Annotated in this window: 42 protein-coding genes and 1 pseudogene; 17 read left to right on the plus strand and 26 right to left on the minus strand. The window is 66.4% G+C overall.

Annotated features, from left to right (window positions below; all coding sequences use genetic code 11):
* The 4 genes from GBZ48_RS28675 to GBZ48_RS28690 all read left to right on the plus strand — a co-directional run.
* The coding region (locus GBZ48_RS28675; protein ID WP_343049709.1) for a hypothetical protein at positions 1-1,448 on the plus strand (1,448 nt) is incomplete at its 5' end.
* 199 nt (positions 1,449-1,647) lie between these two features.
* The gene (locus tag GBZ48_RS28680) at positions 1,648-2,325 is read left to right on the plus strand and encodes a ParA family protein (RefSeq protein ID WP_174474151.1); all 678 of its coding nucleotides are present in this window, start codon (positions 1,648-1,650) and stop codon (positions 2,323-2,325) included.
* A 991-nt stretch (positions 2,326-3,316) separates the two neighbouring features.
* Positions 3,317-3,799 (plus strand): hypothetical protein, encoded by a 483-nt coding sequence (locus GBZ48_RS28685; protein ID WP_246307530.1) that lies wholly within the window; start codon positions 3,317-3,319, stop codon positions 3,797-3,799.
* Between the two features lie 144 nt (positions 3,800-3,943).
* Positions 3,944-5,374: a tetratricopeptide repeat protein gene (locus tag GBZ48_RS28690; RefSeq protein WP_174474152.1), complete on the plus strand. Its 1,431-nt coding sequence runs from the start codon at positions 3,944-3,946 to the stop codon at positions 5,372-5,374.
* A 39-nt stretch (positions 5,375-5,413) separates the two neighbouring features.
* On the opposite strand, the gene GBZ48_RS28695 is transcribed toward GBZ48_RS28690, so the two are convergent.
* The gene (locus tag GBZ48_RS28695; protein WP_174474153.1) at positions 5,414-6,109 is read right to left on the minus strand and encodes a hypothetical protein; all 696 of its coding nucleotides are present in this window, start codon (positions 6,107-6,109) and stop codon (positions 5,414-5,416) included.
* 152 nt (positions 6,110-6,261) lie between these two features.
* Here GBZ48_RS28695 and GBZ48_RS28700 point away from each other — a divergent pair, with 152 nt between their 5' ends.
* Genes GBZ48_RS28700 through GBZ48_RS28710 form a run of 3 tightly spaced genes read left to right on the plus strand, consistent with a single transcriptional unit; the run spans position 6,262 to position 10,336 of the window.
* Positions 6,262-7,941, plus strand: a complete 1,680-nt coding sequence (locus GBZ48_RS28700) for a DDE-type integrase/transposase/recombinase (RefSeq protein ID WP_111070726.1) — start codon at positions 6,262-6,264, stop codon at positions 7,939-7,941.
* On the plus strand, positions 7,938-8,810 hold the full coding sequence (locus tag GBZ48_RS28705) for a TniB family NTP-binding protein (RefSeq protein WP_174474154.1): 873 nt from the start codon (positions 7,938-7,940) through the stop codon (positions 8,808-8,810). The genes GBZ48_RS28700 and GBZ48_RS28705 overlap by 4 nt, the downstream gene beginning before the upstream one ends.
* Complete coding sequence (locus GBZ48_RS28710; protein ID WP_111070727.1) at positions 8,810-10,336, plus strand: TniQ family protein; 1,527 nt, start codon at positions 8,810-8,812, stop codon at positions 10,334-10,336. The genes GBZ48_RS28705 and GBZ48_RS28710 overlap by 1 nt, the downstream gene beginning before the upstream one ends.
* Here GBZ48_RS28710 and GBZ48_RS28715 read toward each other — a convergent pair.
* Positions 10,311-11,543 carry a hypothetical protein gene (locus GBZ48_RS28715; RefSeq protein WP_111070728.1) on the minus strand — a complete coding sequence of 411 codons (1,233 nt, stop codon included), beginning with the start codon at positions 11,541-11,543 and terminating at the stop codon, positions 10,311-10,313. The two genes, GBZ48_RS28710 and GBZ48_RS28715, sit on opposite strands and share 26 nt — an antisense overlap.
* Before the next feature lie 172 nt (positions 11,544-11,715).
* Between GBZ48_RS28715 and GBZ48_RS28720 the strand changes: the two genes are divergently transcribed.
* On the plus strand, positions 11,716-13,113 hold the full coding sequence (locus GBZ48_RS28720; RefSeq protein WP_174474155.1) for a tyrosine-type recombinase/integrase: 1,398 nt from the start codon (positions 11,716-11,718) through the stop codon (positions 13,111-13,113).
* A gap of 63 nt (positions 13,114-13,176) precedes the next feature.
* On the opposite strand, the gene GBZ48_RS28725 is transcribed toward GBZ48_RS28720, so the two are convergent.
* The 4 genes from GBZ48_RS28725 to GBZ48_RS28740 all read right to left on the minus strand — a co-directional run bounded on the left by GBZ48_RS28725 (position 13,177) and on the right by GBZ48_RS28740 (position 16,244).
* Positions 13,177-13,374 (minus strand): hypothetical protein, encoded by a 198-nt coding sequence (locus GBZ48_RS28725; RefSeq protein WP_109156574.1) that lies wholly within the window; start codon positions 13,372-13,374, stop codon positions 13,177-13,179.
* A 149-nt stretch (positions 13,375-13,523) separates the two neighbouring features.
* Positions 13,524-13,820, minus strand: a complete 297-nt coding sequence (locus GBZ48_RS28730) for a hypothetical protein (protein ID WP_174474156.1) — start codon at positions 13,818-13,820, stop codon at positions 13,524-13,526.
* A 599-nt stretch (positions 13,821-14,419) separates the two neighbouring features.
* Positions 14,420-15,007, minus strand: coding sequence for an exopolysaccharide biosynthesis protein (locus GBZ48_RS28735; protein ID WP_246024681.1), 588 nt, complete (start codon positions 15,005-15,007; stop codon positions 14,420-14,422).
* Positions 15,008-15,050: 43 nt separating this feature from the next.
* Entirely contained in the window at positions 15,051-16,244 is a 1,194-nt protein-coding gene (locus GBZ48_RS28740; protein ID WP_246024682.1) for a sensor histidine kinase, read from the minus strand.
* 350 nt (positions 16,245-16,594) lie between these two features.
* On the opposite strand from GBZ48_RS28740, the gene GBZ48_RS28745 reads away from it, so the two are divergent.
* The 3 genes from GBZ48_RS28745 (at position 16,595) to GBZ48_RS28755 (ending at position 18,378) form a co-directional block, all read left to right on the plus strand.
* On the plus strand, positions 16,595-17,116 hold the full coding sequence (locus GBZ48_RS28745; protein WP_111070733.1) for a hypothetical protein: 522 nt from the start codon (positions 16,595-16,597) through the stop codon (positions 17,114-17,116).
* 79 nt (positions 17,117-17,195) lie between these two features.
* Positions 17,196-17,594: a DUF2382 domain-containing protein gene (locus tag GBZ48_RS28750; protein WP_111070734.1), complete on the plus strand. Its 399-nt coding sequence runs from the start codon at positions 17,196-17,198 to the stop codon at positions 17,592-17,594.
* 55 nt (positions 17,595-17,649) lie between these two features.
* Positions 17,650-18,378 carry a YsnF/AvaK domain-containing protein gene (locus GBZ48_RS28755; protein WP_111070735.1) on the plus strand — a complete coding sequence of 243 codons (729 nt, stop codon included), beginning with the start codon at positions 17,650-17,652 and terminating at the stop codon, positions 18,376-18,378.
* Positions 18,379-18,621: 243 nt separating this feature from the next.
* On the opposite strand, the gene GBZ48_RS28760 is transcribed toward GBZ48_RS28755, so the two are convergent.
* The gene (locus GBZ48_RS28760) at positions 18,622-18,771 is read right to left on the minus strand and encodes a hypothetical protein (protein WP_162630197.1); all 150 of its coding nucleotides are present in this window, start codon (positions 18,769-18,771) and stop codon (positions 18,622-18,624) included.
* Between the two features lie 2 nt (positions 18,772-18,773).
* Between GBZ48_RS28760 and GBZ48_RS28765 the strand changes: the two genes are divergently transcribed.
* Genes GBZ48_RS28765 through GBZ48_RS28775 form a run of 3 tightly spaced genes read left to right on the plus strand, consistent with a single transcriptional unit; the run spans position 18,774 to position 19,685 of the window.
* Entirely contained in the window at positions 18,774-19,097 is a 324-nt protein-coding gene (locus GBZ48_RS28765; RefSeq protein WP_246024684.1) for a hypothetical protein, read from the plus strand.
* Positions 19,094-19,333 carry a hypothetical protein gene (locus GBZ48_RS28770; RefSeq protein ID WP_109156567.1) on the plus strand — a complete coding sequence of 80 codons (240 nt, stop codon included), beginning with the start codon at positions 19,094-19,096 and terminating at the stop codon, positions 19,331-19,333. The genes GBZ48_RS28765 and GBZ48_RS28770 overlap by 4 nt, the downstream gene beginning before the upstream one ends.
* Before the next feature lie 4 nt (positions 19,334-19,337).
* Positions 19,338-19,685 carry a hypothetical protein gene (locus GBZ48_RS28775; RefSeq protein ID WP_109156566.1) on the plus strand — a complete coding sequence of 116 codons (348 nt, stop codon included), beginning with the start codon at positions 19,338-19,340 and terminating at the stop codon, positions 19,683-19,685.
* 37 nt (positions 19,686-19,722) lie between these two features.
* On the opposite strand, the gene GBZ48_RS28780 is transcribed toward GBZ48_RS28775, so the two are convergent.
* Both GBZ48_RS28780 and GBZ48_RS28785 read right to left on the minus strand, forming a co-directional pair.
* Complete coding sequence (locus tag GBZ48_RS28780) at positions 19,723-20,532, minus strand: transglutaminase-like domain-containing protein (RefSeq protein ID WP_111070736.1); 810 nt, start codon at positions 20,530-20,532, stop codon at positions 19,723-19,725.
* A 340-nt stretch (positions 20,533-20,872) separates the two neighbouring features.
* Positions 20,873-21,253, minus strand: coding sequence for a response regulator (locus GBZ48_RS28785; RefSeq protein WP_111070737.1), 381 nt, complete (start codon positions 21,251-21,253; stop codon positions 20,873-20,875).
* Between the two features lie 439 nt (positions 21,254-21,692).
* On the opposite strand from GBZ48_RS28785, the gene GBZ48_RS28790 reads away from it, so the two are divergent.
* Positions 21,693-22,022 (plus strand): hypothetical protein, encoded by a 330-nt coding sequence (locus tag GBZ48_RS28790; RefSeq protein ID WP_146205395.1) that lies wholly within the window; start codon positions 21,693-21,695, stop codon positions 22,020-22,022.
* A 157-nt stretch (positions 22,023-22,179) separates the two neighbouring features.
* Here the strand turns inward: GBZ48_RS28790 and GBZ48_RS28795 are convergent, their stop codons facing one another.
* Positions 22,180-22,578: a hypothetical protein gene (locus GBZ48_RS28795; protein WP_174474157.1), complete on the minus strand. Its 399-nt coding sequence runs from the start codon at positions 22,576-22,578 to the stop codon at positions 22,180-22,182.
* 348 nt (positions 22,579-22,926) lie between these two features.
* Between GBZ48_RS28795 and GBZ48_RS28800 the strand changes: the two genes are divergently transcribed.
* Positions 22,927-23,838, plus strand: a complete 912-nt coding sequence (locus tag GBZ48_RS28800) for a recombinase family protein (RefSeq protein ID WP_174474158.1) — start codon at positions 22,927-22,929, stop codon at positions 23,836-23,838.
* Between the two features lie 64 nt (positions 23,839-23,902).
* Here the strand turns inward: GBZ48_RS28800 and GBZ48_RS28805 are convergent, their stop codons facing one another.
* The 15 genes and pseudogenes from GBZ48_RS28805 to GBZ48_RS28875 all read right to left on the minus strand — a co-directional run bounded on the left by GBZ48_RS28805 (position 23,903) and on the right by GBZ48_RS28875 (position 42,888).
* Positions 23,903-24,409, minus strand: a complete 507-nt coding sequence (locus GBZ48_RS28805) for a lysozyme (RefSeq protein ID WP_174474159.1) — start codon at positions 24,407-24,409, stop codon at positions 23,903-23,905.
* Positions 24,410-24,543: 134 nt separating this feature from the next.
* Entirely contained in the window at positions 24,544-31,419 is a 6,876-nt protein-coding gene (locus GBZ48_RS28810) for a LamG-like jellyroll fold domain-containing protein (protein WP_174474160.1), read from the minus strand.
* Position 31,420: 1 nt separating this feature from the next.
* The gene (locus GBZ48_RS28815) at positions 31,421-31,630 is read right to left on the minus strand and encodes a hypothetical protein (protein WP_174474161.1); all 210 of its coding nucleotides are present in this window, start codon (positions 31,628-31,630) and stop codon (positions 31,421-31,423) included.
* On the minus strand, positions 31,627-32,058 hold the full coding sequence (locus GBZ48_RS28820) for an MATH domain-containing protein (RefSeq protein WP_174474162.1): 432 nt from the start codon (positions 32,056-32,058) through the stop codon (positions 31,627-31,629). Before GBZ48_RS28820 ends, GBZ48_RS28815 begins: the two co-directional genes overlap by 4 nt.
* Before the next feature lie 3 nt (positions 32,059-32,061).
* Entirely contained in the window at positions 32,062-36,666 is a 4,605-nt protein-coding gene (gene gpJ, locus GBZ48_RS28825; protein ID WP_174474163.1) for a TipJ family phage tail tip protein, read from the minus strand.
* Entirely contained in the window at positions 36,659-37,366 is a 708-nt protein-coding gene (locus GBZ48_RS28830; protein WP_174474164.1) for a C40 family peptidase, read from the minus strand. The genes gpJ and GBZ48_RS28830 overlap by 8 nt, the downstream gene beginning before the upstream one ends.
* Before the next feature lie 42 nt (positions 37,367-37,408).
* Entirely contained in the window at positions 37,409-38,152 is a 744-nt protein-coding gene (locus GBZ48_RS28835; RefSeq protein ID WP_174474165.1) for a phage minor tail protein L, read from the minus strand.
* A gap of 60 nt (positions 38,153-38,212) precedes the next feature.
* A complete protein-coding gene (locus tag GBZ48_RS28840) occupies positions 38,213-38,602 on the minus strand; it encodes a phage tail protein (RefSeq protein WP_174474166.1) in 390 nt (129 codons plus the stop codon).
* 3 nt (positions 38,603-38,605) lie between these two features.
* Positions 38,606-39,820: a hypothetical protein gene (locus tag GBZ48_RS28845; RefSeq protein WP_174474167.1), complete on the minus strand. Its 1,215-nt coding sequence runs from the start codon at positions 39,818-39,820 to the stop codon at positions 38,606-38,608.
* A gap of 15 nt (positions 39,821-39,835) precedes the next feature.
* Positions 39,836-40,096, minus strand: a complete 261-nt coding sequence (locus GBZ48_RS28850; RefSeq protein ID WP_246307531.1) for a hypothetical protein — start codon at positions 40,094-40,096, stop codon at positions 39,836-39,838.
* 59 nt (positions 40,097-40,155) lie between these two features.
* A complete protein-coding gene (locus GBZ48_RS28855; protein WP_174474168.1) occupies positions 40,156-40,515 on the minus strand; it encodes a hypothetical protein in 360 nt (119 codons plus the stop codon).
* An 84-nt stretch (positions 40,516-40,599) separates the two neighbouring features.
* A complete protein-coding gene (locus tag GBZ48_RS28860; protein ID WP_174474169.1) occupies positions 40,600-41,121 on the minus strand; it encodes a hypothetical protein in 522 nt (173 codons plus the stop codon).
* Positions 41,122-41,137: 16 nt separating this feature from the next.
* Entirely contained in the window at positions 41,138-41,512 is a 375-nt protein-coding gene (locus GBZ48_RS28865; protein ID WP_109095257.1) for a minor capsid protein, read from the minus strand.
* A 260-nt stretch (positions 41,513-41,772) separates the two neighbouring features.
* Positions 41,773-42,461, minus strand: a pseudogene (locus GBZ48_RS37095) (GGDEF domain-containing protein).
* A 241-nt stretch (positions 42,462-42,702) separates the two neighbouring features.
* Positions 42,703-42,888, minus strand: coding sequence for a hypothetical protein (locus GBZ48_RS28875; protein ID WP_174474170.1), 186 nt, complete (start codon positions 42,886-42,888; stop codon positions 42,703-42,705).
* Positions 42,889-43,256: 368 nt separating this feature from the next.
* Here GBZ48_RS28875 and aqpZ point away from each other — a divergent pair, with 368 nt between their 5' ends.
* Positions 43,257-43,997 (plus strand): aquaporin Z, encoded by a 741-nt coding sequence (gene aqpZ, locus GBZ48_RS28880; RefSeq protein ID WP_174474171.1) that lies wholly within the window; start codon positions 43,257-43,259, stop codon positions 43,995-43,997.
* Positions 43,998-44,303: 306 nt separating this feature from the next.
* On the opposite strand, the gene GBZ48_RS28885 is transcribed toward aqpZ, so the two are convergent.
* Positions 44,304-44,570 carry a helix-turn-helix transcriptional regulator gene (locus tag GBZ48_RS28885; protein WP_174474172.1) on the minus strand — a complete coding sequence of 89 codons (267 nt, stop codon included), beginning with the start codon at positions 44,568-44,570 and terminating at the stop codon, positions 44,304-44,306.
* Positions 44,571-44,813 lie beyond the last annotated feature (243 nt).

Raw genomic sequence — 44,813 nt, forward strand, 5'->3', positions numbered from 1 at the left:
GGGTGGGGATGCCATGGGATGAAGCGGCGGCCTCCCTCTGCCCACCGGTCCGCGCCATGCCCCTTCCCACCCCCGACACCACCCTTCAGGCCGCACTCGACGCCGAACGGGCAGGAGACCGCGAAAACGCCGGGGCGCTCTGCCGCCGGCTGCTTGAGCAAGGGTCCACCGGCCGGCACGCCCTGGCCGCGCATGACATGCTCGCCCGGCTGCTGGTGGGGCAGGACATGGCGGCGGCCGCCGGCCATGCGCTCGCCGCCTGGAAGCTGACGCCCGCCGATCCGACCCGCCGCTCCAACCTGTGGCAGCTGCTGACCCATCTGGGCGAGGCCGGTGACGTCGCCCGGTTCCAGGGGCGCCAGGACTGTGTCGGACTGGTGGCGCTGGGCAATGCGCTGCGCCGCGACGGGCAGGCGTTGCGTGCCGAGCGGGCCTATCGCCAGGCGCTGGAGCAGTTTCCGGAGATGCCCGTCACGCTGAGCCGGCTGGCCTGCCTGTGCGCCGAGCAGCACCGGCTGGAGGAGGCCGACGCCCTGTTCCTCCAGGCAGCGGAGCGCCATGGCGGACGCGATGCCGTCACCCGCACCGCCCCCGCCTTCCTGACGTCCCTGCGCGACGGGCCGGCGCCCGCCGGCATCCGCGCCACGCTTGCCGAAGGGGCGGGAAGTGCCGACCGGCCGCTGGTGGTCTACGCATCCTGCGACGCGGTCTATGCGCGCAAGTTCCTGCCGACCCTGGTGCGCTCCATCGTCGAGGACAGCGGCCTTGACTGCGCCATCGCCCTGCACCTGATCAATCCCGATGCCGAAGCCGAGGCGACGGTGGCGTCCCTGGCCGCCACCCATGGCGCCGGCCGCTTCATCGTCCTGCGCGAGACGATCGACCTGACGCCCCTGGGCGACAACGCCAAGACCTATTACGCCTGCAGCCGCTTCCTGGTGCTGCCCGATCTGCTGATCCGCTGGCGGCGGCCGGTGCTGATGCTGGACGTCGATCTGCTGGCCATCCGCGACCTGAACCCGCTGCTGGCGACCTCCGCCCACTCGGACCTGGGCGTGATGAGCCATGCGCTGAAGCGGCTGGACATCTGGAGCCTGCTCTACGCCGACGTGCTGCACATCCGGCCGACCATGGAGGCGTGGCGCTTCCTCGACCTGACCCGGCGCTACATCCGTCACTTCCTCGACCGCGGCCTGCCGGTCTGGTTCCTCGACCAGGCGGCGCTTGCCGCCGTCCATCTGGCGGGCTTCGCCGGGCAGGCGGCGCCGCGCCTGACAATCTATCCGGTCGACATCCACAGCAGCACGGTGATGGTCGATGCCGAAGGCCGCTATTGGACCGATGACAGCGCCTATTTCTATTCGGTCCGCGCCACCGGCGGCGGCCAGCATGCGGTGCACCGGCTGAAGCGCCGGGCCGGCACCACCGCCGGCGTGAAGCAGGGGTGAGGCCGCCCGCCGCCACGCCCGCCGATAGGACGTGGCAGCAGCTGCACAGAATATAAAGTCATGATTTTATGAATCATGATTTCATACTTCTTCTTCATGACGTGAAACCACTTCCATCTTTCCTGTTCTTGCGTGTAAATCCGCGAAGCTCCCGCTCGGGTCAGCCCGCTCTCCATCCCCTGCTACCGGGAACCACCGCATGGCTCGGATCATCAGTTTCGCCTCCACCAAGGGCGGCGTCGGCAAGACCAGTCTGGTCATGGCGCTCACCTCCGAACTGCGCCGGCGCGAGGCGAGCGTGCTTCTGCTCGACTGCGACCCCAACCGGCATCTGGCCGAATGGGCGCGGCGGCGCAACGATGCCGGCGTGCGGGTGTTGGACGAGATCACGGAATCCAATGTCCGCCAGACGGTGCAGGAGAATGCGCCGAGCTTCGACTACACGCTGATCGACCTTGCCGGATTCGGCAACCTGACCATGCTCTACGCCTTCTCGGTCAGCGACGGGGTGCTGATCCCGACCCAGCAATCCTTCATGGACGTGAAGGAGACAGTGCGCACCTTCAAGGTGGTGGCGGACTCCGTAGGCGTGCTGAAGCACACGCCGGCCTCCAGCGTGGTGATCGTCCGCACCCAGGCCGCCATCGAATCCCGCGTCGACCGCCACGCCCGCGGGCTGCTGGACGAACATGGCGTTCCGGCCTTCCGCACCGAACTGATCGAGCGCTCGCTTTTGAAGGAGATGACCTACACCGGCCACGGCCCGGGCGAGGTCAATCCCGACAGCAATGCCGACCTGAACGTCCGCGCCCTGACCGACGAATTCGTCGCCTTTCTGGAGACCTCTCCGGCCAACCCGCTGATCCCGCGGGGGTGAAGGCGCGCCGCAGCCCCGGGCAGGATACCGTGGAACCTGGGACATGAAGAGAGCTGATGGTATTTTCTTATGATTTCATGAAATGAAATCGATGCCTCATACCGTTGCCCCCAGGCAGCTCTGGGCTCGGCCAACTGGGCTTGGGCTCGGTGGATCAAGCCGATGGGCTGATGGAACGATCCACGAGGGATCAGCGATAGGGGCAGCGGCGTCACAATCGCCAGTCATGACAAGAACCGCCTTCGGCTTGATCGAGTGGGCCGGGCAGGGATGACAGATACGCCCCGTCAAATCATATCATGATTTATGGGCATGGTTCCGTGACAGAACATAAGGACAATAGCACATCCGCCGCCTATGATTTGATGACATCATGACATATTGCCCTCGTCGAGATGGCGCGGCTTCCATTCCGCCCGTCGGCCCGGGGGCCATGCGGGACACTCCGATGCCAAGCCCGGTCCGAAAGCCCTCCCTCTCGGACGGAAGCACAGGCGCCATCGAAATTTGGACGGGGCGCGCCTTTCCGACAGGCTGCCGACAAAAGCTGTGGAGCCCCTCCTCCGGCACCACGGCAGTACCGCCGGTCAACCGGGACGCCTCGAAGCCGAGAGCAGAAGCGGCCACACGCAGTATTTCATGCCCTATTTTCATGGCAGTTCTTCATGATATTTCTTCATACGGGAGGCATCGGTCCGGTTGGACATGCCCCCAGTCGCGACATCGCTCATGGCCACGCTCTGCTTGGATAGGGCAAACCATGCCCCGGTTTCCGCCGTCCCATGCGGTGGATTGCCTGCTTCGCTGCTCACCATAACCAACCCCATTCCCACACATGTTTTCATGTCTCTATTTCATGATTTATAATGTGCTGTGCGTCTCTTCTACCCCCCCTGTGTTTCCTGCGCCACGCCGGCCGGCTTTCCGCCATGGCACAGTCCAAAGCCTTCATATGTCGCGAAGACAGGACACCAAGTCATGATATTGCTTCATGGCTTATCCAGCCGGCCATCCCCACGCCGGTGCCGCCCTGACCGGAGTGTCCATGTCGACCGACAGCCCTGCCAAGCCGTCCGTGAAGCCCATCCCGAAGCCGGCCCGCCCTCCACTGGGCGGGATCGGGATCGGTGGACTGGGCTCGGACGACATTGACCCGATCCGTCAGTATGGATTGAGCAAAGGGTTCCTGCCGACCGAAACGGAGCCGTCCGCCCCCCCGCAGGCCGCCGCCCACCAGACGGTTGTTTCCCATCCCGCTCCACAGCCCCAGCCCATTCCGGCACCGGCACCGGCGATCATCCGTCCGGCCCCGACCCGGCCGTGGCAGGCGATGCTGCCGGACTATCTGGTGGAGGAACTGCGGCAGGCCGCCGCACGCGAAGGCACTGCCCAGAAGGTGATCGTCCTGAAAGCCTTGCGGCAGGCCGGTTTCCGGATCGACGACATCGACCTCCAGGATCTGCGGCGGCGCTGAGCCTCCCGCACCCCAGGACGCACGCAAGGGCGGCCAAAGGGGCGGCCAAAGGGACGGTTTGACTCTCCAAGAGGAGCCGTCTATCCCCTAGCCGCGCTCTGCTTCCGCTCCAAACCGACTGCAGACCATCAGCGACGACGAGAGATGAAGGCAAACATTACCCAGGCCGCCACGGCGCCATCCCCTTCGGCAGGCTTGCCCCTTCAGACCTCGGCCCGTCCCGCGGCGGCGCCGGTCACCGCCCCGGCACCTGCCCAACCAACCCATGGCCTCAGCATCGACATGCTGGAGCGGATGCTGGAGCAGCAGCCGAAGGACCCCAACGTGTGGAGCGCGCTGGGCGCCCTGCTGCGGCAGGCCGGCAAGCCGGAGGCGGCGATCGCCTGCCAGCGGCGCGCGCTGGAGATCGATCAGCGCCATGTCGGCGCCTGGACCAATCTGGGCAACGTGCTGGGCGATGTGGAGCGCTATGACGAGGCCATCGCCGCCCAGGAGCATGCGGTGGTGCTGTCGGGCGGCAACGCCAACCTGCTGTCGAACCTGGTGGTGGCGCTGCGCCACGGCTGCCGCTTCAACCGCGCCCTGGAGATCCTGGACGTCGCCCTGCGCGCCCGGCCCAACGACCCGGGGCTGCTGTGGGACCGCGCCCTGACCCTGCTGCAGGTCGGCCGCTATGCCGAGGGCTTCGGCGACTACGACTCCCGCCTGTCGCTGCCCAGCTATCAGAACCGCATCGCGCAAGGGCCGATGTGGGACGGCGGGCCGCTCGACGGCAAGACCATCCTGCTGACCACCGAACAGGGGTTCGGCGACGTGCTGCTGACCGCGCGCTATGCGCCGATGGTCAAGGCACGCGGCGGCCGGGTCCTGCTGGAATGCCATCCGGAGCTGCAGCGCCTGCTGTCCGGGGTGGAGGGCATCGACGGTTTCGTCCGCGCCGGCACGGCCTATCCCGCCTACGACGTCCATTGCCCGCTGATGAGCCTGCCGCACCGGCTGGGCACGACCATCGACACGGTGCCGCCGCCCACCCGCCTGACCGTTCCGGCCGAAGCGCGCGAGAAGGCCGCCCGGCTGGTTCCCGGCCCGGACGGCACGATCAAGGTCGGCATCATCTGGTCCGGCCGGGTCACCTTCAAGGACAACGCACGGCGCGCCACCACGCTCAGCCGCTTCCTGCGCTTCCTCGACGTGCCGAAGGTGCGGCTCTACAGCATCCAGAAGGGGCCGCCGGAGGCGGAGCTGGAGACGCTCGGCACCTCCACCCTGATCACGCCGCTGGGTCCCCAGTTCAACGATTTCGCCGACACCGCGGCGGTGCTGGAACGGCTCGATCTGGTGATCATGACCGACAGCTCGGTGGCGCATCTGGCCGGCTCTCTGGGCCGCCCGGTGTGGAATCTGCTGCAGTTCATGCCCTACTGGGTCTATGGCGACGGCAAGGGCGACTGGGCCGAAACGACCCCCTGGTATCCGTCGATGCGCCTGTTCCGCCAGACCACGCCGGGAGACTGGGACAGCGTGTTCGCCGCCGCCGAACAGGCCCTGCGCCAGCTGGTGGCGCTCAGGACCTGAGGCCGGACGCGGGCGTCGTTCGATGGAGGGTCGCTTCCCCTATCCCTCGCCCGACGCCCCTGCGGACCGCCCATAGCGGGCCAGCAACGGGTCTTGCCGTTTCAGGATGCGCTCCAGGTTCGCAAGAGCATCCTCGACACCTTCGGCCGGCTCCACCCACCGGTCCAGTTCGGCGGGAGCAGTGGGCGCGATCCTGGGAGCGGTTCCGCCGGCGATGCCCGCTGCGGACCGCGGCGCCACCTCCCCCAGCATGGCCGCCAGATCCTCCGCCACGAAGACACGGTGGGTTCGCCGCCGCGTGATCTCCACGGCGATCTCCAGCCGCTGCAACTCCTCCAGCAGGTCGGTGGCCGCACTGGTGGCGCAACGCAGCCGGGCAGCCAGCCGGGCCGGGCCGATCACCCCCTCCGCCGCCACCGCATCGACGGCCCGGCGGATACGGGCATCGCTACGCCGGTCGCCGACACGCCGGCGCCAGCCCCGCCAGCGATGCTGCAGGGCGACGAGCCCCTCCTCCCCCTCCTCCGCCTGCCGGGCGATGCCATCGAGGAAAGCGACCAGCCAGTTTCCATCCGGCTCGGCACGGCGGATCGCCGCGCCCCCGTTCAGGCAGGGCAGCGGCAGCGGCGTCATCCCCTGGGCGGTGAGGAAGCGGGAAACAGCCAGACAGGCTCCGCTGCGGTCGCCGCCGGCCTCCAGATGGGCGAAGAAGCCAAGCCCGCACGCAATCAGCACCGTTGATCCAGCCCTGGCATGGTGTCGCTTTCTCCTGAAAATCTTCACGCTGCCTAACCAAGGTCGTATCGACGAATCAACAGGCTCAATGCAGAATTTGCGGCTGAAAAGCTTCTTGCTGCCGAACGCTTTCGCGGGAGGGCCTCTGGGGCATGGGACGGCGATCCGACGATCCACCCGATGACCCGCGCTGGTCCGAGGCCGAGCGCCTGGCCACACAGCTCGACCGCATCCTGGACCGCACCTCTCCGAAGAGCGAAGCACGGGCCGCCGCCGTCAATGATCTTGCCGCCCGCCTCAAACGGACGCCTCAGACGATCCGCAGCCATCTGCGCAAATACGGCCGGCGCCGCTTGGTCCGCGACCTGCTGCGCGACGATTCGGGGCGCGGTCCCAGATTGCCGTCAGAAGCCGAGACCATCGTCCGGACCGTCCTTGACGACAAGTATCTGACCCCGGAAGGGTGCTCCCTGAACGAGGCCACCATCGTGATCAACGGGCGCCTGGAAGGCGCTGGGCTGAAGCCTGTCTCGTTCAACACGGTGAAGAGCCGTCTCTGGAAGCATTGGACGGCCGAAGAGGTGGCGCGTCGGCGTGGCGAGACCATCAGGGTGCGCAAGCATCGGCACCGGGGCGGTTCGCTGGTGCCGGACTATCCTCTGCAAATCTGCCAGATCGACGAGACGGAAATCGACGTGCTCGCTGTTGACGACGCGGGCCATCTGCTGAAGCGGCTTTGGCTCATCGTCCTGGTCGACGTGCTGACCCACATGATCCTGGGCTTCTGGCTGTGGCCGCGGTCGGCCAACCGGGAGGCGATCGGACTGTGCCTTCAGCACGCCATCCGCCCGAAGGGAGCGTATTTTCAGAAGTTCGGCATCGAAGCCACGGATGTCTTCGGCCGACCGGAGCGCATCATTTCGGATCGGGCGGCCTGGTACAAGGCTCTGAAAGGCCACCGCGGCCTGGAGGATCTCCGCATCACGGTGGATCCCCGGCATGGCGAGCCGCATATCCGCAACGTGGTCGAACGCCTGCAGGGATCGATCAACCAGCAGCTCCGCAAGGCTCGCGGGCAGACCGGCCGGTCCGTCGCCGACAGAGGCGACTATCCCGCCGAGGACCGCGCCTGCCTCACCTATGAGCAGATCGAGAAGGCGGCGGCCATCACCGCGTTCCGCATCTGCAACGGGGAGATGGATGAGAAAACCCGTAAACGCCCTGATCTTGAATGGAGCAAGCACGCCTCCCGCATTCCCGAGCATCTCCTGACCGTCGACTGGGAGGAGGTGCAACTCGCTTTCCTGCCGGAAAGCACATGCAGCTTGTCCAGCAAAGGCATTGCGGCCTTCGGCCTCTTTTACTGGAAGCCGGACGATGTCCGGCTGGCCGAGCTTTACGCCAACCGCGGACGCGAAAAGCTACGGATCAAGGTCAACCGCAATGACGTCAGCCACATCTATCTGTGGCACCCGACGCTGACGCAGTGGCTCACGGTTCCCCGCGCCGATGGCGTGCTGACCCCCATGACGGCCTGGGAACTGGACGCCCAGAATGGCCGGGAGCGCGAGGAGGCGGGCACCTCCTGGGCGGAGCGAGGGAAATCACGCGAAATGGTGGACGAGGCGCTGACTCCGCCCCCACGGCCTCGCAAGGCGCGGGTCAGCCGGAAGGCGGCCAGCGACGCCTTGGCGGCGCGCGTCGCCAGTGAGGCCCCCAAACCCTATGCGGCGGATATGGAGATCAACCGTCTCAAGACCACCGGAGACGGTTTGGGGCATTTGCCGGCGACGGATGACAGTTTCGAGGTCGAGCACTGGGGGGCATCATGACCGACCATCTGAACGAGGACGCGCGACAGCGGCTTGAAACCCTCAGCGATGAGGAGCGCTGCCTGTACCTGGGGGAAACGCGGTGGATTGGCTATCCGGCCGCCGTGAGAGCCCTGACCGACCTCGTGAGACTCCGGGAGCGACCGAAATCCACCCGAACCACGGGGGTCGCGGTGTGCGGCCCGTTCCGCAACGGCAAAACCATGGTTGCGGACCGCTTCCTGAAAACGCCGTCGGTCCAAGTGCGCCCCGTCTACTACTACCAGATGCCCAGCGAACCCTCCCGCGCGGAGTTCCTGTCCGGCCTCATCCGGGCGATGGGCCGCGTGCCGGACCCGACCAACCGCACGATCGATGGCCGGCGCCAGCAGATGATGGATCTGTTCGGAGAATACGAACCCCGCGTCATCATCTTCGATGACGCGCACCACGGCTTCCGCGGCAGCGGTGCCAAGGAATTTCACACCCTGCTGCGCGTGATGGGGCATGAGTGGGATATTTCACCCGTGCTGATCGGTGACCGGTCGCTGGCGGAGGTGATCCACAACGACGGGGAACTGCGCACCCGCCTGACAAGCGCCCCACTGCCCCGCTGGCAATACGATGCCGATTATGCCCGCCTCCTGAACAGCTTGGTCCTCAGCCTGCCACTGCGCCGGAAATCGGACTTGACGGAGGACACGCTGGCCAAGCGCATCTTTCTGACATCCGAAGGGTTGATCGGCGACATTGTGCAGACCGTCACGGCGACCGCGGTCGAAGCTGTGCGCCGCGGCGAGGAGCGGATCACCGTGGCGCTGTTCGACGACATGAAGTTTCGTCCACCCTCCAAACGGTTTTCCGCCCAGGATTTGCTGGGGCTGGGGTGATGGCACCGTCGCCCTCCCTCCCGGACACCGGACCTTTCCCGGTTGAGCTGTTGGAACGGGGCCGTCCGACCGGAGAGCGCTGGGCCACCGATCCCGTCCCGTTTCCAGACGAGCTGTTCAGCAGTTGGCTGGCCCGGATGGCCCACGCCAACGCGATGGGTCCGGACAGCTTCCTGACTCATCTGCGACTGAAAAGCCGGATAGCGGTCGCCGATCCGGATCGTGAACAGGCGCCGCGCCTGATCGCCTACCTGGAACGCCAGACCGGTCATCGCGGCCGGATTGGCCCGCTGCAACGGTTTGCCCATCCGATTGGCCGGCCTTGGGCCGGCGCGGTTGTCGCCCCCCGCTTCTGTCCGCTGTGCTGGCGCGAGGATGCCAGCCCCTACCTGCCCTGGTTCTGGCGGGTTGACGTGGCAGCCGTGTGCGTCCGGCACAACCGGTTCCTCCACGACCGTTGCCCGCGGTGCCTTGCTGAACTGGTGCCGCTCCACGGCTCGGCGCGTCGTCCATTGTGGCGCTGCCACGCCTGTGGCACCGATCTTCGCACCGTCCCGGCCGCGAAGGCCCCGCGCACCGTGGTCCGGGGACAGCAACTGCTCCTGGAGCTGGCAGCTCTGGCCGAAGACATCGACCGGCCGGACCTGATCGAGCATGCGCTGACCGCGTTCCGGGCTTTGGGCGACAAACCGAACGACGCAGCCTGGCCCATTCGTCAGCGATTGCACGCGGTGGGCGCCTCCTTGGCCGCCGCCCATGGGGTGTTGGTGGCGTCGGCGACAGGGTCCACCCGCACTCTCCTTCTGCAGCTCCTGACGGGGGGATCGCTGGATGCTCTCGACACGGCGGTTCTGCTGCCGGCCCGCTGCTGGCCGTCCATTGAAGAGGCCATGCGGCCACCGCAACGACGACGGCGGCCGGTTGGAGCTGACCGTTCAGCCTTGGTGGGCGCCTATGCTCGGGTCTGGAGCCGGATAACCCCCGCCCGCGCCCTTGCCATCGGCCTGACCAGCGACGTCCGCTCTGCACCCGTGACCGAGGTACGGAGCGCGACTGTTGCGGACGTGAAAGCCGCGGCGCAGTTGCTCGACCGACGGTCCGCAGCTGGCTCCGAAATCAAAAGCTGGATGGGGGTCATAAACGGGTGGCTGAATTCCCCCCGGGCTCACCTCACCATCGGCACCATCGACACCCGGGTCGTTCAGCTGGCCCTGTTCGTCGACGCCATCCTCACCGTTCTGGTGGTGGAGGCCGCGTTGGAGGATCAGCTCCCCACCTTTCTGCGGGTGCTCCGACAGGCGGTCCATCGACGGTGCCTTCTGGCGGGCGCCCAAGCCATGGATACCGGGGTCTCGCCAAACCGTGTGGTCCTGTTCGAAGCCGCCGGCTGGCGGCGTCATGGACAGGCGCCTTACCGGTTTGCCTGCGATTTCCTCATGGCGCCGCGCCACGGTCCGCCGGTCCACATGCGCTATGGCCTGTTGGATGAAGCCCAATCGTTCAGCGGCCGGGCGGCAGGAAGCTGAGATCGCAAGCCCAGACCCGCTCACCGCCGCGGTCGGCGATGTCGCGCACCACGCCGGCCTTGGCGAGCTGCTCCACCAGCAGATGCACCCCGCGCAGCGACAGGCCGCAGCGCCCCTTCAACTCGCCTGCCGCCCGGCTGATGGTGAAGGCCGGCCGGTCGTGCAGCCAGTCGAGCACGTCGGGCAGGCGCGAGCTGCTGCGCCGCGGCGTGGCGGCCAGCCGCGCCTCCCAGTGTTCCTGGACCAGATCGAGATGGCGCAACCGTTCCAGCTCATGCGCCACCAGCTCGGGAACGCTGTCGAGGACCCAGCGGGTCCAGGCACCCTCGGTCCCGGCCAGGGCGAGGCGGTAGCCGGTGACGTCGCGGGCGAGCGCTGCCGTCAGCGGTGGCCAAGCGTGATGCAGCCGGCAGGCCTCGCGGATCAACTCGGGGGCGGCGAGCCACACCACCACGCTCCACCAGGAGGTCGGCGGCCGTTCCGCCGCGACCGCGGCCCGCAAGGCGGCACTCTCGGCATCGTCGTCCGGACCGCGGCGCTCCGGCGCTCCCGGATCGGGCCGCAGCGCCAGGGCGCGGATCGCCGACGCCGCCCCGAGCAGGCCGGGCGCAGCTGCCAAAGCCTCAGCCACCGCCTCCAGCGCCGGACCGGCATCGGCGGCGCGCGCATCGCCGAGGCCGACCGGACGGCCGCCCTGAGCAACACTCCAGCGCCGGTGCAATTCGTCCAGCCAGGGCCGGGTCCAGGGCGTCAGCGGCGGCGGGGTAGTACCGGCCGCATCGCCTTCCACGTCCTCCAGATCTTCGCCGTCCCCGAGGTCGACCGCCTCCAGGGCGGCGATCGAGGCGCGCACCGCGGCCACGACGTCCCCTGGGTCTACCTCCCTGGCCGGGACCGCTGCGGGCCGGACGGAGGTGCGCTCCGGCGGCAGGGCGGCGGTCAGGCCAGCCGGCAGCTGGGCGAACAGCGGCACCAGCAGGGCGGCGCGGGCAGCCTCGCCCTGGGCGTGCTCCGGCGCGGCGAGGGCGCGCTGGAAGTCGTGGGCGTCGAGGCGGTGGCCGTCGAGGCGGATCACCGCGGCGGCCGAGCGGCGGGCGGCATCGGCGGCGAGGCGTCGGCGCCGCGCCGGGTCGGCGAGGGCCTGGTCGAGGCGGCCGAGCGCGCGTTCGGCGGCGAGCAGAGCGGGGAGAAGGGAGAGGAGGATCATCGCGGCTCCAGGAAAGCCGCGTCAGGTTAGCCGATTGCAGTGATTTTTACTAACTGCACCGACATCGAAGGGTAGGAAAAACCGGCTTTTGATAACACTTCGATAATGACAGTTATCAATGCGTTATCAATATCCGATAGACCCCGGCGCTCGGCGCCGCTAGGATGGCGCCATGCCCACAGACCGCACGCTGACGGCCCCGGACGCCGCCGTTCCCTTCGCGTTTGAGCCGATCCTGTCAGCCGATGACGTTGATCGCCTCCGCGCCGCCTTCGCCACCCGGACGATCGCGGCGTCCACCCGACGCGCCCTGCTCGGCGACGGGCGTCTGTTCGTGAGTTGGTGCGGACAGACCAAGCGCCAAGCGATGCCGGCCAGCCGGGAGACGGTGGACGCTTTCCTTGCCGCGGCGGCGGCCGACGGCCGGTCGACCGCCACCCTGCGGCGCTACCGCAGTTCGCTCGCCTGGTGGCACGCCGCCGGCGGCTTCGCCAATCCGTGCGCCGGGTCGGCCGTGGCGGTGCCGGTGCCCGCGACCACCCTCACCGATGCCGCCATGGCCGCGCTGCGTGCCTTCATGGACCTCGCCCAGCGCGGTTACGCCCCCGCGACGCTGCGCGCCACCGAAGCCGACGCCCGCCGGTTCGCAGCCTGGTGCGGACCGCAGGGGCTGTCCTGGCTGCCGGCCGATCCGGAAACGGTGCGGCGCTACATCCAGGAGATCGGCACGGCCCGCAAGCCGACGACCGTGGCACGCTACCTCGCGTCGATCGCCTTGCTGCACCGGGCCGCTGGCCACGAGAATCCGTGCCGGCACTGGCGTGTCGACTTGGAACGCCGTGGCCATGCCCGCTTGCCGCATGGCCAGCGGCGGCAGGCGGCCGCCCTGACCGACGCCGTGCTGGCGCCGATCCTCGACCGTCTCGATCCGGAGCAGCCGGATCGGTCGAAACCGCTGAAGCCGATCGATCTCCGCGACCGGGCGCTGCTGCTGGTCGGTCGCGACACCCTGGCCCGCGCCGATGAGTTGGTGGCCTTGCGTTGGGACGACCTCCATCCGGTCGACTTGGCCTTGAACCCGGACGCGCAGCCGGGCGAGGCGACCATCCGCATCCGTCGCTCCAAGACCGATCAGGAGGGGCACGGGGCCGAGGCTTGGCTCTCGGCCGAAACCGTTGCGGCGCTCACGGTTTGGCGGGCGGTGGCGCCGCGGTGGCCGGCCGAACCGGGGGATGAGGGGCCGCACACCCGGGACGGGGCTTTCCTGTTCTGCCACCTGTCGCGCAGCGGCGCCGGCGAGCGGATGAGCCCGGCGGCGGTGCGCCGCGTGGTGGAGCGGCGCACCGGCGAAGCGGACCCGCTCGCCGTCGGCTTCAGCGGCCACAGCTTGCGCGTCGGCGCCGCCCAGGATCTGCTGGCCGCCGGCGTCGACCTGCCCGGGCTGATGCAGGCGGGACGCTGGTCCTCGCCGGTGATGCCGGCCCGCTACACCGAGCGCCTGCGGGCGACGCGCGGCGCGGTGGCGCGGGTCCGGCGGGAAAAGGGAAAGGACGGGAGGAAGCCGCTGTAACGGACCGGGATCATTGGCAATTACATTTGGACGATCGGACTTGAAATTCGATTGAACAGCACTTCACTCCTTGGCGTGCTCCTGCGGCTGCGCACCACCGTCGTCGTCCCAGCCACGAAGCCGGGCACCACGCTCCAGCTGGCGTTGCCGCTCATCTGCAATGCTCACGGCAACCGGGAACGCCGAAGCGGTCTGAATGAACATTTTCCCGCGTAGAAAATGGACCGACGACGGACGCTTGCTTGGCTGGGTGGCGTGCATGACAGCTTCTCCTCTCCGGTGCGGTCCAGTAGGAACTGGACTGACTGCACCGATCTTGCGTGTTCCTCGCCGTAACAGTCATCCCGGCATGAGGGTGAAGGCACCCGACCGGTCCTGACCCGGTTTTACGTGCCCTGCGAACCATCCCCCTACGAACCGTACTGGGGTTCCGTTTCCGCCAATGCCAGGATCCTGTCCAGTTCATCCGGGTCTATGAGCGCTGTCTGCGCCATGCCCGACCCTCCATTGGAGCGCCCATCGGCATGCGGCAGATGGATCCAGGTCGCAGTACGGCGATACACAGGGAAAGAGAGCGAGTCGATCAGCTCCTCGTCGGTTTCCACGACGTAGCTCCCCGCAGGTTGCACTCCGTCCATGCCGTTCAATTCAAAGGGACGGGTGACCGTCACGGTCCTGGTGGTTGTGCGGGTGAATGCGGTGCTCATCGAACGGTGCTCCCGTGCGTGTCCGGCGGTTTCTGAAGGTGCTCTCCGGGTCAGGTCGCCGGTTGGACGAATGACCTGGTCATCGCATTTTGATGGCGAGGTAGGTGCCCGTTCGAAGTGACGGGCTTGCGGCGGATGGCATCCTGCAGATGCGCACCGGGTGGTTGGGCGCAGCCGCCGTCGCAGCCGTCGTCTTTGCAGGACGTTCATCTTGCAGCAGACACTGCTATCCGCTGAAGCCCGAGAACGCCAACCCTGCGAGAAAGCCGACTGACATGCCAAGTGTCAGATAGGCCATGCTTTTCCATTTCGGCGCGGACAAAGCCCAGGCCGCACGCTCTGAAGCGGTCCACTCTGATAGCGTCGTATTCCTGAGCGTCATCGCAACCTCCCGCTACGGGTTTCATAATCAATATGGTGGCAATAATTTACATAACAATAATCGTCTCCAAATATTTACACCGAAGCTCATTTGATATAAAATCACATGCACTTTGATTGTCTTAATCAATATGCGGTTTTTCTGCCTCAATTTGGAATGCGATACTTTCCTCCGCTCCATCGGGGCAGGTCGCGGCGACGCCGTTGCGATGCCCGGCTCAAGACGTCATGAACCGGACTGCCTCAACCGATTGCCAGATGGTGAAAGTCGCAACGAAGAGAACGGTGGCGGCGGCGGTCAGGGACAGCGCCAGCAACACCCCGTCCTCCTCGAGGTAAGCCAGGGCGATCAGCATGATCGTCACGGCCGGCACGATGTTGCTCAGGGGAATCGGGACGAAGAAGACGCTTGTCAGCGCGAAAACGACCAGCCCAACAACGCGCGTCGTCGCGTCGAACGGCGTCTTCCAGCGCGGGTGTATGACCGTCTCCATGCGCCTCAACACCGGCACGGCACGATCGATCAGTTGGACCAGGCGCCGTGTCGAAAAGCGCCGGGACGTGATCATCCGGGGAAACACCGGACTCGCGCGCGCCAGGATCATCTGGATCGCGGGAATGGTCAGCAGCAGCCCGACGACCGGCGAGGTTCCCGGCGCCAGCCCGATCAGCGCCAGCAGCAGCAGAACGATGCCGAAGGAGCGCTTGTGGAGTTTTTCCAGCAGCCAGCCGAGCGTGACGCAGTCGGCCGGAGCCTCGTCCAGCAAGCCACGCAGAACCTCGGATGTCGGGATATGCAGCGTCATGGCCGCCTCGCTCCGGCCGTTTGGGATCGTCGCCATCGGGCGGTCACGCCGGGATCGACACCGTGACGGTGGTGCCGGGGCCGGAGCTGACGGTCACGCCGCCCTCGATCTGCTTGGCCAGCAACTCCATCAGGGTGAGGCCGAGCGAGCCGGTCCGCCGTTCATCGGGCATGCCGACGCCGTTGTCACCGATGGTCATGCACAGAAGGCTGCGCGAGCTGTGGCGGAACGAGACGGCAATGCGGCCGGGGCGTCCATCGGGGAAGGCGTATTTCAGCGCATTGATCATCGCTTCGTTGGCGATGAGGGCCAGCGGGATGGCCTGATCCGGCTTCAGAAAGGCCTCGTCGGCGTCGACGTCCAGCACGATGTTCGGGCTGGGTGCGGCCCCGAAGGACGCCAGCAGGTCACGGCACAGCATCGCCAGATACCCGCCGAACTCGATCTCCTGCAGCCCCTGCGCCCGGTAGAGCTTCTCGTGGATCTCGGCCATGCGGTCCAGCCGCTCTACCGCACTGCGCAGCGCCTCCTGCACGGCCACTTCCTGGCTCTGAGCGATGCTCAGCTGGATGCGCAGAAAGGACGAGGCCATCTGCAAGGTGTTCTTGACGCGGTGGTTCACCTCCCGCATCAGGTCGTCCTTGTCGCGCAGAAGTAAATCCTTGTCGTGCAGTGTGTTGCGCAGCACCCGTTCCACTTCGATGCGGCGCTCGACTTCACTGGCGAGCTGGCGGTTGAGTTGGTCCAGCCGCTCGGTCCGCGACGAGACACGGCGGTCGAGTTCCTCGCTGAGCTGCCGCAATTGGTCTTCCGCCGCCTTGCGCTCGGTGATGTCGACAAAGGAGGCGAAGTGGTAGCGGATGCGTCCCTCCTCGAAGACGGGGGCGACATGCTGGAGCACCCACAGCAGCTTTCCGTCCTTCCGGTAAAGCTGCACCCCGCGCACGATGGCCTCCCCGGCGCGCACGGTCAGATCGATGGCGCGCCCCACCTCCGGGTCTGTGTCGGCGCCGGACAGGAGGTGATAGCTCCTGCCCAGCACCTCCTCCCGCGCGTAGCCGCTCAGCTTGATGAACGCGGCGTTGACGAAGACGACCGGCACATCCGGCAGGGTCGGATCGGCGATCAGCATCGGCATCAAAGTCGATTCCGCGGCCACCACGAAGGGACCGCCACGCGCCTCCTCCGCATTGACCATCTTCTCTGCGTCCTTCTGGTCGCGGGGATTACCGGGCATGCAACGCTCCCTGCGTTTGGCATTTCTTTCAAAAAGATACAGGTGCGGATCACAGGCTCATTATGCGCAAAAGTGGCGCCGACACATCGCCCGATGCCCCATCTGACAGTAAAACATATTAACTGCCCAGAAAAATAACTTCCTCGAAATCACGAATTTAAAAATACCGATCACATGCCTTCGAACATCTTCTCCTTTTAGCTTACGATTTATAGTGATTTTCTCACAATTATATTTCTGCATCGATTGAATTTTTACAGCGCAGCATAATATTTGCCTAAGTCATTCAGGTCGAGCCCGGCGCTCCCTGCCAGCACCCGACCACCATCCCGAACAGTCACGGAGACGACATGGACGACGGCACGCACCCGACTCCCACCACCCGCCCCACCATTCACAGCGCCAGCGACGAGGCCGCGGCAAGTGCCGAGGCATCCAAGAGGCCCAACATCCGCCCCAGCATCCGCAGCGCCAGTGAAGAGCAGGCGCCGAAAGTCGGCGCAGCGGCAGCGCAGGCCTCCCGCAGCGTCGGCCAGCAGTCGAGGCCCTGGCCGCCGAAGCTGCCCGGCAGCGGCAGTATGGCTGGTCTTCCGGATGCCGGACGGGCGATGGAATCCGGCAATGCTCTGGCAGCGGGTTATGGAGGGGTCTTCTCGGAGGCCGTCACCTTCATGAACCAGGCGGTCGACCGCCAGAACGAGATGATGAGCGGCATGCTCCGGGCCCGTGGCCCGCAGGACATCATGATGGCGGGCAGCCGCTACCTGCTCGGCGGCTGGCTGGCCTTCTTCGAGGTCAATGTCCGCATTTCCCAGGCTGCATCCCGCTTTGCGGAAGACGCCAAGTACAACCCGGCTCGGCCCGGCCTCTGACACCGTTGGGATCCAGCCGCCTCGTTCCAGCTTCCTGGCCCCGCGGAACCGCGGCACCAGCACCGCAGGAGGACCTCCGTTGACCAGTTCGGAAAACGGGCCGCGAACGCTTCTCGCCGTCGAGGAGCGGGTGAGCGTGCACAAGCGCACGCAGGTGACCGGAGCGGTTCACGCCCGCACCCTCAGCCACGAACACGAGCAGCCTGTCGAAGCCGACCTGTCGGTGGAGACGCTTGAGGTCGAGCGGGTCGCTGTCGGTCGCTTCGTCGATGGCCCGATCCCCGACCGCCAGGACGGCGACACGACCGTCATCTCGGTGATCGAGGAGGTGGCGGTCGTGGAGGTCCGCCTGAAGCTGGTGGAAGAGGTTCGCATCACCCGCCACACCACGAGCCGCAAGATGATCGACCACGTCACGGTGCGCCGTCAGGAGGTGGTCGTCGACCAGGACCCGCCACCGCACGCTCCCGCGGCCTGAGCGGCATGACTTACCTCAAGACCCTGAAATACTTTAAATCCTACTGGAGAATATCATGAGCACGATCGTCGTCGGACTTTACAAGGAAAGCGGTTCCGCCAAGAAGGCCTTCCAGGCATTGGTCGCGGCGGGCTGCCAGAAAGCGGACATCGAGACCTTCGGCGGCGCCGACAGCGCCGACAAAGCGGCCCAGGGTCTGCTGGAGCACGGCTTCGACAAGGAACTGGCCGAGCAGTATGGCGCGGCCATCCGGCAGGGCCACACCCTGGTGGCGGCCGACATCGCCGACCAGGATGCCGACGCGGCGGAAGCCATCCTCGACGAGAATGGATCCGTCGACCTGCCCACCCCCTCGGCGGCGGGTAAGCCGGCCCAGAAGGCGGCCAACGGCGGCAGCGTCGAGCAGGAGACCCTCCAGTCGGTGAAGGAGGAGGTTGAGATCGGCAAGCGCCGGGTCGCCAAGGGCGGGGTGAAGGCCACGTCGGAGGTCACCGAGACGCCGGTCCGGGAAACCGTGACGCTGCGCGACGAAACGGTGGATGTGGAACACCGCAAGGTCGACCGGCCTCTGAGCGCCGACGAGGAGAAGGCCGCCTTCGGCGAGAAGACCATCGAGCTGACGGCGACCTCCGAAAAGCCGGAGATCACCAAGGAGGCCCGCGTCGTCGAAGAGGTCGTTCTGTCCAAGACGGCGTCCGAACAGGAAAAGACCGTGGAGGCCGTCGCCCGCCGCACCGATGTCAAGGTGGAGCCGGTCGGCGGCAAGGCGGGCAACAAGCGCTGATTTGAAAAGCGCATGAAAACTGCGGACCTGAACCGCACATGAGGACGACAAGACAGCCTTCGCCTTGGTCACAACCATCTCGGTTGTGGTCGAGGCGAAGGCTGATCTGCCGAATGCCTCCAGAAGAACGCCGGCTCTTGCAAGTTCTGGAAAGATGCTGGACGACGGGGACAGTGCGATCCGCTCTTGCAGGTTGTCAGTCCTCCAAAAAACCATCCTTAATATTAATTGAAAAGTCCTTGTTCAATCACCAGATAAATTCTTCTGAGGCCACTCCAGGCTCTCTTCTTCATGCTGATGTTTCCAGGTCTGAAGCTCTTCCTGGCGTGACTCGATCCAGACGGCATGATCGCCGCCGTCTTTGCCGACAGACCGGCCCAGATCGGAGAGCACCCATGGATGCCAGGACAAGGCTCGCCTTCTTCATCTTGAAAACGCATTCCGGCTGGATTGTCCGGGCGGACGGCTTCGTCTATCCGCCCTGCACAACCCAAGCCGATGCGTTCGCCAAAGCCATTCGCGAAGCCAGAGCAGCGGAACGCCTCGGCTTCGCCAGCGTCGTGCTGGCACAATCGGCGGCGGGGGAACCCTGTTCTGTCCGCTGGTCCTGTGCCGGCGCCGCCGGAGTGCCAAGGGCAGACACCGAAACTCTGCAATCGGCAATTCCGCCCATGGCGGGCATCCCGCTGTTCGCACACCGACCGGAGGACCGCCGATGACCACCCTGTTCCACTCCATCGACGGGCGATACCCCCAAGGCGCCGACGTGCTGCGTGAACAGCTGCGCTGGGGGGACGCCGAACGCCGTTGGCATCCGGCACCCCACAACGATCCATCCGGCCGGCTGCCACCTGGCTACCCACCGCCGGGCCACGCCTGCCTACCGCAGGGCGCCCTGCTGACCCGTCTCACCATGGCTTGTGCCGCGGTCGGCACGACCGCCACGAAAGGGTGACCCCATGAGCCTTGTGGCCCATTACATCGTGTCATTCCAAGCGGATGGCTGGTTCATCATGCTTGAAGGGGAGCGCTACGGCCCCTTTCTCGACGGTCAGGTCAGCGCCCTCATCGTCGCGGTACAGGCCGCCAACCATGCCGGAAAGGATGGGCACGATGCCCGTGTTCTGCTGCACACGAAGGACGGAGGCGTCTCCACCGCCTGGATCTTCGGCACCGACAGCTACCCGTCACCCTGGGTGGAGGAACTGCATCGGATCGCCTTGCTGCCGCGCCGGGAGCGTGCCCGCGCGTCTGTCCCTCCGGGTCCCTCGATGACGCTGGATGTTGCGGTCGCCGGTCAGGCGTGACCGGACGGCGATGCCCACGGGCAGAGGGGGTGGGGAATCAGGTGGCCACCTCATCCGTCCAGACCTGGAACTCCGTCAGCGTGTTGGGGCCGAAGGTGTGGGTGAGCGGCACGTCGGCCGCGTCGCGCCCCTGCGCGATCAGGGTGCGCCCGATCCGGGGGGCATTGTTCCGCGGGTCGAAGACATGCCAGCGGCCGCCCAGATACACCTCCATCCAGGCCGCGAAATCCATCGGCGCATAAGGCGGCGGCAGACCGATGTCGCTGATGTAGCCGGTGCAGTAGCGCGCGGGAATGTTCATCGCGCGGCAGAAGGCGATGGCGAGATGGGCGTAGTCGCGGCAGACCCCGCGCTTTTCGGCATAGGTCTGGGCGGCAGTCCGCGTCGGACGCGAATGCTCGTAGCCGAAGGTCACATGGCTGTGGACGAAGTCGCAGATCGCCTGAACCCGTGCCCAGCCCGGCGCGGTGCCCGAGAACAGCCGCCAAGCCTCATCCGACAGGACATCGGTCTCGCAATAGCGGCTGCCCAGCAGGAACAGCAGGGTGTCGGCCGGCAATTCATCGACACGGTGCTGGACGGCGCCGGGCTCGGCCGGATCCGGCACTCCACTGTCGCGGATGATGCTGTCGGCCCCGATGGTGACCAGGCCGGCGGGCGCCACCAGCCGGCTGCACCAGTTGCCGAAACTGTCGCGGTAGCCCTGGATCGGCACCGGAACGCTGGTGACGATATGGTCGGGACGCTCCAGGTCGCCGACGCGCATGTAATGCACGTTCAGCATCACGATCATCGGCGTGGGGGCGGGAAAGCTGAAATTCAACTGATAACCCAAGCGTATGCGCATGATGGCCTTCCGATGAAAAGACGTGCCGGTGACATACCGGTGCGTGTCGGCGCCGATCAGTAGCTGGAGGGAAAGGGGCAGGAATCCGGCTCTATGAGTGCGGACGTCCGGCCCCGGTTCCGGGATCGAAGGCTGACGCTGGGTGGTAACGGTCTCGCAACCGGAGCAACCGGCAGTTATGGTATCGAGTACAAGAGCGCGTTGAAGCGCTGTTGTGCCTTCTAGCTGTCAAGACAGAACTGTCTGCATCGTCGCGCCCGGTACACTCAAGGTCCTTTGACCGCGCTTGGTGATAGCTTCCGAAAGGTACGCCTGGGTCATCGCGCGGTTCCTGGTTTTTTCATCGATCAGTTGTCGTCTCCTGGCGGGGCAGGAGAGATCTGACGTGATGAACCAATGTGGAAAGACTGTAGGGCTTGCGCAGGACGATCAGCCGTCCCGGCACCTCCTGCGGAATGTATTCGCTGTAGCCGGTCATGATGATGACCGGCAACTCGGCGTTCCGACGCCGGATCATTCGGATCAGAGCCTCGCCGCCCATGACAGGCATCCGCATGTCGGTCAACAAAATGGCAGCAGGATCCTTTTCATCAACCTCCAGCGCCTGCACCCCATTTTGAGTGAGGGTGACCCGGTAGCCTTCAGCCTCGAGGAACTCTGCCAACGCTGTCGCCGTAAGATTTTCATCCTCGGCGATGAGAAGGTGAGGATGATTGAGCATGCTTCGATACCAACACACCCGGAATGATTTGGACAGCCATTAATGCTCATGTGCCGCTCTCAGAGCGGAAACCTGCATGGCTCTTTTGCTCCAGGAGCGCTTTATTGCAGCGGCAATGGCGACAACGTTGCCTTAGCGCGACCGGCGTGAAGCGTTTGCTTCAAACGATCTGCTGTAATATCATCCGACGGCAGGCCGTCACCGCGTCGCAAGACACTCCCTGGTCGCTGGGCTGACCACCGCCACGAAGACCGAGGAGTGCGCCGTTCCCGATCCAGGAAATGGCGATGCACCGCAGGGCAGGTTCCCTCCATGCAGCGGCACTTCCATACGCTTCGAAAGACGTATCGCACATGATTTCCATCACCCGGACGGAAATCACTCCATCATCACTTCGGAATGTCTAAAATATTGACCGCTCCAGATCGGCGTGAACACAATGCCGGAGAAGCCACTCATCTGCCGATTTTCGGTGAAACTCGACGGAGAGTTCCATACGGTCACGGCCTCTATTCATCTCGACGTCCCTACATTCGTGAGATTTGAGATGAATGCTCCATCAGGCAATTCCCCATCCATGGTTGTGGCCATGTGGAGTGACGGGCAATGGAATGTCTTCGAGGGTGATCGAAGTGCCGACCCACGGCACCTGCTGGCCATCACCCTGGCCTTCGGCACAATGACCTTTGGTCCTCCTGGCGGTGATTGGCTGCTTGTTCGGGATCTCCTGATCAACCTCACCCAGTCGGCTGTGGTTCATTACCGCTGACGGGCGCCGGTGGCGATGCCAGGACTGCGCACCCCGAGCATCAGGCTCATAAACTCGTGGATCGTCGGTCTGCAATTGAAAGGTTTCCCCAAGAAAAATCCTTTTCATTACAGTGGCCTACGACTGCAACCCGATCGACTCAGCCTGACCGGGGCACTTATTTTGACGCCCAAATCTTGCAAAGAAAATTTTCAAAAGAAAGCGACACATGGGCTTCCTCCATCCGGGCGAGCGCCCCGTCCATGCCGGTCGGAGCGAATGCGGACGGGACGGGATCGGACAGCATCTGCCGCATCAGGTCGAGGGCCAGCATGGTGGCTCCCCAGTCGCGCAGCGCACGCGCGGGCACCTGGGCCAGCAGAGTGCGCAGGCGGTTGGGATCGACGCGGCGCCCCTGACTGTCGGCAATCTCGGCAACGGCCTCGACCCGCGACCGATGCAGCCAAGCCGCCAGAACCGGACTGCCGGTGGTTGCCTGGGCCAGCCGCCCGACAGCCTTGGCAGCCCGCTCCAATGGACCGAGAAGGAGGAGAGGTTCGGGAAGGCGCGAATTCATTATTTATATATATCAGTGTATTGTGGATTTTTGATATCCAAATAACCGAAACCTGTCCAATACACCCGATGCTGAAAAACAGGGCTTCCAACCGCCTCCGGTCGGTGCAAGTCAAAGCGCGGGACATTTGGTGCTTATGATGACGGCCCCCGCCCTGCCGGCGGTCTCCTGGCCTTTTGTCGCGCACCGGATGCCGGAACCCGGAACCAAGATACCGGCGCTGCGATCCGGGGCAGCTTCCCAACCCGCACCCTGCCTCCATGTTCATCCGGGTGGATGAAACCGACTTATATTCTGTACAAAGAGCCCAACAGGCAGGTCTCCGCCCGGATTGCTCAGGACACCCCGATGGCCCTCGTCGCCTACGCCCGCGTCTCCACCGAAGACCAATCCACCGACTCCCAGCTGCTCGCCCTGCGGCAGGCCGGCTGCACGACCATCTTCGAGGAACAGGCGTCGGGAGGCGACCGTGACCGGCCGGTACTGGCCAAGGCGCTCGCCAGCCTGAAGAAAGGCGACACGCTGGTGGTGGCGCGCATCGACCGGCTGGCACGCTCGCTGTTCCATCTGCTGGAGGTGATCGACGGGCTGGGACAGCGCGGCGTCGCCTTCAAGTCGCTGAGCGATCCGATCGACACCACCAGCCCGCAGGGACGCTTTGCTTTGCAGGTCCTCGGTGCCGCGGCCGAGCTGGAACGTGCGCTGATCCGCGAGCGCTCGGTCGCCGGGCTCAGGGCCGCGGTGGCCAGAGGGAAGGAGCCCGGCAATCCCGGCCTGCGCCGACGGGACCCTGCGGCGCTGGAAAGGGCACGGCAGGGCCGCGAGACCGCTCGCGACGAGCTGGTCGTCGCGCATGCCCAGGAGTTCCTGCCGACCGTCGAGGCACTGCGCCCGACCGCAGCATGGGATCAGGTCGTGCGGGCGTTGAAGGCGCAGGGGCGGACCCGGCCGTGGGATCGCAAGCCATGGACGCCCAACAGCCTGATCCGCGCCGTTCGCCGGCTGGCCGCAGCGGGACTGGTTCGTCAGACCATTCTCGATGCGGCGCCCAAGCGGGTCGACAGCACCGACCTCATGCTGATGGTGGCGGGGCTGGCGCGGGCCGAACCCGGCATCACGCTCGATGGCATCGCACGCCGGCTGCAAAGCATGGGGCAGCGCACGCCGCGCGGTGGCCTGCGCTGGAGCCGGTCGTCGGTGAAGACCCTGTTGGATCGCGCCAAGGATCAGGGGCTGGTGCGAGGATCGGAGGGCGGGTAGCGGGCGGGCAGTCTTCTGTATTCCGGCTTGGCGGCAGGACCGGCGACGAGGGGAAGGCAAGGGATCACGCAGGATCGTCGAGGGCCTGCGGCATCGGATCGGCCGCGGCGATCCTGGTCAGGAACAGGTTGCGGCGGAACAGCAGGGCCTCGGCCTCCCGGCGCTTCACCAGACCTGGAAGTTGCGTTTTCCTGCCATTGACGGTGGCGTAGACCCAGCGGCCGAATTCGCCGGCGGCCCCCTCATGGTCACCCATGTTGAGACGCTTCAGCAATGTGGAGGATTGGAAGTTCTCCCGTCCAAGATTGAAGACGAAGCTGGCGAGCGCGCCGCGCTGCCCGTCGGTCACCGGCACCGTCACCAGCCTGTCGACCACGGCCGCGGCGGCGGCGAGGTCGCGGGACAGCAGCGTTTCGGCCCGCTCAGCGGTGATGCTCTGTCCGAGCGTCACGCCGGCGGTGTGGCCGTAACCGATCGTCGGGATGCCGGCCGGGCAGAGATAGGCGTCGAGGGACAGACCTTCGAAATGCTTCACAAGGTCGATGGCGGCCTTGCAGATCGGATCGGGCATTGATCGGGGCTCCCAGGCAATAGGTGGGGCGGTGGGTGGGGAGACAGGGGGAGATCGGATCCGCTGTAGCGGGGACAGGGTCCCGGGGATAGCCCCGGGACCGCCCGCGTCGGGCCCCGCGTTAGGCCCCCGCGTCAGGCGACGTAGTCGTAGACGACGTTGACCGGGTAGGGCTTCAGGTTGGTGATGCGGTGGATTTCGGCCCCGGCCGCACCGTTGCGCTTGATCGTGTAATCGATCCTGGCGGCCCCGAGCTCGTACTCGTCGCGGGCCAGAGTCACCGCATCGACGCTGGGCGAGAAGCTCGGGTTGGCTGTCTTCAGCGAGAAGGCGAAGTCGATGGTGCTGTAACTCTCCACATTCAGGTTCGTGAGAGCATTCTGCAGGGTCAGATAGTCGTTGCCGTTGGTGTCGATGCTGGACCCGCTGTTGAGGGGTACGACAACCCAGGCCGACCCGTCCCACTTCCGCCACGTCGCCCGGCCGTCGAAGCTGACCAGCCACTTGATGCCGGTACCGGGCGGGGTGGTCTGCGCGATCGTCGCCGAACGGATCGTGCTCCAGTCCGACACGTCGATGCGGCTGCTGTCGAGCGTCGCCACATAGAAGGGGCCGGTGACGTAGCTGCTGCCGTAGGGGATGGTTGGCGGCGTGAAGGAGGCCGTCCAGCGAATTCCCGTGGAGAGGCGAAGTTCGTCCACGTAGCCAGCGATGCCGTAGTCACCGCCGTTAGTGGAGCCGAGCAGCATCAAGGATCCACTACTGTCTGTCCGCATAGCCGTGCCGCCACCGGCCCCCCCATACCCGAACTTAGTCCCGTTGACGAAAAACGCCACAGTCCCGGCAGAAGAGATCGTAACCGCCACATGCGTAAAAGTGTTCAGAGGGATGATTTGCGGGCCGCCAGCGTACAAGTCACTATTGAAGCTTGTTCCTTTGTAGCGGAACTTCAGCCATCCGTTGGTATCGAGGTAGAGCGCCCACGTCTCATCGGACGCCCCCCATTTTTGTGCGATGATGCGGGGGCTTGAGTAGTTTTCGGGACGTACCCAGGCCTCAATTGTCAGATCGACCGATCCGCTCATCCAAGAGGCATTCGGAACGGTCTGGCAAGCATAGCCAGAGCCGCCGTTATATACAGACCCAGTTCCGAATTTAGCTTGACCTGTGCCGATTTGCGGCACCGTGTTGCCGTTACCGAAATTGGGCGTGATCCATACCCCATCCTTCACAATGCGGGCATTGCCGTTTGCGGCGATCATCGCGCTGTTGCCGGACAGCTCCTTGACCCACTTCTGGCCGACCGCGCCGTTGAACTCCCACATCAGCGTGGTCATGTCGTCGGCGACCAGGGTGGCGGGCGTGAAGTTGGCGGTGTAGCGGGGAGAGCCGTTGGTGATGCGGAAACTGTCCACTGCCCCCTGGATGATGGCACTGTTATTGTCCCAATAGCTGCCGATGCAGAGCAGATAGGTGGCGTTGGCGTAGACCGGGTTGACATTGGGTCCATAGACGAGACCGAACTTCACCCCATCGACATAGATGAACCATCCCAGCCCATCACGAACCAGGGCGACATGGTGCCATGCACCGGCGTTCATCGCCGGATTGGAGACGACGACGGTGCTTTGGCCCCAGCCATTGACCCGCAGCGTCCCGTCGGTGGCGGCGTAGACCTGCAACGAGTTGCCGAGGCTGCCCCCATTGTCCGAAATGTTGAACAATTGCGGAGCGTTGCCGAAGCTGGCGAAATAGAACCAGCCCTCGATGCAGAGCTTGGTGTTGGTTCCGAAATAGATCGGGTTGCCGGCGGTCGGGGCGGAAAAATACATCTTCGGCCCACTGCCGACGGCACTCAGCGCTGCCGACGTGCCGTGCCCGCCTCTGGTGTAGGTGCTAGCGAGAGTGACCTGCTGAAGATTGGATGTCGTCGTGTCCCCGAACGCATTCGTCCCGTAACTCGACCCGCTGCTGTCCAGGGTCACCTTGTCGCCGTTGACGCCGTCGAAGTTCAGCAGCAGAAGGGTATAGGGAGTGGTCGTGGGCACCGTGGCCGGGGGGGTGAAGTTGCCGGCCCACAGCGAACGTCCCCGCTCGATGCGCACGGCATCGATGGTACCCTGCATGGTGATGTTGTCGGTCACGTCATGCCGATTGATGTTGACCTTGGCGCCAGAGAAGCTGATCGAGGCGGTTCCGACACTGGTCGCGTAGGTGGTGCCGTTGACGGCGACATAGACGGTGCTGCCGGAACGGAACAGCGCGACGTGGTTCCAGCTGTTGAGCGTCAGGCTGAGACCGGTGGAAACGTCGGCCGCAACGTTGTAGCTGGCGTTGTTATTGCTGAGGGCAAGCTTGACCAGACCGTTGGCATCCAACGACAGGCGCGGATCGTAGCCGGTCCCCTCCAGCGAGAGGAACTTGCCGCCGTTGAAGGCGGTGGGGTAGGCCCAGCAGTCGAACAGGAAATCGTCCGACCCCATTGCAAAGTCCATGTGCGTCTTGAGGGTGCCGACCTGGGCATTGCCGTTCAGAGCTGTAACGCCGAACTTCGCCCTGGCGTTGGTCACCGTCGAGTTGTTGCCGAGGAAAACCGAATGCCCGCTGTTGGCCCGGTCCTTCAGCACCTGCCCGCCATGCCCGTCGTCGAAGCTGAACAGATGGACGGTGTCGGTATCGGTGATGAACGCCGTGGTCGGGGGCGTAAAGTTGACGGCGTAGCGGGCGACCTTGGAGACACGGATCTGGTCCTGCCAGCCGAAAAAATTATATTGGCCGGGGTTGCCTGCAGACATGCCGATACCGAGTACGCCCGGCGGGAAATTGGTACTGTCTGCCCAGCTACCTTGAGCGATGCCGTTAACATAGAGCGTCGTTGTTCCGTTGTTACGGACAACAGCCCATTGATACCAGACGTCGGTTGAGAGATTTGCGCTCTGAATGCGATCACTGCCGGTCACATAATATTTGATTACCGGTGCGCCCGCATTGTTGCGCAGACAAATCTGGGCGACGGTGTAGGACGCGCTGTCGCAGATATCGAGGATCGCCTTATCCGTAAAGCTGCTGCCGATATAGACCATGCCTTCGAAAGTGAAGTTTTGCCCGGTGCCGAACGCGATCTTATAGCCGCTGGAAAGCTTCCATGCCGACGCCCCGTCGAACCAGCCGCAATGGCTGCCGAACGGGGTGATGCCGCGCTCATCGATGATTTCGGTCGAGCCGTTGGCGCCATCGGCATGGATCAGCAGCTTGGTGGCGGCATCGGCCCCGCCACCCCCGGCGGTGCTGTATAGCTGGAACTGGCCGCCGACCTGATCGGTGCCGGTCGCGGCATTCTCCTGGGTGTATTGCGCCTCGGTGTTGTAATCGACGTTGAAGGCCTGGCCGACGAACTGGCTGTAGACCGCCAGGATGGATTTGGCGGGAACGTCGAGGCTGCCGGCGGCGGGAAGAACCGTAACTGCCGACTTGGTGACGGTGTTGGTGCCGCTGCTGGTGACGAGCGGAGCGCCGTTGACTGTGGGATTGGCCTTGAAATCGACGGCGTTGCCGGAGACCGTCACGGGCAGGTTGCCCGCATGCCAGACCTTATGGGCGACCCCGCCCATCGACCAGCCGCCGATCTTGAACTCGTTGTCGGTGTCGAGGCCGACATGCACCCCATAGTTGCCGGGGCGGTGGAAAGACATGAACGCGGCCCCGGCGGGAGTGCCGGTGCCCTGCGACTGAATTTCGAAACCGGCGGTGTTGCCGACGGCCGACGCAATGCCGGTGTTGGCCGGCAGGCTCGCGCCGGTTCCGAGTATCGTCTGCTTGCCGTTGAAGGTGTTGGCCGAGGTGACAGCGGCATAGTTGCCCGGAACGAGGTTGCCCGCATGCCAGACATTGTTCCCCATCCATTGGAACGACGTCATGTTGGCGAGAAGGATGTTCGACCAGGAGATTGCCGCCCCAGCCGACTTGCCGTAGCCGTGCGCGCCACGGAACCAGAAATTCGGGCCATTGACGCCGTCATTGCTGACGGACATGCCAATGTCCATTGCGTCCTCGCCACCGACGGAAAGGGTGGGCGAGGTGCTGCCGGCCGTGTTCCAATACCAATGCTGGCGACCCATCCCGTCCTGGGTCATGTAGTAGGCCGGCGCCGTGCCGCCGGTACGGGTCAGCGTGCCCGTGATCGTCGGATTGGCAGCGTCGAGCTTCGAGGCAGGCGCGAAGTTGCCCGTGTGCCAGACGTCCTTGTTGTCCACCTGGATGCCGGTGGCGACATTCAGCTTGGCTCCGCCGGTCGGCATCGCGGTCGTGCCGATGGCGGTCAGCGACCCTCCCTCGGAGATGGCGAAATTCTGCCATGCGCTGGAACCGTAGGCGCCAATTCGGCCAAAAGCGCCGACATCATTCCATCCGACGAACGTGAATTTGGTTCCGGCGCTGTTCCCGACGTGGACGGCCTCCATGGATGACGAGTTCTGGACGCTTACGGCGCCGCTGAAGACGTTGTTGGCGCCAAGCTGCGCATAGCGCCCATCCGCTGCCGCCCGGTCGGGAATGTCCGTGCCGTTGGCGACGCCGATGGCGCGCTTGGCGCCGGTGCCCGCCCCGGTCTGCGTCAGCACGCCGGCAGCGTTGTCGAGGGAGGCGAGGGAGGTCAGCAGGGCCGGCTTGTTCTCGACCCCGGACCAGTCCACCGCCGACGCGCGTGCCGCGGTGTAGGCGCGGTAGCCCGCCGCGTTGCCGAGATTGCTGTCGTCGACGACCAGATACATCAGGCCGCCGGTGCCGCCGACCTGCACCGTGTCGCCCTTCTGCACCTGGGCGGTGGTCAAGGCGAAGCGCTCGGCGTCGCTGGCGACCGGATAGAGACGTTCCAGCGCGCCTGCCGGCAGACGGGCGATGTCGATGGTGCCGGTCAGCGCCGACGCCGCCACCGCCGTCACCGGGATGGCGATGTTCTGGGTGCCGTCGAACGCGGTCGCGGTGCCGGTCGCCCCGCCCGACAGGGCGATGGTGCGGGGCGTCGTCAGCCTGGCCGCACCGGCCGCCTGCCCGGCAGCGATCATGGCGGCGATGGCGGCATCGGTCTGCGCCTTGTCGTAAGCGGTCGCGGACGTGTGCAGCTCACCACCCTTATAGGTCGCTGTCCGGCCGGCGACCGGGACGATCTCGACCGCTCCGTCCTCCGTCACCCGCACCGAACCGCCACCGTTGGCGATGCTGTCCTGCGACAGAGTGGACAGCCGGTGGTCGATCTCCTCCAGCGCTCCCTGCACGGTGCCGGCGGTGATGTTGCCGGATGCCGCCACCGGCGCCGTCGTGGCATCGAAGCCGAAGGAGACCGCGCGGTTGCCCGGGTTGAAGGTGAGCTTGCCGCCCGGAGCCTGCACGAGGTTCAGCAGGGAGCCGGGGTTGTCGGCGGCGAAGCGCTGCGAGGCGCCGTCGCCGACGATGCCGAAGTTGGAACCCCCGACGATGGTCGCGGCGGTCTGGGCATGGCCCTTGGCCTGCTCCGACCAATGGAAGGCGGAATAGACGCCCGGGCTGGGCTGATAGCCGACGGCACCCTGGGCGAAGGCCTGGGACAGATCGCGGGCAGCCTGCGCCTCCGTGCGGGCGGCGACAGCCAGATCGCGGGCGGCGGTGGCATCGGACTTGGCCGAGATCGCGTCCGCCGCCGCCGTTGCCGCCGTCTGCGCGCTGTTGGCGGCATTGGTCTGCGACTGGCCGGCCTGGGAGGCGGCGACCTGCGCCGCCGTCATGGCGGTGGCCGCGCTGTCGCGGGCCGCCTCCGCCGCGGCTCTGGCCGTGGCGCTGCCGGACCCGGCGGTTTCCGCCTGCTGTGCGGCCGAACGGGCAGTGTCGGCGGACAGGGCGGCGGCGGCGGCCTTGACGGTCGCGGTCTGGGCGCCGGTCGCGGCATCGCCGGCGGCGGCCTGCGCCGCGGTTGCCGCAGTGTCGAGACCGGCGGCGCTCGCGGCGGCGGCAGCGGCACTGCCGGAGGCCTCCATCGCCTTGCCGGTGGCGACGGTCGCCTGGGAGGCCGCGTCCAGGGCGTAGGACAGCGCCGACTTCAGACTGCCGGAGACCGGGGCATCGGTCTTCACCGCCCAGTCCTGCGCCTGCGTCCGCGCCGTCAGCGACGCGTCGCGTGCCTGTTGGGCGGCATCCCGCGCAGCGGTCGCGGTGTCGCGCGCCGCCTCGGCCGCCGTTCTGGCGGACAGGGCACCGGTCGCCGCCGTGCCGGCTTCGGTCCGCGCCTCCAGCACGATGTCGCGTGCGGTTTCCACGGCGGCAAGCGCCGCGGTGGCGGACGCCTCAAGCCCGGCGGCGGCGGTGGCGCTGTTGGCGGCCTCATCGGCATGGTGGACGGCGATGGCCGCCTGGGCGGTCGCGGTCGCGGCGGCGGCGGTGCTTTCGTCGGTCTGCGCGGCGACGGTCGCGGCGGCTTGCGCCACGGCCTGCCGGTCGGCGCCGACGGCCGTCATCGCCGCCGTGGCGTCGGCGGCGGCCTGCCGTGCCGTCGCCACGTCGTCCTCGATCGCCGCGATGATCTGCGCCGCATGCTCCACCACCCCGTCGTCGAGGAGTTGGAGCAGGCGGGCCGGGCTCTCGACCAGACGGGTGACACCCTTGCTGTCGGTCAGCGGGTACTTGCCGTCGGCATTCGGGCCGCCGTTCGGGGAGCCACCCAGCCAGTCGTCGTACTGGTCCTCGCGCACCGCCCATTTCGCGACCATCGCCGCGATCTCGCCGGCCAGTTCGGCGTTGGACAGGGTCGCCGACGCGGCGATGACGGCATAGGCGGAGGCCGCCGTCGTCTCGCCCTCCCAAGGGCGGTCGAGGGTCAGCGTGCGGTCGTTGGCGACATCGCGGATCTCGTAGAGCGTCCTGCCGTCGGTGGTGAAGGCGGAGCCCGGACGCACGACGCCCATCCACATGGTGCCGGCGCCGGCGACGGCGGCCGATCCGGGGGTCAGGGCGACGGTGCCTTGGCGATACCAGCCGGCCATGTCAGTTCTCCTCGCTGGGGGTCGTGTCGGAATAGGGGTAGAGCGCGCGGATCGCCGAGAAGTCGGCGCGCATGCGCTCCCATTTGGCGGGGTTGCCGTTCAGCATGTCCTGCTGGGCTTCCAACTGCCGGGCCGCCGGCCATGCGGCGAGATAAGCCTGCTGGCGCAGCTTCGCGATCTCGTCGCGGGTGCGGATATTTGTGACCTTCACAGCCGGATCTCCGTGACGAAGTCCATGTAGGGAAAGCGGCGCACCGTCACCCGATAGGTCCCGGGCAGGTCGTCGTATTGGAAGGAGCCGTCGTCGACGGTGTAGCTTTTGGTCGAGCCGGTGGTGAGGCAGCGCACCTCCACCATCGCCCGATCCGGCAGTTGGTCGAGACCGGCGATGGTGGGGCGGCGACGCACCGCCGGAGCCTCGCCCGACAGGTCGACATAGTCGCTCAGGTGATGCGCCTCCGCGGCGATCACGGCGAGACCGGGGCGGCCGCCGGTCTGCATCTCGACCACATCGGCGGCGCAGGTGCCGGCACCATGGATGCGACCCTCGCCGTCATAGACGGTGAAGGCGAGGTAGGACGGGTCGAGCAGACCGAGCATTCCGGTCAGCGGCGGCAAGGGGTCGGCGATGCTGGGCATGGGCTACTTCCGCAGTTCGATGGCGATGATGGTGCATTCGACCTCCCCGTTGGGCGGCAGGTAGGTGCCGAGGATGTCGCAGGCCCGATAGGTGTTCATGCCGGGTGCCGTGCCGATCACCAGCGCGCGGGCGCGGGCGTCGAAACCCGGATCAAACGTTGAGTTTTCGCCACCGCCGCTGCGCGGGGGCACGCCGCTGACGGTGGCAATCAACGCCACCGGCTTGCCGGTGGTGGCGATGCTGATCGACGGGCCTTCCTGGAAATAGACCGGGGACGTGATGCCGGTCATGTTGCCGGTGGCGAAGTCCTCGATCTTCTGGCCCCGGATCGTCAGATCCTGGATGTGTGCGCTGGAGATCGTTGCATCTCTGATCTTCGCGCTGTTGATCGAGGCATCCTGGATCTTCGCGCTGTTGATCGAGGCGTCCTGGATGAAGGCGGCGGACATGGAGATGCGGGGCACCCCATCCACCCGACCGATGACGAAGGGATGGTCGATGCTGCCCCCGGGGCCGGTAATGCCGATCAGGAAACGGTCGGCCCGCACATAGAACTCGGATCGCACCCCGCTCTCATCGGCCGGGTCCGAGGAAAGGCCGAACCCGCTGATGGCGCCATTGTTGTCGATCTTGACCGTCCACTGCCCCGACAGCCCGTTAGTTACTTTCGAGACCTGCTCGATGGACGAGGTGTGATTGCCGACCGTGCCGCTGAGGAGGGTTACCTTGTTGACCGCGGATTTTGCCTCAGTAACCGCCAGGTTGACGCTATCCTGAAAGGACCCGGAAGCATCTTTTATCGCCACGAACGCGCTGTCGATCCGGCTGGCGAGAGCACCGACGGCGTCGGCACGGGCGGTCTGCTCGCTGGTCAGCCCCGCCTTCACGCCGTCGACCGATGCACCGATGGTATCGAGGCGCGTGGTGAGCGCGCCGGTCGCGGTCGCGTTGGCGGTGATGCGGCTGTCATAGCCGGCCAGGCTCTTGTCGTAGCCGGCGACGACGCTATCGATGCGCTCGGCGTTGGTCCGGGTGTCGTTCGCCGTGGCGGTCAGCTTGGCCTGCACGCCGGCCAGATTTCCGTCCCAGGCCGCGACCACCGTGTCGATGCGCGTCGCCGTCGCCTCGTCCGCCGTCACCAGCGCGGTCAGCTCCTCCTTGACGGTGGCGATCTGCCCGTCGAACTGGGCGGCGACGGTGGTGACCCGGCTCGCCAGCGACTGCGTGTCGTCCTGGACCTGCCTGACATCCGCCTTCACCTCCGCGACGTCGGCCTCGCGCCTGCCGATCTCGCTGCGGATGCGGCCATAGCTGTCGTTGACGCGAACCAGACCGGACGTGACCGTCTCGGCGATCTTCTCGATCCCGGTGATGCGCTCGGCCATGAAGGGAGCGAGCTTCGATTCCGAGACCAGCTTGTCGGCGAGGTCGTCGTGGGAGATCTGCTCGGTGGTGGCGCCGGTGCCGATGTTGGAATTGACGTCGCTGACATTGCCGCCGAGATCGACGGCTCGCACCCAGTAATAGCGCGTGACCAGCCCGCCCAACCCGGCGCGCACGAAGGCGTTGCCCTTGACCGTGCTGATGACGGCGGCGGCCGACAGGTCGTTCGCCGCCCCCTCCAGAACCTCGATGTGGGAAAGGTCGGTGTCGGGCGGATTGACCCAGGACAGGGCGATCTGGCGCAGCCCGCCTTTGGCGACCAGCCCGGCGGGCTGGCCAGGCGGCGTCCCCTTGCCGCGCACCGTGGCCCGGATTTCCGCAGGTGCCGAGCGGCGGTTGTCGTAGGTCAATGCGGTGATGCGGACGGTGTAGACCCCCTCCGCCGCCGGCTCGATGTCGAAGCTGCCGGCGCGGGTGACCTTCCATTCCTGCCATTGGCCGCCCGGCGTCATCACGTCGGCGCGGTAGCCGGCGATGCGGGCATCGTCGCTGGGCGTCCAGCTGACGGTCAGCCGGGCCTGCGGCAGGCCGTTGACCCAATAGGCGCTTTCCACCGCCGCGAGGTTGGCGGGGGATGGGATGGCGTTGGCGGCGCTCTGGGTCGCCACCGGTTCGATCTGCACGCCCTCCTCGACCCGGGCATATTTGCCGGGCTCGTGCAGCAGGGCGGTGACCTCGTAGACGCCGGGCGATTTCTCGGTGACGGCGCGCACCCGGAACAGGCGCGGGGCGAGGTTGGTGGCGGTCAGGATCCACACCGCATACGGCTGCGGCACCGCGCCGCCGAGCGGAGCCGCGTCGATGGCGAGCTGGCCGGTGGTGTGCTCCTCGGTCGACTGCACCGGGCGGCGGACCGGGCAGTCGACCAGCCGCCCGTTCGGCAGGGTGAGCGCCAGCACGTGGCTTTGGTTGGCTTCCAGCGTCACCGTGTCGTCGAGGGTGACGACCTGCCGCTCCGGGTCGTAGGCGACCAGCCGCCCGCCGGTGCGCACCAGCGCCCAGTTCGGGTCGGCCAGCTTGACCACGTCGCCCGGCATGACGTCGAGATGGTCGAAGGAGCAGCGGTAGGTGACGGTCTCGGTCTCGTGCTGCTCGCTGTCGAGCATCCACAGGCCGAGGCGGCGGGCCTGGCTGCGCCGGGTGCAGCCATAGGCCGTCGCCTCGATCGGCCGCCAGCCGTAGCGCTGGATCATCCCGGCATTCTCGACGACCTCGACCGTCGGGCGGTAGCCGTCGTCGGGGTCGTTGAAGGTGATCAGCGCCGCGGTGTGGCGGGCCTTCAACGCGGTGCCGGAATAGGTGAAGCTGCCGCCGATGACGTTGGCCGGGGTGACCAGCTTGATCGGGTCGGCCGGCATGTCGGCGCGGGCCAGCACGCCGCCGGCCGACCAGAAGATCAGGCCGCGGAAGGTCGAGGCGATGGACTGGAGGACGCGGTAGGCCTCGGTCCGGCCGGAGATCACCCCGTTGAAGGTGAAGCGCGGCTCCATGATGTCGCGGCTGCTGGCGTCCAGCCGGCCCGACTTGACCGGCTGGTCGCAATAGACGCCGATGGTGTAGAGCGACCAGCGGTCGACCGCCGCCTCGGAGATCGACTGGCCCAGGCCGTAGCGCCTGTTGGTCAGCAGGTCATAGAGCACCCAGGCCGGGTTGTCGCTCCAGGCGGTCTTGAGGCTGCCGTCCCACTGGCCGGTATAGGTCCGCGTCTCCGGATCGTAGTTGGACGGGACCTGGATCTTCAGGCCCTTGACGTCATAGGCCCGCTCAGGGATCGAGTTGCCGAACTGCTCGGCCTTGACCGTCAGCGCGACCAGCGCCGAATTGTCGTAGCCGAACTTGGACTCGACGATCTCGGCATAGTGCGACCAGGAGAAGCTGTTCTGGATCGCGGCGCGGGGTGGATCGTCGGTAACGCGGGTGACGCGGATGTCGTATGGGCTCCTGCCCAGCTCGCGCAGCCCGATCTTGTAGGACCGTTCATAGGCGCTGGTCGTCTTGCCGGTCACCGTATCGTTGGCCAGAACCTTCCAGCCGCCGTCGGCCGCCCGCCCCTCGATGGTCAGCTGCACCGTCGATCCGTGCAGGTTGCCGTTGGAGGTATCCTGCTCGGTCAGTGCGTTCCAGCGCAGCACGATGCGGGCGGCGTCGACCTCGTCGCCATGGATGGTGCGGACGACCGGGGTCGCCTTCTTCACCTCGCTCCCGACGGGGACGGTGGTCTCGCTGGCGGTGAAACCGCTGATCGGCTCCTGCGAGGGAATGCCCCGGCGCTCTTTCCAGGTCACGCCCTTGAAATTCTCCGTCCCGTCGGGGGCGATCAGTGGCGTGCCGTCGAAATAGATGCTCTTCCCCTCATTGACCAGCCCGACGATCTCGCCCTCGCTCAGCAGATCGATCACCCGGGCGGTCGCGGCGGATTGCAGGCTGTTGGGGTCCTCGGTGGCGCCGGAACCGCCGCGGCCGGACTTGCCGCCGCCCTTGGCCCCCTGGATACCGCCTGCCGGACTTCCATCCGAAGCGGCTGTGGCGGCGGATGCCGCCGGCTGGGCCTGGACGGTTCCGATCTGCTCGGTATCCATGCCGGAGGAGATGACGGTCGAACCGACCCAGCAGCGTCCGTAGACCAAGGGAACCGACCCGCCCTGCTCGCTGACATTGGCCGGACCGGAGAACAGATAGCTCTGCGTGTTGTCCGGCAGGTTGGCCTTAGGCGTCGGCGACAGCATCTGGCTGATGCCGGACAGCATCATCGCCGCGCCGAATAGGGCGATCGAACCGTAGGAGATTCCCGCGACAGCCGGAGCGGACATTGCCGCCGAGAAGCTTGCCGCTGCCCATGGCTGCGCCGCGGCAATCGCAACGACCATGACCAGCGCGCCCATGATCGCCTTGCCGGCACCGCCGCTCTTGGCGCCGGCCGGAACCGGAATGATGTGCAGGTCGGCGCTGCCCAGCCCCAGCGTCAGGGTGTCGAGGGTCAGGTCGATGCCACCGCGCGAGCGCGGGCCGCGGACCAGCCGGTAGGAGCCTTCGCGGAAGACCTTCTCGAAATCTGGATGATTGGCGGCAAGCGCCCGGATCGCCTCGGCGGCGTCGCGGACCTGATAGTCGGCAAGGCGCCCGAACCGGCGGCCGAGCGCGCCGTGCAGATGGATCCTAGCCATGAGCGAGATCCTTGTGACGCAGGATGTGGACGATCTGCCGGTGCCAGGGGCCGAAGGGTTCGCGGCGCGACAGGCGGCGCGGCAGGTGATGCAGCAGCAGGCCGCCGTCGAGGACGACGCCGGCATGGTTGGGCACCGGCGACAGCACGGTCATCAGCGCGACGTCCCCGGCCGCCGCCTCGCCGGAGCGGACCACCGAGAAGCCGGCATCGGCGAAATGGTCCAGATAGAGGTTCTTGCCGGCGTGCCACCATTCGTCGTCGCGCGGGAAATTCGGCAGCCGGATGCCCCGCTCCAGCTGGAACCAGTCGCGCACCAGGGCGTAGCAGTCGGTCACGCCGTGGCGGAACTCGCGGCCGATCAGATCGGGCACCGGCAGGCCGTCGCCCCACAGGATCGGATCGGAACAGCGCTCCCCGTCGGTGGCCAGGATCGCCCAGGGGACCGCGCTGTCGATCTGGCCGCGCATGTCGGCGGCCGACGGGTGGAGCGGGCCGTCCGGGTGGCTGTGGACAATGGCTTCGATAGCGCCGGCATGGGCGAGGTAGTCGGCATCGTCGATGCGGAAATGGGCCGCCGGGTCGGCGGCGCGGTTGGACAGGGGCCGGTAGGTGCCGGCGACCACCAGGCCGCAGCTCTCGCGCGGATAGTCGGCCAGGGCGTGGCGCTTCATCGCGAGGATGGCGTCAGCGGTGAACATGCGCTGCTGGCTCCTCTAGCTGTGAGGGGAGGGGCGCCCGGATCAGACCCTGATCCGGGAGACACCGGGAAAGCCGCCGAAGGGCAGGAGATCCTGCGCCCTGGGGTAGCGCAGGCGGCAGTCGGCCAGCCGCTTGCCGCAGGCATCCCTGGCCGGATCGGTGCGCTCGCCGGTCGCGGTGAAGAAGTCGTTGCCGGCATAAGGACAATCGACGCCGTCGAACGACCATCCCGATCCGGTCCAATGGCGGTAGCGGCGGGTGCAGCCGTCGCGCAGCACCTGCCGGCCGGGGAGCATGGCGCCCTCCTGGTCGATGGCCGCCGACAGCTCGAACTCGACATGGGTGGCGGTGTGGGTGCTCTTGCGTTCGATCCGGTAGAGGTCGGGCGGGAAGAAGGCGAGCGGGTCGGCCTCCGCCCGGCCGTCGAGATAGCGGTCGAAGGTGCGCAGCCGCCTGACCTTGGCGCCGAGCAGGTCGGAGAACTGGTAGATCAGCGCCGAGATCTGGCGGTTGATGTTGGCGATGCGCAGGCGCGGCGTCGGCAGCGCCCCGGTCGCAGTCCATTCGAACCCTTCGGTCTCCATCTCGACCGGGACATAGGCGATGCCGCCGAACAGGACCGGTTCGCCGCCGCTGCCCGAGGGCGTGAAGTGATGGATCGTGCCGCCGGGATACATGGTCAGGTCCAGCGTGAACAGCGTCACATAGGCACCGGGATCGGGCGACTGGGCGGCGGCGGCAAGCGCCGGCCGTTCATCCCATTTGGGGATGTTGGTCTGGCTCATGGGGATTCCTTGGATGGGCGCCGCCCCCGCCGTCGAAGGGAGCGAAGCGGCCGCGCGGGATCAGAGGTCGAAGACCTCGACGAAGGTCGCGGAAATGCTGGAGAACAGGTAATGGGTGCGGGTGCGCTTCCATTTGCTGCAGATCCAGCGCCGGCGGTCGGGTTCGCCGGGCGGCTTCCACAGGAAGCTTTCCGCACCCCGCCGGGCCCGCAGGAACTCCTCGATCGCCCGCGCCTGATCGGTGTCGAGATACTCCCAGCTCAGCGAATACTGGTCGCGGATGTTGTGGATGCCGTCGGGCGCCCGCTGGGTATAGCCGTCGCCGAAACCGGCGGTCAGCACCTTCACCTCCGGCTCGATGGTGCTGCCGGTCACCGGCGGACAGGGCGGCAGGAAGACCGGGACGCCGTTCTGGCTCGTGGCGTTCTGGCTCGTGGTTTCGCCGGCCATCGCTCAGCCTCCGTAGCTCATGTTGTTCAGCATGCCGCCAGGCCGCATCTGCTGGCGCAGCTCGTTGCCCATCATCGCGCGCAGCTGCTCCTTGACCGACGCGCCGATCCGCTCGGCGAGCGCCTTGTCCTGCTCGCGGTCGCCGGTGGAACCGCCAGCGACATTCACCGTCACCGACTGGGTCACCCCAGGGCCGCCATCCTGCGCCGCCTGGATCAGACGGTCAGCGTTCGTCATTTGTTCCGGCGTAAAGACGGCCTCGCCCTTGCGGGCTATGATCGGGACCTCGCCCGCCACCAGACCGCCGGTGTGGAAGCGGGGAGCGCCGGCGAACAGCCCGGCAGACATCATCCGGCCCGGCCGGCCGGTTTCGCCGACGATGCCGCCGGTGTGGAAGAACGCCGAAAAAAAGCTGACGACGCCCGACAGCATGCTCCCCAGCGGCCCCTCGGGTTTGAGCAGCGAGGAGAAGAGGCCGGAGATGCTGGACATCAGGTTGCCGAACAGTCCATCCGACTTGAAGAGGTCGGATACCTTCGACCAGATGGTGCCGAGCAGGCTGTCGGGTTTGAGATACGACATGACGGCATCGAAGAAGTCCGGCTCACCTGTCGGCGCGTTCGGACTGGCGGCTGCGCCGGTCGCCTGGTTGGGCGAGGAGCCGCCTGCCGTTCCCGCATTGGCGGACGAGGCCGCGTTTCCCCCCGCCTGCGCGGCAGTCTGCGTTGCGGCCTGGGCAGGATCCTTCGGCTTCGTCCTGATGCCGAGCAGATCCAGGGCGCCGACGGCGACCTGTTCCGAGGCCCAGTTCACGAAGTAGTCGCGGAGCTTCGTCCGCATGCCGACGATCACCTTATCGAAGGCCGAACCGATATTCGCCTTTTTGTTGACGATGCTGAGAACGCCGTCCTTCCAGCTATCGACGAAATTCTTGACGCCGTCACCGAAGTCGATCTGGGCGCGCTGACCAAGGGACAGATTGTATCCATTCAAGAGAGTGTCGTATTTCTGCTGGGATTTTTCGAGTTCACTCTGAAAGTACGACTTCTGGTCCTGGCCATTCCCACCGCTTGCAGGAGCGGCTTGCCCCTGGGCGGAGCCCGCCGTCTGGTTCACCGCCTGCAAGACGACGGACGCCGCCGAGCCGTTTACGGTCACTGCGAAAGGCTTGATGTCGAAATTCAATGTTATGGTTGCGGGTTGGGCGGTGGCAGCCATGGTTTTCCCTTTCTGTTAGCCGAAGCGGGCGCGCAGTCTGGTTCTGGCCTTTTCGGTCAGGCCCGGCTCCCCATCCGCCCGGCCGCCGTCGGGCAGGTCGGCGAAGGCGAGCGGCGTGCCGACCCGCTGACGCAGCCGGTCGTGCAGTTCGCGGGCGCCAACGCCGGCCGCCGTCAGATGCACCGGCAGCCAGTCGGCCATCTCCTCCGCGCGCAGCCGGTCGATCTCGTTGAACAGGGTCCAGAACATCCGCACCGGCAGCGCCAGCAGGCGCAACGGGTCGATGCCGTAGAAGCGGCTGACGCGGGCGAAGCAGTAGGCGAAGTCGAGCCGCGTCAGCGGGCCCGACGGCTCCCCCGCTTGCCCGCCCGCGGCTCCCCCGGCTGGCGTTCCCCCGGTTGGCCGTCTCCCGCCGGATCGATCCCGCGGATGAAGGCCAGCAGGACCAGGAGCTGACCCAGATCGAGGCCAAGGATCTCCTCGCGCGGGGTGTCTTCGAGATGGCCGGCGATCACATCGACCAGGATCGGGATCTGCGCCCGGTCGCTGCCGGCCTCCTCGAGCTTCCGCTCGATGTCCCCGGCTTGCAGGAACTGTTCGACGGTCATGTTCTTCAGGATGCGCTCGCGCCCGCCGATGACGACGCTGCGGGAAACGCGGAACTCATCGAGGTTCAGGATGGTGGGCTGGGGCATGGAGGGTCCCGGTCGCTGGTGGCGGGCAAGGTCCGCGAGGGCGGCCACGGGGACGGAAGCCCCCGCGGCCGTTGACCATCGCGGTCAGGCGGCGACGGGGGCGCCGAAGGCGGCGATGCGGTTGCCGGCGGTGCCGTCCGGATAGCAGCTGAAGGTGACCTCGTAGACGCGCTCGCCGCCGTTCTCGTACTTAAAGGTGAAGTTGGGCAGCGGCGCGGCCTTGAAGGCGACGAAATCGTCCTTGGTGGTGGAGGCGGGCAGGGCGGTGGGGTGCAGCTTCAGCGGGGCGGCGATGGCCAGCAGGTCGATGTTGACGCCGGAGCGGATCTCGACCCCGACCTCGGCACCGGCCGCGCCGACGCCGACCGCCTGCGGCATCACTGCCAACAGCTTGGTCAGGTTGGTTTCCAGCATCGGCACCTTGACCGACACCTCGGTGCCGGTGATGACGTCCTTGATCGGGGTCTCGCCCATCTGGTCGGCCTTGACCTGATAATTCGTGGTCTTGACGGTCACTTCGACGCCGCCCTTGGTCGAGCCGAGATCGATGCCGTCGAAGGTGACGTCGCAGATGCCGAGGGCGATGTCTTCGGTGGTGATGGCCATGGGTATAGTCTCCTAATCAGGCGACACGCCAGTCGGCGCGATAGTTGACGATGAAGGTGAAGGTGCTTGCCGTCTCGTCGTGGGGCATCAGCGGCTCGTGCTGGGGCAGGCACGAGATGACGAAACAGCCCCCGGCCGGAGCCGCCCGCAGGGTCAGGGCGTCGGCGATCGCCAGGGCGCGGGCTTCCCCGGCGAGATAGTCGGGATCGTGGGTGCGGACCTGGAAGGAAAGCCGGCGAAGGCCCTGCGCATAGTCGCGTCGGGTTCCGCCCCGCGGCAGGAAGACCGACCCCGCGGCGGTGTCCTGCGGCGCCCGGCCCAGGAACAGGGACCCTCCTTCGGTCCCCAGCCCTTCGGCTTCGACGTGTTTGAGCAATGCGTGCAGCAGCATGGCCTCGGGACTCCGATAAGACGGTCAGGGGGAGGCGAATGGTGGGAGGGCATTCGTCCCATTGGACCTTCATCCGTTTAAAGGACATAATTCCTTTGAACGGATGATTATCTTACGTCGTGAGGAGCCGCCATATGTTTTTGGAAAATCTTTCCAGAACAAGGGGTTGATATGGCCCTGCCTTTCCGACGGTCAGCGAAGCCCGGTCCGTCCGCTCCACGGCATGCCCCGGCAGGGCAGATCGATCCCGATCCCGCCGCTCAGGCTCGTTCGATGCGGTTTCTGCCGGCGGCCTTCGCCTTGTACAGCGCGGCATCGACGCGCTGGAGCAGGCTGTCGATATCCTCGCCGGCCCTGGCCTGGCCGACGCCGATGCTGATGGTGACCGCCCCGCCGCATGCCATCCGCTGCGCGCTCACCCTCTGCCGCAGAGCTTCAAGAACGCCCAGGGCGGAGGGCAGGTCGGTCTCGGTCAGCAGCAGGGCGAATTCCTCGCCCCCCAGCGCGCCAACGCGTCCGAGCGGCGCAGCCGGTCCGACAAGGTGGCGGCGACCACGCGCAGGGCATCGTCGCCCGCCTGATGCCCATACGTGTCGTTGAAGCGCTTGAGATGGTCGATGTCCATCAACACCAGGATATAGGGGCGCCCGTACCGCTCGAGCCTGGCCGCGGCCTCGCCCACCGCCTGCTGGAACCGCCGACGGTTCCACACCCCGGTCAGCGGATCGTGCATCGCCGCCTGTTGCAGTTCCGCCTCCAGGCCCTTGCGGTCGGTGATGTCCAGCAGCACTCCGTTGAACAGCACGGTGCCGTCGTTCCGGCGGCGCGGCTGGGCGCGGCCCAGCACCCAGCGTCCGCCGGCGATCTCCATCTCGCCTTCCCAGACCCGGCCGGCCCGGCCGGCCTGCCGCAGTCCGCGCCGGACCCGCGCCCACCCCTTCATCGCCATCACAGGCGCCAGAGTCTGCGCAACGGTGAGGTCGGCCTCCGGCCGCACGCCGAACAGGGAGGCTGCGGCGGTGCTGAAATAGGTCGCGCGCAAGCCTCCACCGGGATGGAGTTCTGCCTGGAACACCGCACCCGGAAGGGCATTGGCAAGATCGCTCGCCTGGGCTTCCCGCTCGCGCTCCTCTGTCAGGTCGAAGAAGCTGATGACCACGCCGACGATCCCGTCATTGTCGCGGATCGGGCTAGCGCTCAGGCGTACGGGAAAGGATCAGCAGGATGGGGGCGGCGTTGGTGGAGAACAGCGCGTCCAGCACGCCGGCTCCATCCATGCCGCACACGCTGCCGTCGCCCGGCCACAGGGGGAAAGCGCCCGGCCTGGGATCGGCGGACGCCCCGCCGTCCATGTCGCGCTCACCCTGCTCCGCCATTGCGAATTCCCCCCATCGATCACCCGGGGTCGGTCGAACGGCCAGAGAACATGCTGCATATCCTGGCAATCAATTCTATAGGGAATCAAGCTTAAACAAAGCGTTGTCGCAGGGTGGGGGAAAGGGCCGGCTTGCATTCCGGCAAGGAGACGCACCCCGTCCCATTCAAGGGCTCCACGGGACGAAGGTTCGGCAGGGCACCGGACCCTGCGGGCGATATCCCGATCCGGTTGGTCCACCCACCCTGTTCTTCTGCCACATCCCCCTGCCCGAACGCGCGAACTCTCTCCCGTGGGAGTGGATTTATCCTCGTCTGCGCACCGGCATCTGCCGGCCTTCGGCAACCCTGACAGCAGTGGGAGGTTGGCATGAGTATGATTAGGCGCAGCTCCGCTGAGTTTCTCGGAACATTCTGGCTGGTCTTCGGCGGCTGCGGCAGTGCCGTCCTCGCCGCCGCCTTTCCGCAGGTCGGGATCGGATTGCTCGGCGTGTCGCTCGCCTTCGGCCTCACCGTCCTGACCATGGCCTATTCCATCGGCCACATCTCCGGCTGCCACCTGAACCCGGCGGTCACGGTCGGGCTGTGGGCCGGCGGGCGGTTCCCGGCCAAGGACATCCTGCCCTATGTGCTGGCCCAGCTGGTCGGCGCCTTCGCGGCGGCCCTGGTCCTCTATGTCATCGCCACCGGGAAGGCCGATTACAGCCTGGCCGTCAACGGCCTCGCCGCCAACGGGTACGACGCGCATTCCCCCGGCCAGTACAGCATCACCTCGGCCCTGGCGATCGAACTGGTGCTGACCTTCTTCTTCGTGCTGGTGATCCTGGGGTCCACCGACCGGCGGGCGCCGGCCGGCTTCGCGCCGCTGGCCATCGGCATGGCGCTCGTGCTGATCCACCTGATCAGCATCCCGGTCACCAACACCTCGGTGAACCCGGCGCGCAGCACCGGTCCGGCCCTGATTGTCGGCGGGTGGGCACTTCAGCAGCTCTGGCTGTTCTGGCTCGCCCCGCTGGCCGGCGGCCTTGCGGGCGGGCTGGCCTACCGCGTCCTTGCCGAGGAGATGCCGGCGAAGCCCGCCATCACCGGGCAGGCGGAAAGCTCCACCTGAAACGGGCGCAAGACGCTCTTATCGCCGCCCTTATCGCCGACGGGACCGGTTCACAGGGGTCCGGTCCCGGAATGGCCCGCCTGCCGTGGGCGCCCCCATACCACGCCGATGTCGCAACGCTCCGCCGCCGTCCACTGTTATTCAGGCAGGACCAACGGCGCAGAAGGCGTATTCATGCGGCAGTTCGACCCTGACTCCAACCCGATGACGGAGGCCGATTACGGCATCGTGCTGGGCCTGTTCATCGGCATTTATCTCGGCCTCCTAGTGATGTCGACACTGCCTTGACCGTCACGGCTGTGGCAATCACGGCCCTTCCGGCAGCATCAGGCAGCGGTTCACCAGATTCATCAGTTCGCTCTGGCGGGTGGTTCCGGTCTTGGCGAAGACGCTGCGCAGCTGGCTGCGCACTGTGCTGATCGCCACACCGCGATGCTCGCCGATGTCTGCCGGAGTCAGGTCGGCCAGCAGGTCGGCGACGAGGCCGGCCTCCACCGCCGTCAGGCCGAACAGGGCGCCCAGCCGCCTCCCCAGCCCCGGCGCCACCGCGGCCGGGTCGACGATGTAGACCACGGCCCGGATGCGCGCACCGCCGCCCCCACCACTGCCCCCGCCAGGCCGCTACCCAGTTTGGGAATCAAGGGCTGACGGGCCTGGGGGCGGACGGCGAACCCCAGCCGGTGATGGGGGATACCGCCGGCATTCTCGACGATGCGGTCCGGCGCGTCCCCGCGCCGCGACGGGAAAACATCGGCCCCCCGCCCGCCGGCAAACGTGTCGCCCCGGGCACCGCCGCTCAAGGTGTCGTCGTTGAGC

Origin of the sequence: Azospirillum melinis, assembly GCF_013340935.1 — a bacterium.
Lineage (GTDB): Bacteria > Pseudomonadota > Alphaproteobacteria > Azospirillales > Azospirillaceae > Azospirillum > Azospirillum melinis.

Bases quoted from the DNA above. Each gene is read 5' to 3' on its own strand.
- GBZ48_RS28855 (WP_174474168.1), bottom strand. From the start codon at position 40,515: ATGCCCCAGCCCACCATCCTGAACCTCGATGAGTTCCGCGTTTCCCGC.
- GBZ48_RS28765 (WP_246024684.1), top strand. From the start codon at position 18,774: ATGGATGCCAGGACAAGGCTCGCCTTCTTCATCTTGAAAACGCATTCC.
- GBZ48_RS28840 (WP_174474166.1), bottom strand. From the start codon at position 38,602: ATGGCCGGCGAAACCACGAGCCAGAACGCCACGAGCCAGAACGGCGTC.
- GBZ48_RS28710 (WP_111070727.1), top strand. From the start codon at position 8,810: ATGGCACCGTCGCCCTCCCTCCCGGACACCGGACCTTTCCCGGTTGAG.
- GBZ48_RS28705 (WP_174474154.1), top strand. From the start codon at position 7,938: ATGACCGACCATCTGAACGAGGACGCGCGACAGCGGCTTGAAACCCTC.
- GBZ48_RS28780 (WP_111070736.1), bottom strand. From the start codon at position 20,532: ATGCGCATACGCTTGGGTTATCAGTTGAATTTCAGCTTTCCCGCCCCC.
- GBZ48_RS28745 (WP_111070733.1), top strand. From the start codon at position 16,595: ATGGACGACGGCACGCACCCGACTCCCACCACCCGCCCCACCATTCAC.
- GBZ48_RS28800 (WP_174474158.1), top strand. From the start codon at position 22,927: ATGGCCCTCGTCGCCTACGCCCGCGTCTCCACCGAAGACCAATCCACC.
- GBZ48_RS28790 (WP_146205395.1), top strand. From the start codon at position 21,693: ATGCCGGAGAAGCCACTCATCTGCCGATTTTCGGTGAAACTCGACGGA.
- GBZ48_RS28685 (WP_246307530.1), top strand. From the start codon at position 3,317: ATGGCTTATCCAGCCGGCCATCCCCACGCCGGTGCCGCCCTGACCGGA.
- GBZ48_RS28860 (WP_174474169.1), bottom strand. From the start codon at position 41,121: ATGGCCATCACCACCGAAGACATCGCCCTCGGCATCTGCGACGTCACC.
- GBZ48_RS28680 (WP_174474151.1), top strand. From the start codon at position 1,648: ATGGCTCGGATCATCAGTTTCGCCTCCACCAAGGGCGGCGTCGGCAAG.
- GBZ48_RS28700 (WP_111070726.1), top strand. From the start codon at position 6,262: ATGGGACGGCGATCCGACGATCCACCCGATGACCCGCGCTGGTCCGAG.
- GBZ48_RS28785 (WP_111070737.1), bottom strand. From the start codon at position 21,253: ATGCTCAATCATCCTCACCTTCTCATCGCCGAGGATGAAAATCTTACG.
- GBZ48_RS28770 (WP_109156567.1), top strand. From the start codon at position 19,094: ATGACCACCCTGTTCCACTCCATCGACGGGCGATACCCCCAAGGCGCC.
- aqpZ (WP_174474171.1), top strand. From the start codon at position 43,257: ATGAGTATGATTAGGCGCAGCTCCGCTGAGTTTCTCGGAACATTCTGG.
- GBZ48_RS28845 (WP_174474167.1), bottom strand. From the start codon at position 39,820: ATGGCTGCCACCGCCCAACCCGCAACCATAACATTGAATTTCGACATC.
- GBZ48_RS28865 (WP_109095257.1), bottom strand. From the start codon at position 41,512: ATGCTGCTGCACGCATTGCTCAAACACGTCGAAGCCGAAGGGCTGGGG.
- GBZ48_RS28810 (WP_174474160.1), bottom strand. From the start codon at position 31,419: ATGGCCGGCTGGTATCGCCAAGGCACCGTCGCCCTGACCCCCGGATCG.
- GBZ48_RS28740 (WP_246024682.1), bottom strand. From the start codon at position 16,244: ATGCCCGGTAATCCCCGCGACCAGAAGGACGCAGAGAAGATGGTCAAT.
- GBZ48_RS28805 (WP_174474159.1), bottom strand. From the start codon at position 24,409: ATGCCCGATCCGATCTGCAAGGCCGCCATCGACCTTGTGAAGCATTTC.
- gpJ (WP_174474163.1), bottom strand. From the start codon at position 36,666: ATGGCTAGGATCCATCTGCACGGCGCGCTCGGCCGCCGGTTCGGGCGC.
- GBZ48_RS28795 (WP_174474157.1), bottom strand. From the start codon at position 22,578: ATGAATTCGCGCCTTCCCGAACCTCTCCTCCTTCTCGGTCCATTGGAG.
- GBZ48_RS28835 (WP_174474165.1), bottom strand. From the start codon at position 38,152: ATGAGCCAGACCAACATCCCCAAATGGGATGAACGGCCGGCGCTTGCC.
- GBZ48_RS28755 (WP_111070735.1), top strand. From the start codon at position 17,650: ATGAGCACGATCGTCGTCGGACTTTACAAGGAAAGCGGTTCCGCCAAG.
- GBZ48_RS28820 (WP_174474162.1), bottom strand. From the start codon at position 32,058: ATGCCCAGCATCGCCGACCCCTTGCCGCCGCTGACCGGAATGCTCGGT.
- GBZ48_RS28730 (WP_174474156.1), bottom strand. From the start codon at position 13,820: ATGAGCACCGCATTCACCCGCACAACCACCAGGACCGTGACGGTCACC.
- GBZ48_RS28690 (WP_174474152.1), top strand. From the start codon at position 3,944: ATGAAGGCAAACATTACCCAGGCCGCCACGGCGCCATCCCCTTCGGCA.
- GBZ48_RS28725 (WP_109156574.1), bottom strand. From the start codon at position 13,374: ATGCACGCCACCCAGCCAAGCAAGCGTCCGTCGTCGGTCCATTTTCTA.
- GBZ48_RS28735 (WP_246024681.1), bottom strand. From the start codon at position 15,007: ATGACGCTGCATATCCCGACATCCGAGGTTCTGCGTGGCTTGCTGGAC.
- GBZ48_RS28720 (WP_174474155.1), top strand. From the start codon at position 11,716: ATGCCCACAGACCGCACGCTGACGGCCCCGGACGCCGCCGTTCCCTTC.
- GBZ48_RS28830 (WP_174474164.1), bottom strand. From the start codon at position 37,366: ATGTTCACCGCTGACGCCATCCTCGCGATGAAGCGCCACGCCCTGGCC.
- GBZ48_RS28715 (WP_111070728.1), bottom strand. From the start codon at position 11,543: ATGATCCTCCTCTCCCTTCTCCCCGCTCTGCTCGCCGCCGAACGCGCG.
- GBZ48_RS28775 (WP_109156566.1), top strand. From the start codon at position 19,338: ATGAGCCTTGTGGCCCATTACATCGTGTCATTCCAAGCGGATGGCTGG.
- GBZ48_RS28875 (WP_174474170.1), bottom strand. From the start codon at position 42,888: ATGGCGGAGCAGGGTGAGCGCGACATGGACGGCGGGGCGTCCGCCGAT.